The organism is Streptomyces armeniacus (assembly GCF_003355155.1).
Classification (GTDB): Bacteria; Actinomycetota; Actinomycetes; order Streptomycetales; family Streptomycetaceae; genus Streptomyces; species Streptomyces armeniacus.
The window spans coordinates 6,910,702-6,968,372 of the sequence record NZ_CP031320.1 but is presented as its reverse complement, the minus strand read 5'-3'; the positions used below and the strand labels follow the sequence as shown (position 1 = coordinate 6,968,372).

Annotated in this window: 33 protein-coding genes and 1 rRNA gene (2 of these 34 only partly in view); 14 read left to right on the top strand and 20 right to left on the bottom strand. The window is 73.2% G+C overall.

The window, feature by feature from the left end; genetic code table 11:
• Nucleotides 1–914, top strand: the 3' portion of a protein-coding gene (locus DVA86_RS30310; RefSeq protein ID WP_208883131.1) for a type I polyketide synthase. It extends 643 nt beyond the left edge of the window; 914 of the gene's 1,557 nt are visible here — the last part of the coding sequence; its start codon lies beyond the left edge, outside the window; it ends in the stop codon at nucleotides 912–914.
• Between the two features lie 9 nt (nucleotides 915–923).
• Complete coding sequence (locus DVA86_RS30305; protein ID WP_245997360.1) at nucleotides 924–1,517, top strand: Rv3235 family protein; 594 nt, start codon at nucleotides 924–926, stop codon at nucleotides 1,515–1,517.
• 98 nt (nucleotides 1,518–1,615) lie between these two features.
• On the opposite strand, the gene secA is transcribed toward DVA86_RS30305, so the two are convergent.
• Nucleotides 1,616–4,480: a preprotein translocase subunit SecA gene (gene secA, locus DVA86_RS30300; RefSeq protein WP_208883129.1), complete on the bottom strand. Its 2,865-nt coding sequence runs from the start codon at nucleotides 4,478–4,480 to the stop codon at nucleotides 1,616–1,618.
• 161 nt (nucleotides 4,481–4,641) lie between these two features.
• Between secA and DVA86_RS30295 the strand changes: the two genes are divergently transcribed.
• Together DVA86_RS30295 and DVA86_RS30290 are read left to right on the top strand one after the other, a co-directional pair.
• Entirely contained in the window at nucleotides 4,642–5,223 is a 582-nt protein-coding gene (locus DVA86_RS30295) for a GNAT family N-acetyltransferase (RefSeq protein WP_208883127.1), read from the top strand.
• A gap of 34 nt (nucleotides 5,224–5,257) precedes the next feature.
• The gene (locus tag DVA86_RS30290; RefSeq protein ID WP_208883125.1) at nucleotides 5,258–6,460 is read left to right on the top strand and encodes a winged helix-turn-helix domain-containing protein; all 1,203 of its coding nucleotides are present in this window, start codon (nucleotides 5,258–5,260) and stop codon (nucleotides 6,458–6,460) included.
• Between the two features lie 33 nt (nucleotides 6,461–6,493).
• Here the strand turns inward: DVA86_RS30290 and DVA86_RS30285 are convergent, their stop codons facing one another.
• The 7 genes from DVA86_RS30285 to mtnA form a co-directional block, all read right to left on the bottom strand.
• The gene (locus DVA86_RS30285; RefSeq protein ID WP_208883123.1) at nucleotides 6,494–7,243 is read right to left on the bottom strand and encodes a response regulator; all 750 of its coding nucleotides are present in this window, start codon (nucleotides 7,241–7,243) and stop codon (nucleotides 6,494–6,496) included.
• Nucleotides 7,244–7,371: 128 nt separating this feature from the next.
• Nucleotides 7,372–8,067 carry a ribosome hibernation-promoting factor, HPF/YfiA family gene (gene hpf / locus DVA86_RS30280; protein WP_208883121.1) on the bottom strand — a complete coding sequence of 232 codons (696 nt, stop codon included), beginning with the start codon at nucleotides 8,065–8,067 and terminating at the stop codon, nucleotides 7,372–7,374.
• A 295-nt stretch (nucleotides 8,068–8,362) separates the two neighbouring features.
• The gene (locus DVA86_RS30275; protein ID WP_342776385.1) at nucleotides 8,363–8,974 is read right to left on the bottom strand and encodes a ComF family protein; all 612 of its coding nucleotides are present in this window, start codon (nucleotides 8,972–8,974) and stop codon (nucleotides 8,363–8,365) included.
• A gap of 221 nt (nucleotides 8,975–9,195) precedes the next feature.
• Nucleotides 9,196–11,025, bottom strand: a complete 1,830-nt coding sequence (locus DVA86_RS30270; RefSeq protein WP_208883117.1) for an LpqB family beta-propeller domain-containing protein — start codon at nucleotides 11,023–11,025, stop codon at nucleotides 9,196–9,198.
• Entirely contained in the window at nucleotides 11,015–12,973 is a 1,959-nt protein-coding gene (gene mtrB / locus DVA86_RS30265) for an MtrAB system histidine kinase MtrB (protein ID WP_208883115.1), read from the bottom strand. The genes DVA86_RS30270 and mtrB overlap by 11 nt, the downstream gene beginning before the upstream one ends.
• A 1-nt stretch (nucleotide 12,974) precedes the next feature.
• A complete protein-coding gene (mtrA, locus tag DVA86_RS30260) occupies nucleotides 12,975–13,652 on the bottom strand; it encodes a two-component system response regulator MtrA (protein ID WP_121517204.1) in 678 nt (225 codons plus the stop codon).
• Nucleotides 13,649–14,797 (bottom strand): S-methyl-5-thioribose-1-phosphate isomerase, encoded by a 1,149-nt coding sequence (mtnA, locus tag DVA86_RS30255; RefSeq protein WP_208883113.1) that lies wholly within the window; start codon nucleotides 14,795–14,797, stop codon nucleotides 13,649–13,651. The genes mtrA and mtnA overlap by 4 nt, the downstream gene beginning before the upstream one ends.
• Nucleotides 14,798–14,917: 120 nt before the next feature.
• Here mtnA and DVA86_RS30250 point away from each other — a divergent pair, with 120 nt between their 5' ends.
• The 5 genes from DVA86_RS30250 to DVA86_RS30230 are packed head-to-tail and all read left to right on the top strand — an operon-like array spanning nucleotide 14,918 to nucleotide 20,459.
• Complete coding sequence (locus DVA86_RS30250; protein WP_208883111.1) at nucleotides 14,918–16,174, top strand: DUF7544 domain-containing protein; 1,257 nt, start codon at nucleotides 14,918–14,920, stop codon at nucleotides 16,172–16,174.
• Nucleotide 16,175: 1 nt separating this feature from the next.
• Nucleotides 16,176–16,922 (top strand): DUF4129 domain-containing protein, encoded by a 747-nt coding sequence (locus DVA86_RS30245; RefSeq protein WP_342776384.1) that lies wholly within the window; start codon nucleotides 16,176–16,178, stop codon nucleotides 16,920–16,922.
• On the top strand, nucleotides 16,919–18,157 hold the full coding sequence (locus DVA86_RS30240) for a DUF4350 domain-containing protein (RefSeq protein ID WP_208883109.1): 1,239 nt from the start codon (nucleotides 16,919–16,921) through the stop codon (nucleotides 18,155–18,157). Before DVA86_RS30245 ends, DVA86_RS30240 begins: the two co-directional genes overlap by 4 nt.
• Complete coding sequence (locus tag DVA86_RS30235; protein ID WP_208883107.1) at nucleotides 18,154–19,119, top strand: AAA family ATPase; 966 nt, start codon at nucleotides 18,154–18,156, stop codon at nucleotides 19,117–19,119. Before DVA86_RS30240 ends, DVA86_RS30235 begins: the two co-directional genes overlap by 4 nt.
• A gap of 29 nt (nucleotides 19,120–19,148) precedes the next feature.
• A complete protein-coding gene (locus DVA86_RS30230; RefSeq protein ID WP_208883105.1) occupies nucleotides 19,149–20,459 on the top strand; it encodes a DUF58 domain-containing protein in 1,311 nt (436 codons plus the stop codon).
• A 69-nt stretch (nucleotides 20,460–20,528) separates the two neighbouring features.
• Here DVA86_RS30230 and rrf read toward each other — a convergent pair.
• Nucleotides 20,529–20,645: ribosomal RNA gene (gene rrf / locus DVA86_RS30225) — 5S ribosomal RNA — on the bottom strand.
• Between the two features lie 50 nt (nucleotides 20,646–20,695).
• Between rrf and DVA86_RS30220 the strand changes: the two genes are divergently transcribed.
• The gene (locus DVA86_RS30220; RefSeq protein WP_342776383.1) at nucleotides 20,696–41,476 is read left to right on the top strand and encodes a type I polyketide synthase; all 20,781 of its coding nucleotides are present in this window, start codon (nucleotides 20,696–20,698) and stop codon (nucleotides 41,474–41,476) included.
• A 470-nt stretch (nucleotides 41,477–41,946) separates the two neighbouring features.
• The gene (locus DVA86_RS30210; protein WP_208883102.1) at nucleotides 41,947–42,483 is read left to right on the top strand and encodes an SRPBCC family protein; all 537 of its coding nucleotides are present in this window, start codon (nucleotides 41,947–41,949) and stop codon (nucleotides 42,481–42,483) included.
• Here DVA86_RS30210 and DVA86_RS30205 read toward each other — a convergent pair.
• The 4 genes from DVA86_RS30205 to DVA86_RS30190 form a co-directional block, all read right to left on the bottom strand.
• A complete protein-coding gene (locus tag DVA86_RS30205) occupies nucleotides 42,470–43,153 on the bottom strand; it encodes a response regulator transcription factor (RefSeq protein WP_245997357.1) in 684 nt (227 codons plus the stop codon). The two genes, DVA86_RS30210 and DVA86_RS30205, sit on opposite strands and share 14 nt — an antisense overlap.
• Nucleotides 43,150–44,445: a sensor histidine kinase gene (locus DVA86_RS30200; protein ID WP_245997780.1), complete on the bottom strand. Its 1,296-nt coding sequence runs from the start codon at nucleotides 44,443–44,445 to the stop codon at nucleotides 43,150–43,152. Before DVA86_RS30200 ends, DVA86_RS30205 begins: the two co-directional genes overlap by 4 nt.
• Nucleotides 44,446–44,561: 116 nt before the next feature.
• Nucleotides 44,562–45,716: a hypothetical protein gene (locus DVA86_RS30195; RefSeq protein WP_245997355.1), complete on the bottom strand. Its 1,155-nt coding sequence runs from the start codon at nucleotides 45,714–45,716 to the stop codon at nucleotides 44,562–44,564.
• A gap of 128 nt (nucleotides 45,717–45,844) precedes the next feature.
• The gene (locus DVA86_RS30190; RefSeq protein WP_208883098.1) at nucleotides 45,845–46,615 is read right to left on the bottom strand and encodes an IclR family transcriptional regulator; all 771 of its coding nucleotides are present in this window, start codon (nucleotides 46,613–46,615) and stop codon (nucleotides 45,845–45,847) included.
• A gap of 153 nt (nucleotides 46,616–46,768) precedes the next feature.
• Between DVA86_RS30190 and DVA86_RS30185 the strand changes: the two genes are divergently transcribed.
• Nucleotides 46,769–48,304, top strand: coding sequence for an aldehyde dehydrogenase (NADP(+)) (locus DVA86_RS30185; protein WP_208883097.1), 1,536 nt, complete (start codon nucleotides 46,769–46,771; stop codon nucleotides 48,302–48,304).
• A gap of 266 nt (nucleotides 48,305–48,570) precedes the next feature.
• A complete protein-coding gene (locus DVA86_RS30180) occupies nucleotides 48,571–49,641 on the top strand; it encodes an aminotransferase class V-fold PLP-dependent enzyme (protein ID WP_245997353.1) in 1,071 nt (356 codons plus the stop codon).
• Nucleotides 49,642–49,741: 100 nt separating this feature from the next.
• Here DVA86_RS30180 and thpD read toward each other — a convergent pair whose 3' ends face one another.
• From thpD to ectA, 4 genes are all read right to left on the bottom strand, one after another.
• Complete coding sequence (gene thpD, locus DVA86_RS30175) at nucleotides 49,742–50,641, bottom strand: ectoine hydroxylase (RefSeq protein ID WP_208883095.1); 900 nt, start codon at nucleotides 50,639–50,641, stop codon at nucleotides 49,742–49,744.
• A 94-nt stretch (nucleotides 50,642–50,735) separates the two neighbouring features.
• A complete protein-coding gene (locus tag DVA86_RS30170; RefSeq protein ID WP_208883093.1) occupies nucleotides 50,736–51,140 on the bottom strand; it encodes an ectoine synthase in 405 nt (134 codons plus the stop codon).
• A gap of 136 nt (nucleotides 51,141–51,276) precedes the next feature.
• A complete protein-coding gene (gene ectB / locus DVA86_RS30165; RefSeq protein ID WP_208883091.1) occupies nucleotides 51,277–52,545 on the bottom strand; it encodes a diaminobutyrate--2-oxoglutarate transaminase in 1,269 nt (422 codons plus the stop codon).
• A gap of 131 nt (nucleotides 52,546–52,676) precedes the next feature.
• Complete coding sequence (ectA, locus tag DVA86_RS30160) at nucleotides 52,677–53,207, bottom strand: diaminobutyrate acetyltransferase (protein WP_208883090.1); 531 nt, start codon at nucleotides 53,205–53,207, stop codon at nucleotides 52,677–52,679.
• A gap of 562 nt (nucleotides 53,208–53,769) precedes the next feature.
• Between ectA and DVA86_RS30155 the strand changes: the two genes are divergently transcribed.
• Nucleotides 53,770–54,873 carry an amidohydrolase family protein gene (locus DVA86_RS30155; RefSeq protein WP_208883088.1) on the top strand — a complete coding sequence of 368 codons (1,104 nt, stop codon included), beginning with the start codon at nucleotides 53,770–53,772 and terminating at the stop codon, nucleotides 54,871–54,873.
• A 189-nt stretch (nucleotides 54,874–55,062) separates the two neighbouring features.
• On the opposite strand, the gene cobC is transcribed toward DVA86_RS30155, so the two are convergent.
• The 3 genes from cobC to DVA86_RS30140 form a co-directional block, all read right to left on the bottom strand.
• Nucleotides 55,063–56,211: an Rv2231c family histidinol phosphate aminotransferase CobC gene (gene cobC / locus DVA86_RS30150; protein ID WP_208883087.1), complete on the bottom strand. Its 1,149-nt coding sequence runs from the start codon at nucleotides 56,209–56,211 to the stop codon at nucleotides 55,063–55,065.
• Complete coding sequence (locus tag DVA86_RS30145; protein ID WP_245997351.1) at nucleotides 56,195–57,019, bottom strand: cobalamin biosynthesis protein; 825 nt, start codon at nucleotides 57,017–57,019, stop codon at nucleotides 56,195–56,197. The genes cobC and DVA86_RS30145 overlap by 17 nt, the downstream gene beginning before the upstream one ends.
• 71 nt (nucleotides 57,020–57,090) lie before the next feature.
• Nucleotides 57,091–57,671: the end of a cobyrinic acid a,c-diamide synthase CobB gene (locus DVA86_RS30140; RefSeq protein ID WP_208883083.1), read on the bottom strand. The gene runs 865 nt beyond the window's last position; only the last 581 of its 1,446 coding nucleotides appear in the window; the start codon falls outside the window, past its right edge; its stop codon occupies nucleotides 57,091–57,093.

Sequence of the window (57,671 nt, the reverse complement as noted above, 5' to 3'; positions counted from 1 at the left end):
AGCAGCGGCTGCTGCTGGAGGGCGTGTGGCGGGCGTTCGAGGACGCGGGCATCGACCCCGAGTCCAGGCGCGGCACCGACACCGGCGTCTACGCCGGGGTGACCGGAACCGACTACGCGTATCTGGCGCACGCGGACCGCACCCGCCTCCAGGGGTACTGGGGCCTGGGCACACTGGGCGCGGTCGCATCCGGCCGGGTGGCGTATACGTACGGGTTCCAGGGCCCCGCCTTGACCATCGACACCGCCTGCTCCTCCTCCCTGGTCGCCACCCACCTCGCCATCCAATCCCTCCGCAACGGCGAAACCACCCTCGCCATCGCCGCCGGCGTCACCATCATGGCCACCCCCACCGTCTTCATCGAATTCTCCCGCCAACGCGCCCTCTCCCCCGACGGACGCTGCCGCAGCTTCGACACCACCGCCGACGGCACCGGCTTCTCCGACGGCCTCGCCATCCTCCTCCTCGAACGCCTCACCGACGCCCAACACCACGGCCACCACATCCACGCCATCCTCCGCGGCAGCGCCATCAACCAAGACGGCGCCAGCAACGGCCTCACCGCACCCAACGGCCCCGCACAACAACACGCCATCCAACAAGCACTCCACAACGCCCACCTCACCCCCCACGACATCGACGCCATCGAAGCCCACGGCACCGCCACCACCCTCGGCGACCCCATCGAAGCCCAAGCCCTCCACCACACCTACGCCCCCCAACGCCCCACCAACCAACCCCTCCACCTCGGCACCCTCAAATCCAACATCGGCCACACCCAAGCCGCCGCCGGCATCGCCGGCATCATCAAAATGATCACCGCCCTCCACCACAACCACCCCCCCAAACCCCTCCCAATCCCCACACCTGTCCCTTCTACAAATCTGACGCTCACGCAGAAGGCTATGGGATAAGACCTAGACGTGTCCACTAATAAACAAAAAACCATCCCCCGGTTCTACACCCGAGCTCTCGGCCGCAGCGCCAGATGTGAATACGAGACAGGGCGTACGGACGACGCCGCGGGCCACGGGCGGCGGCACGCGCCCGGCCGCACCGGCTCACCGCGCAAGGGCCCGCCCGGGCGGCGGGACCCGCGCCGGCCCGGCACCGGGCCGCGGCGCGCGCGTCCCGAGGAGTCGGCGCTGCGCGCCGCCGCGCGGCGGGACCGCGAACACCAGCCGCACCAGTGGTTCGCCCAGCAGCTGCAGCTCGTGCTGAGCGGCAGGCGGCCGGTGCACTCGCTGCTCGGGCACGTACGGGGCGAGGCGTTCGACCAGTTGACCCGGCTCGCGGCGCACACGCCGCTGCGGCCGCGCGGAACGAACCGCTCCGCCCAGGCGGTGCTCGCCGTCGGCGGGCAGCAGCCCGTGTCCGGGGTGGTCGAGGCGTTCGCCCGGATCACGACGGGCAGCCGCACCCGGGCGATGGCGTTCCGGCTGGAGCTGTGCGCGGACCTGCGCTGGCGCTGCTCCGCGGTCGAGCTGGACGGCGTACGCACCGCCGGCCGCGGATGACCGTACGCGCGCCTGCACGCCCCGTACACGCGCGGGCCCGTCCGGCCTTTCCGGCCGAGCGGGCCCCGTGCACACGCGCGTTCAGCCGCGCGCCGCGGTCACTTCTTCCGGCGGCGGCCCTTCTGCGCCTTCTTGCGGCGCTCCGCCCGCGTCATGCCGTCGGCCTCGGACCGGACGGGACCGCCGTCCGCACCGCCGGTGTCCGGCTCGGCACCGTCGGGGCCCGCGCCCGCCGCGGGCATCTCGCCCTCGACGACGCCGCCCTCGGCGGTCGGCGCGGAGAAGTGCAGCCGGTCGGGCCGCTGCGGGGCGTCCAGGCCCTTCGCGCGGATCGCGGGCGCCACTCCGGCCGGCACCGCGTCCTGCGGCTCCTTCTCCAGGGACGGCTTGCCCTCGGCGGCCTCGTCCTCGACGGGGACCTCCTCGACCTGCTGCTCGACCTGCACCTCCAGGTTGAACAGGTAGCCGACGGACTCCTCCTTGATGCCGTCCATCATGGCCTGGAACATGTCGAAGCCCTCCCGCTGGTACTCGACCAGCGGGTCCTTCTGGGCCATCGCGCGCAGGCCGATGCCCTCCTGGAGGTAGTCCATCTCGTAGAGGTGCTCACGCCACTTGCGGTCGAGCACGGAGAGGACCACGCGGCGCTCGAGCTCGCGCATGATGTCGGAGCCGAGCTCCTCCTCGCGCTTGTCGTACCGCTCGTGGACGTCGTCCTTGATGGCGTCGATGATGAAGTCCGCGGTGATGCCCTCGCGCTCGCCCGCCGCGTCCTCCAGCTCCTCGACGGTGACCGACACCGGGTAGAGCTGCTTGAACGCGCCCCACAGCCGGTCCAGGTCCCACTCCTCGGCGAACCCCTCGACGGTCTCCGCCTGGACGTACGCCTCGATCGTGTCGTCCATGAAGTGCCGCACCTGCTCGTGCAGGTCCTCGCCGGCGAGGACCCGGCGGCGCTCGCCGTAGATGACCTCGCGCTGCCGGTTGAGGACCTCGTCGTACTTCAGGACGTTCTTGCGGATCTCGAAGTTCTGCTGCTCGACCTGGGACTGCGCGGAGGCGATGGCGCGGGTGACCATCTTGTTCTCGATCGGCACGTCGTCCGGCACGTTCGCCATGGACATCACGCGCTCGACCATCTGCGCCTTGAAGAGGCGCATCAGGTCGTCGCCCAGCGAGAGGTAGAACCGGGACTCGCCGGGGTCGCCCTGACGGCCGGAACGGCCGCGCAGCTGGTTGTCGATACGCCGCGACTCGTGCCGCTCGGTGCCCAGCACGTACAGCCCGCCGAGGTCCTTGACCTCGGCGAACTCCGCCTCGACCGCCTTCTCCGCGCGCTCCAGCGCGGCCGGCAGCGCCGCCGCCCACTGCTCGGCGTCCTCCAGCGGGTCCATGCCCTTGGCGCGCAGCTCGGCCTCGGCGATGTCGTCCGGGTTCCCGCCGAGCTTGATGTCCGTACCGCGGCCCGCCATGTTCGTCGCGACCGTGACGGAGCCCTTGCGGCCCGCCTGGGCGACGATCGCCGCCTCACGGTCGTGCTGCTTCGCGTTCAGCACCTCGTGGCGCACGCCGCGCTTGTTGAGCTGCTTCGAGAGGTACTCCGACTTCTCCACGGAGGTGGTGCCGACCAGCACCGGCTGGCCCTTCTCGTACTTCTCCGCGATGTCGTCGACGACGGCGTCGAACTTCGCGACCTCCGTGCGGTAGATCAGGTCGGCCTTGTCGGCGCGGGCGAGCGCGCGGTGCGTCGGGATCGGGACCACGCCGAGCTTGTAGATCTGGTGGAACTCGGCGGCCTCCGTCATGGCCGTACCGGTCATGCCGGAGAGCTTGTCGTAGAGGCGGAAGAAGTTCTGGAGGGTGATCGTGGCGAGCGTCTGGTTCTCGTCCTTGATCTCCACCTCCTCCTTCGCCTCGATCGCCTGGTGCATGCCCTCGTTGTAGCGCCGGCCGGCGAGGATACGGCCGGTGTGCTCGTCGACGATCATGACTTCGCCGTCCAGGACGACGTAGTCCTTGTCCTTCTTGTAGAGCTCCTTGGCCTTGATGGCGTTGTTGAGATAGCCGACCAGCGGGGTGTTCACCGACTCGTAGAGGTTGTCGATGCCGAGCCAGTCCTCGACCTTCCCGACGCCCGCCTCGTGGATGGCGACGGTCCGCTTCTTCTCGTCGATCTCGTAGTCGCCGGTCTCCGGCTTCTGGACGCGCGGGTCGCCCGCCTCGCCCTTCTCCAGCCGCTTCACGAGCTTGGCGAAGTCGCTGTACCACTTCGTCGCCTGGTCCGCCGGGCCGGAGATGATCAGCGGCGTCCGCGCCTCGTCGACGAGGATGGAGTCGACCTCGTCGACGATCGCGTAGTTGTGCCCGCGCTGCACCAGCTCCTCCTGCGACCAGGCCATGTTGTCGCGGAGGTAGTCGAAGCCGAACTCGTTGTTCGTGCCGTACGTGATGTCGCAGGCGTACTGCTCGCGGCGCTGCGTCGGCGCCATGTTCGCCAGGATGCAGCCGACCGACAGGCCCAGGAAGCGGTGCACCCGGCCCATCCACTCGGAGTCGCGCTCCGCGAGGTAGTCGTTCACGGTGATGATGTGCACGCCGTCGCCGGAGATCGCGTTGAGATACGCGGGCAGGGTGCTGACCAGGGTCTTGCCCTCACCGGTCTTCATCTCCGCGACGTAACCGAGGTGCAGCGCCGCGCCGCCCTGCAACTGCACGTCGTAGTGCCGCTGACCCAGCACGCGCTTGGCCGCCTCGCGCACGGTGGCGAAGGCCTCCGGCATCAGGTCGTCCAGGCTCTCGCCGCCCTCGTACCGCTCCCTGTACTCGTCCGTGAGCGCCCTGAGCTCGGCGTCGGAGAGGTCGACGAAATCCTCTTCGATGGAATTCACCTGCCGCGCGATGCGGTCCAGCTTGCGCAGGATTTTGCCCTCACCTGCGCGCATGAGCTTGCCGAAGACGGACACGTAGGGTGACTCCTTGCCGGTCGGGCCTGAGCACGGTCTGGTGCGCGGGCACAGCGGAGTGGTCCCCCGCCGCACCGGCCATCGTAAGACAGGGGCGAGGCCCGCTGTACCCCCAACGTGCCGGAGGTCCCGAAGGTGCCGGGTCCGGCGAGAATGGCGGCATGGAGCCGATCACTCTCAGCACCGGGCGCCTGCTGCTGCGCCCGTTCGACGCGCGGGACACCGAATCCGTGCACGCGGCCTGCCAGGATCCGGAGATCCCGCGCTGGATACCCGTGCCGGACCCGTACACGCGTGACGACGCGGAGGAGTTCGTGCTCAACGCCAGCCCGGCCGGCTGGCGCGACGACACCACGTACAACTTCGGCGTCTTCACCCGCGAAGGCGCCCTCGTCGGCTCCATGGGCCTGGTCCGCATCGCGCACCTGCGCACCGCGGAACGCCAGGCCGAGCTGGGCTTCTGGACCGCCAAGGAGCAGCGCGGCAAGGGCTACACGGTGGAGGCCGGGCGCGCGGTGATCGACTGGGCGTTCGCCGGGCTGGGCGTCGAGCGGCTGGAGTGGATCGCCACCGCGGGCAACCACGCGTCCCGCGCGGTGGCGATCCGGCTCGGCTTCGTCATGGAGGGCGTGCAGCGGGCCCGCATCGTGCACCGGGGCACGCGGCGCGACGCCTGGACCGGGGCGCTGCTGCCGTCGGACTGGGGGCGTACGGGCGGGACGCCGTACCTGGCCGCGCCCTGAGGCGTTGTCAGTGGCGGCACTTAGGGTGTGCGCCATGACTGCGGTGTGCGACACGACGACCGAGCTCTCCCTGTCCGCCGACGAGGCCCGCCGCATCGCGCTGCGCGCGCAGGGCCTGCTCGGCGCCCCGGACCGGCGCGCGGGGGTGCGCGGGCTGCTCCGGCGGCTGGGCGCCGTGCAGCTCGACACCATCTCGGTGCTGGCCCGCTCGCACGAGCTGGTGCCGTACGCACGGCTGGGTGCGGTGGGCCGCGAGACGGTGGAGGCGGCGTACTGGACGGGGGGCCACTCGTTCGAGTATTGGTCGCATGCCGCCTGCATCCTGCCCGTCGAGGAGTGGCCGCACTTCGCCTTCCGGCGGCGGGCGATGCAGGCCCGCGGCCACCGCTGGCACCGGCTGCAGGACCGGGACGCGGCGTGCGCGGCCGTGCGGGACCGGCTCAAGGCGGAGGGACCGCTGACGACGACGGAGCTGGGCGGCGGCAAGAACGGCGGCGAGTGGTTCGACTGGTCCGAGACCAAGATCGCGGTGGAGTGGCTGCTCGACACCGGCGAGGTGGTCTGCACGGAGCGGCGCGGCTGGAAGCGGGTGTACGACCTGGCGGAGCGCGCCATCCCGGACCCGCTGCTGCACGACGACATCGACGACCACGAGTGCATACGGCGCCTGGTCGCACAGGCGGGCACGGCCATGGGCGTCGCCACGGAGGCGGACCTCGCCGACTACCACCGGCTGAAGCGGGACCAAGTGACCGCCGTCGTCGCCGACACGGACCTGGTGCCGGTCGAGGTGGCGGGCTGGGCCCGGCCCGCCTGGGCGGACCCGGCGGCGCTGACCGAGACGCCGCGCGGCAGACACCGTACGACGCTGCTGTCCCCGTTCGACTCGCTGATCTGGGACCGGCCGCGCACGCTGCGGATCTTCGACTTCACGCACCGGCTGGAGGCGTACGTCCCCCGGCCGAAGCGGGTGCACGGGTACTTCGCGATGCCGCTGCTCGCGGGCGGAAAGCTGATGGGCCGCGTCGACCCGGCCCGTGAGGGGCGGACGCTGATCGCGCGGCAGCTGTCGCTGCGTACGCCCAAGGCGGCGGAGCCGATGGCGCGCGCGCTCGTCGAGGCGGCGTCCTGGGCTGGGTGCTCACAGGTGCGGCTGGAGCGGCTGGAGGGCGCGGCGGCGGACGTACGGGGCGCGCTCGAGGCGGAGATCGCGCACGCGCAGCGCGAGGCGGACTGAGGGCGGGCGCGGGGCCGGGGGCCGGTGCGGGGGTCAGCGGATCTCGAGGATCTTCTCCCGCATCGCGTACACCACGGCCTCCATACGGGAGTGCAGCTGGAGCTTCTCCAGGATGTTGCGCACGTGGTTCTTCACCGTGTTCTCACTGATGAAGAGCTCCTTGGCGATGTCGCGGTTGTTCATGCCGGTCGCGACGAGCTTGAGCACCTCCAGCTCCCGGTCGGTGAGCCGGGGCGCCGGCACCAGCTTGCTCTCGTCCGTGCGCTGGATCATGGACTTGAACTCGGTGAGCAGCTTTGCCGCCATCGACGGGCTGATCTGGGACTGGCCGTCGGCCACCGCCCGGATCGCGGTGGACACCTCGTCGGTGGAGATCTCCTTGAGCAGATAGCCCGTGGCGCCCGCCTTGATCGCGTCGTAGAGGTCGGCCTCCTCGTCGCTGATCGTCAGCATGATGATCTTCGCGCTGGGAGCGACCTCCTTGATGGACGTGCAGGCCTCGATGCCGCCGCGCTTCGGCATGCGCACATCCATCAGCACGATGTCGGGCAGCAGGTCCGCGGCCTTGTCCACGGCCTCGGCGCCGTCCCCGGCCTCCCCGATGACCTGGATGTCCTCCTCCTGCGCCAGGACGATCTCCAGGCCGCGCCGGAACAGCGCGTGGTCGTCCACGACAAGCACCCGGATCGGCTCCTCACGCGGCCCGCAGCCGCGCGATCCCTGCACGTCCGGATCCCGGTGTGTGTCGGGCACGGGCATCGCGGGCCCGAAGCTGTCCACCATCGTTCCTCCCCCAGCAGGCTCTGCCGCTCAACCGGACCGTGTGCGCCTCCGGTTGGCGGTGAGGACATAATTCCATGCCCGCGCCCCCGGGCGGGTCCAGGACCCGGCCGGGGGCGCGCTCGCACCGGTCACCCTCCGAGGGCGCCGCCTGCTCCGGGCGGTGCCTCGTCGGCGAAGGGATCCTGCTCGAGATGGATCACGCCGTAGTCGTAGCCGTGCCTCCGGTAGACCACGCTCGGGTTCTTGGTCTCGGAGTCGACGAACAGATAGAAGTCGTGCCCCACCAGCTCCATCTCGTACAGAGCCTGATCGAGCGTCATGGGCGCGGCCGAGTGCGTCTTCTCCCGTACGACGAGGGGCCCTTCACCCTGGACCTCCAGCGAACCCATCTTCGTCGTCACCGGACGCTCGTCGTCCTTCGCGGCGGGCGGTGCCGCGGCCGCGTCGAGTTCTCCGTTGAGTTCGGCTGCCAGGTGAGCGGTCGCCGCTGCCACACTCATCGGTGCGCGGCTGCCGCCACGGTGCACCCGGCGCTTGTCATGCTGCTTTCGCAACCGCGCCTCCAGCTTGCCCGCTGCCAGATCCAGTGCCGCGTAGGGATCGGAGGCCGCGGCCTCCGCACGTACGACCGGGCCGCGAGTGCGCAGGGTGATCTCCACCCTGTCGGAACGGTCGGCCTGCCGGGGGTTGTGCTCCTTGGACACCTCGACGTCCAGGTTGATCACCTTGCCATCGAGCTTCCGGATCTTCTCCAGCTTTTCGGCCACGTGCTTGCGGAACCTGTCCGGCACCTCTGTCTTTCGGCCCTTGACGACGATGTCCACGCAGAACTCCGTTCCCGGAGCGCTCCACGCACGACCGTGTGGAACGCCTCCGTTGTGCACTGACGCCGGGGGTCACAGTGAACCGCTGCTGCCCTCCGGCATAACGTCGGGTTGCGGTTTCACCTCCTTCTCCCCCAGAGGGAAGATCGTCACCCCACTCCGAACGTACCTCCAGTCGGGGACGGTCGGCACCCCCTACTGACACGTACCTCGGTTCGGGGACATATCATCCGCCGCCACCAGCGGCAGCACGCACCTCGCGCCCCTCAGGGCCGGGATGCGCCACCGTCCGGATTCAGCGCCGCGACCGCACCGCCACCACCGCCGCCACGGGTCTTCGCCCGGCCGCGGCGGCCACCGCGCGCGACGCTTCCACCAAGGACGCTCCCGTGGTCATCAGGTCGTCCACCAGCACCACCTCCGTCCCTTCGAGCAGCCGTCCGGAGCCCGGCACCGCCTCCAGCGCGCCGCTGAGGTTCGCCAGCCGCTGCCCCGCGGTCAGCCCCGCCTGGTCGGCGACGGCCCGCCGCTGCCGCAGCACGGCGAGCACCCGCGCCGCCCGCCCCGAACGCCGCAGCTCTCCGGCGGCGGCCAGCGCCATGCGGCGTACGGGATCGTGCCCGCGCCCCGCCACCGCGCGCCGCGCCGAGGGCACCGGTACGAGGGCCAGCGGGCGCGGCCCTGCACCGGCCCTCCCGGCGCCGTACGCGACCGCCGCTCCGCCCCGGCCCGTTGCCCGGTGCCGTACGGCCGCGCGCACCGTGTCCGCCAGGACGCCGCCCAGCGGCTGCGCCAGGCGCAGCGCACCGCGCTCCTTGTGTGCGAGCAGCACGGCCCTGACCTCGTCCGCGTACGCCGCCGCCCCGTACACCACGGGCAGTCCCGGCGGCACGGGGCTGGGCCACACCCGCCGGGGCGCCGTCCCCGCCAGGCTGCTGCGGCAGGACGGACATACGGGGCCGCGCGCCCGTGGCCGACCGCATCCGGCGCAGCCGACAGGAAGCACCAGATCGGTCAGCTCCCGCCACAACGCCCTCATATCACCACTGTCCCAGCACCGGGGGCGGTCCACCAGGCCTGTGGATAACTCGCACGGCTGCCCCGCTGGCCCGCTGGCCTGCTGTCCCGCTACCCCGGATAGACCGGTGCGGTGCCGGGGTCGGGCAGGGTTCTCCAGTTGGCGTCGGGCGGGAGCCGTACGATCCCGTACTCCGACTCGGCCAGCAGCGGCTTCGCCTCGTCCTCCGCCGCCGCCACCCCGGTCACGTCGTTGATGCCGGGCAGCGTGGGCTGGTTCGTCGTCGAGCCGTCCGTCCCCACGTACTGGAGCTGCTGCACGCTCTGCGACTCCCGGCCGACCACCACGAGCTCGCTGTCGCCCGACCAGGACGCCGCGACGACGTCCTCCAGCTGCGGCGCGACCGGCCGCAGCGCGGCGACGGTCACCTCCGGCTCCTCCCGGCTGCCTCCCCGTTCGACGCGGCCGAGCTGCAGCGAACTGCGCCCGTCCGCCTCCCGTACGCGCATCGCTATCCGTACGCCGTCCGACGACACCCGCAGCGACTCGATCCGCTCGTCCTTGCCGAGCCCGGGCACGTCGATCTCCTCCGGCTTCTCCTTGCCGCCGCGCAGCCGCAGCAGCCGCGGATTCTCCGGATCGCGGTCGGCCACCCACAGGTCGCCGAGGCCGTCCCAGCTCGGGGCGGTCAGCCGGTCCTGCTCCTTCTTGGCCCCGCTGAGGAGCACCGGGGACTCCAGGTCGCCGCCGCCCGCGAGCGAAGCGGCGTACAGCGAACGGCCGTCGAGCGACACGGCGGCGCCCTGCCGCTCGTCCCGGCTCACGGCGACCGAGCCCATCTCGACCTCGCCGCTGCCGAGCGGGCCCTCCACGACCTTGCCCTTCTCGCTGGCCCCGGTCAGCGAGGCCACCCGGTGCTTGCTGTCGATGAAGTACTGCTCAGCGGCCCGCCCGTCGAGCCTGCCGGGCTCGAACGACTCGGCACCCTCGCGCGACAGGTCACACCGCGTGTCACCCTGCGGATTGGCCAGCTCCACGCCGCTGACCTTGGTGGACGCCTGGGACTGCACGGAGTGGAACAGCTGCGCGGCCATCCGGACGCACTGCCCCCGCCCGACGTCCGCGCCCTTCGCGTTCAGCCGCACCTTCAGCGCGCCCGCGTCGTCGAGCGACAGGCGCTGCTTGCCGCGGCCGGCCAGTCTGGCGCCCGCCGGGAACGCCGAATCGACCACCGGGTCGAGCCACGTCGTCGGGCCCTCGATGAGCGCCTCCACCGTCTCGGTCACCGGGTCGATCCGGCCGCGCAGATAGACGGGGTCGGAGACGAGCACGTCCTTGCCGCCGGACACCGAGCGGGCGTCGGAGCCGAGCTGCGCGTAGTAGTAGACGTCGACGGAGCGGTAGATGCGTTCGAAATCGGACTCGCCGAGGACCAGGCCGTCCGGCAGCTGGTCGATCCGCCAGCCGTCCTTGAGCTTGGTGAGGTGGAAGCGCGCGTTGTACGCGCCCTTGGCCGGGTCGTACGCGTGCCGCCCGTCGACCAGGGCCGTACGGGTGCCGGCTATCTCCACCGTGTAGCCGTTCTCGTCGCCCGGGTCCTCACGGGCGGCGTTGGCACTCGGCCCGCCGGTCACCACCGTCGTACTCGCGAACGGGTCCCAGGCCTTGGCCGTCTCCTTCGTGAGGTACTCCTTCGCGGTCGAGAACCAGGGCTCGTCGCTCGTCGTCGCCTCCAGGAAACCGCGGACGATCTCCTGCGGGCTCTCGTCCTTCTGCGGACTGACGCCGAACACCCGCACCCGTGACTCGCCCTCCGCGCGTTGCGAGGAGTCGACGCGGCTGACCTTGCCGTCGCCCGGCATCGAGGCGCACCCGGACAGCAGCACGGCGCCGGCCGCCAGCAGTGCCACGACTGCCGCCCAGCGGCGGTCAGCTCTCATCGCCGCGCTCCTCTCGGCTCATGCCGGTGGTCCCGGCCGTTCCGGTCCCCGCCATCGGGTCCGCGCTGCCCTGGCCCGCCTTCGCCGCGCCCGCGGCGGCGGGCACCCGCGTCTGGGTCGGTATGGCGCCGTCGACTCCGCGTCTGCGGCGCGAGTCGGCCGGTTCCAGGGCTATCGGTGAACCGCGCAGCACCTCTCCGCCGGTGCTGGGCAGCGTCAGCCGGAACTGCGAGCCGCCGCCCGGCTCGCCCCACGCCTGCAGCCAGCCACCGTGCAGCCGGGCGTCCTCGATGGCGATGGACAGGCCCAGGCCGGTGCCGCCGGTCGTACGGGCCCGGGCCGGGTCCGCGCGCCAGAAGCGGTTGAAGACCCGCTTCACCTCGCCCGGCTTCAGGCCGACGCCGTAGTCCCGCACCGCCACGGCGACCGCGCCGCCGCCCGACGCGAGGCGGATGACCACGTCGTGGCCCTCGCCGTGCTCGATGGCATTGTCCACGAGGTTGCGCAGCACCCGTTCGATACGGCGGCCGTCCACCTCGGCCATGACCGGCTCCTCGTCGCCCTGGATGACGACGCGGCTGCCCTTGCACTCGGCGAGCGGCTCACAGCCGTCCACCACGCGCCGGACCACGTCGCGCAGGTCCGTCGGGTCGGCCTCCAGCGCCGCGGCGCCCGCGTCGAAGCGGCTGATCTCCAGCAGGTCGTTGAGCAGCGACTCGAACCGGTCGAGCTGCCCGAGCAGCAGCTCCGCCGAGCGCGCGGTCACGGGATCGAAGTCCTCGCGGCCCGCGTGGATCACGTCGGCCGCCATCCGTACGGTCGTCAGCGGGGTGCGCAGCTCGTGCGAGACGTCGGAGACGAAACGGCGCTGCATCCGGGACAGCCCCTCCAGCTGCTGGATCTTGATCTGGAGCTTCTGCGCCATCTTGTTGAACGACTCGCCGAGGCGTGCGATGTCGTCCTCGCCGGTGACCTTCATCCGCTCCTGGAGTCTGCCCGCGGCCAGCCGTTCGGAGATCCCGGCGGCCATCCGTACGGGCGTCACCACCTGCCGTACGACGAGCCAGGCAATCGCGCCGAGCAGCACCACGACGAAGACGCCCGCGGTCACCAGCGTGCCCTTGACCAGGACGAGCGTCTCCTCCTCCTGGCTGAAGGGGAAGACGTAGTACAGCTGGTACGGATTGCCGTTGAGGTCGCTGACCCGCTTGCCGACGATCAGCGCGGGCTCGGTGCCGCCGCTCTGCCGGTGCAGCTTCGCGTACCGCTGATGCGTACCGTCCTGCGTGTCCATGTCCGAGCGCAGGTCGTCGGGGATGCTCTCCTCGGGAAGTATGTCGCCGGAGGCGCGGGCGCCCTTCAGCCGCGCGTCCGCGTTGCCGAGCATCGGCGTCTCGTCGCTCTCGGAGCTGAGGACCACCACCGAATACACGCCCTGGCCGCCGCTGGCCAGCTGCTCCACCAGGTTGTTCATCCAGGTGCCGGCGGACTGGGCGGTGCTGCTGCCGACGGCTCCCTCGATCTCGCTGAAGCCGGAACCCCTGGTGTTGGACTTGTCGGCCGCCTGCTGGGCGAACGCGAAACCGCCCGCCGCCTGGCTCTGCGCCGTCTGCTCCTTCGCTTCGAGGAGGCCGTTCCGCACCTGCCCGTTGACGACGATGCCGAGCAGCAGCACGACACCGAGCGACATCAGCAGCGTCGCCGCGACCACCCGCAGCTGGAGGTTGCGCCGCCACAGCCGCATCGCGGGCAGCAGCGGACGGCGCACCAGCCGTACGAACATCCGGAAGACGGGGTGCGCCCGGGTTCCTGTCGCTCCCTCGGGCAGCAGCCCCTCGGTGAAGAAACCGCCGCTGGGCTTCAAGCGCCCGAGTTTGGAACCCTCGGGTGACTGCCCCCCAGGGCTGCTCCCTTCCGTGCGCTGGCGAGCAGGGCCGATCCCGGACATGTCAGCCAGGCCCGGCCTTGTACCCCACGCCGCGCACGGTGACCACGATCTCCGGCCGCTCGGGGTCCTTCTCCACCTTGGAGCGCAGCCGCTGCACGTGGACGTTCACCAGCCGCGTGTCCGCGGCGTGGCGGTAACCCCACACCTGCTCCAGCAGCACCTCTCGGGTGAAGACCTGCCAGGGCTTGCGGGCGAGCGCGACCAGCAGGTCGAACTCCAGCGGGGTGAGGGCGATCGACTGCCCCTCCCGCTTCACCGAATGGCCGGCCACGTCGATCACCAGATCGCCTATGGCCAGCTGCTCCGGCGCGGGCTCCTCCGACCTGCGCAGCCTGGCCCGGATACGGGCGACCAGCTCCTTGGGCTTGAAGGGCTTGACGATGTAGTCATCCGCGCCCGACTCGAGCCCGACGACCACATCGACGGTGTCGGTCTTGGCGGTCAGCATGACCACGGGCACGCCGGACTCGGCCCGGATCAGCCGGCACACCTCGATGCCGTCGCGGCCGGGAAGCATCAGATCGAGCAGCACCAGATCGGGCTTGGTCTCACGGAAGGCGGCCAGTGCCTTGTCTCCGTCCGCCACGAACGACGGCTCGAACCCTTCGCCACGCAGCACGATGCCGAGCATCTCCGCCAGTGCGGTGTCGTCGTCGACGACGAGGACGCGTCCTTTCATGAGTTCATCATCCCATTACCCGATCGTGACTCTCCTGATAGTGACATGGAACACAGCTCCCCGAGTCCGTTCTCTGTGACGGGTGATACCACGCCACGCTCTGTGACCAGTGCGGTCACCAGTCCCGGCGGCGTCACGTCGAACGCCGGGTTGTACGCCGCGGAGCCCGGCGGAGCGATCGGCACCCCGCCGCCCGGTCCCTCCGCGCCGCCCGTACCGCCCGCGGCAGAGGGGCACGGAAGCTCCGTCACCTCGTGCGCGGACCGCTGCTCCACGACGATCGCCGCTCCGTCCGGCGTATCCGGATCGACCGTGGTCACCGGCGCCACCACCACGAAGGGCACCTGATGGTGGCGGGCCAGCACCGCCAGCGGGTAACTGCCCACCTTATTGGCCACGGAGCCGTCCGCCGCTATCCGGTCGGCGCCTATCAGCACCGCGTCGACCTCGCCGGCCGCGAAGAGCGACCCGGCGGCGTTGTCCGACAGCACGCTGTACGCCATGCCTTCGCGCGCCGCCTCGTACGCCGTCAGCCGCGCTCCCTGCAGCAGCGGCCGCGTCTCGTCCACCCACAGCCGTCGCAAGCGGCCCGCGCGATGGGCCGCGCGCACCACCGCGAAGGCCGTCCCGTGCCCGCCGGAGACCAGCCGTCCCGTGTTGCAGTGGGTGAGCAGCCGGATGCCGCCGTCCGGCAGCAGCTGCTCCAGCAGCGCCAGGCCGTGCGCGGCCATCCGCTCGCTGGCTTCCGCGTCCTCACGGTGCAGGGCCTCCGCCTCGGCGAGCGCCGCCGCGGCCGCCCCCGACGGGTCCGCGCCGCCCTCGACCGCCGCGTTGTAGGCGCGCTCGGACCGCCGCACCCCGTAGGCAAGGTTGACGGCCGTCGGCCGGGCACGGGCGAGCCGCTCGGCGGCACCGGCGACGTCGTCGCCACGTGCCGCGGCCAGCGCGACGCCGTACGCGCCCGCTATGCCGAGCAGCGGCGCTCCCCGCACGGCGAGCGAGCGGATGGCGGCCACCAGCGCGGGTACGTCGGAACAGACCTGCTCGGCCTCTTCGAGCGGCAGCCGGGTCTGGTCGAGGAGCACCAGCGCCGGGCCCTCGGGCGGACGCGCCCAGCGCGCGACCGGCACTTGCTGATCAATCATTCGCACAGTCTGCCCCCAAACCCCGGGCGGCTGAAGGCGGGAGAAGACGCCGGGCTCCGTCCCGCCGCTCGGGCCTACGTGGCACGATGGCTGCCAACCAGGCGAAGGAGTAGGAGAAGAATGAACGACACTCCGGGCTGGGCTTCGCCCGGATCCTCCCCGTCCGATCCCGCGGACGACCGGGAAGGCAAGGCGTCCGAAGGCGAACAGCGGACGCCCCCTGACGAGCCCACACCAGCGGACCAGCCTCCCCGCAACTGGTCGGCACAGCAGCCGCCGCCCGCCGGAGGACCGGGCTGGGGCGCGCCTCCACCGCCGCCGCCGCACGGCCAGCAGGGCTGGGGGCAGTGGAACAACGCCTGGAACCAGCCGCCGCCCGCCGCCCGCCCAGGCGTGATCCCGCTGCGCCCGCTGGGCGTCGGCGAGATCCTGGACGGCGCCGTCTCCAGCGCCCGCGCCCACTGGCGTACGGCGCTGGGCATCGCGCTCGGCGTCGCGGTCCTGGTGCAGTGCGCCTCGACCATCGCCAGCGGCATCTGGCTGCGCAACAACAGCGGCCTGGAGGCGCTGGAGGACAACCCGGAGCCCAGCACGGAAGAACTGACGGACGCCCTCAGCGGGACCCTCAGCAGCGCCGGCGTCGAACTGCTCGCCACGGTCATCGGCACGGTCGTCGCCACCGCCATGCTGACCATCGTCGTCAGCCGCGCCGTCCTGGGACGGCAGGTGACGATAGGTGAGGCGTGGGCCGAGGCCCGTCCCCAGCTGGGCAGGATGCTCGGCCTGACCATGCTCGTCCTGCTGATCGTCACGGGCGCCGTGGTGGCGGGCTTCGCCCCCGGCCTCGCTATCGCCCTCGCCGGCGCGGAGGTCGGCGGGAGCCTGCTCGCGGTCCTCGGCGGACTCGCCGGCCTGGTGGCCGCGGTCTGGCTCTGGGTCCGCTACTGCCTGTCGGCACCCGCCCTGATGCTCGAGAAGCAGGGCGTCGTCGCCGCGCTGCGCAGGTCCGCGAAGCTCGTACGCAACAGCTGGTGGCGAACGTTCGGCATCCAGCTCCTCGCCGTGCTGCTGGTGACGGTCGTCGGGTTCATCGTGCAGATCCCCGCCTCCGTGGTGGCGTCGGTCGTCGACGGTGAGGGCCCGGCGGGCATGTTCACCTCGACGGACTTCTCCGTCTCCTGGACGTACCTGATCATCGTCGGCATCGGCGCGGTGATCGCGTCCGCCGTCACACTCCCGCTCAGCGCGGGCATCACAGCGCTCCTCTACATGGACCAGCGGATCCGGCGCGAAGCGCTCGACCTCGAACTGGCCCGTGCAGCGGGCGTGGACGACGCCGCCTCCCCGCCGCCCGCGAGTCCGCCACCGGGGAGCTGACGTGATCGCGAGGGGTCTGGCCGAGGCGGCCCTTCGCACGGCGGCGGGCCTGCGTACGCACAGCTCCGGAAGCGGCGAGGACGACACCCCGCCGGTGACCGTCCCCCGCGAACCCGCACGCCGCGCGGCCGAGGACGAGCTGTCCGAGCCCGCGTACCGGCAGGACGAGCCCGGCCTGGTCCGGCGCGTCCTCGATTGGGTGTGGGAGCACATCGGCGACCTGCTCGGCTCCGCCGCCGACGCCTCACCCGGAGGAGCCGTCGGGCTGATCGTCATCGCCCTCGTCGTGGTGCTGCTGCTCGTCGCGCTGCGGATGCGGCTCGGTTCGCCCCGGCCCGGGCCCACCAGCCGCAACGGCACGCTCTTCGGCACCCGCCCCGGAACCGCCGCCGACCACCGCGCCGCCGCCGACGCGCACGCGGCGGAGCACCGCTGGAGCGAAGCACTCCAGGAGCGGATGCGCGCCATCGTCCTCTCTCTGGAGGAACGCGCCCTGCTCGACCCCCGCCCCGGACGGACCGCCGACGAGGCCGCGACCGACGCCGGACGCGCCCTGCCCGGCCACGCCACCGAACTGGCCAACGCCGCCAGGGCCTTCGACGAGGTGACATACGCGGAACGGACCGCCGACGAGGCGGCGTACCTCCGCGTCCGCGACCTGGACCACGCGCTCCGGAGCGCCCGGCCCGACCTGGCCCGGCCTGCCGCCGCCGGAGCCGTCCCGCCGTCACCTGGAGCCGGCCGTTGAGTACGACCGCCACCTCGCTGACGGGCCGCCAGATCTGGACGCGCGCACGCGGCCTGCTGATCGCCGCCGCAATCCTCGCCCTGGCCGGCGTGGTCATGGCCGCTGTGCAGTCCAGCGAACAGCACAGCGCCCTCGACCCGCGCTCCCCCGACGGGAACGGCAGCCGGGCCGCCGCCCGGATCCTCGCCGACCACGGCGTCGAGACCACCGTGGTCACCAGCGCCGACGAGGCCGCGGCCGCCGCCGGACCGGACACCACGCTGCTCGTCGCGCACCCGGACGTCCTCAACGGAAGGCAGCACGCCAAGCTCGCCGGAGTCGCCGAGAACGGCGGCCGCACCGTCCTCCTCGCCCCGGGCCCTGACGCGCTGGGCGCGCTCACGCCCGGTGTGCCCTCGGTCGGCGACCCCGCCACGGTCGAACCCACACCGCCCGACTGCGACATGCCCTCCGCGGACCGCGCGGGCGACGCAGAGATGGGCGGCATGCGCTACCACGTCTCGGACGAGGACGCGGAGATGTGCTATCTGCGGCAGCAACTGCCCACGCTCGTACGCGTACCCGCCTCTTCCGGAAACGGCGACACGGTGCTGCTCGGCACCCCCGAACCGCTGCTCAACGACCGGCTCGACCAGCACGGCAACGCCTCGCTCACGCTCCAACTCCTCGGCTCCCGCACGCATCTCGTCTGGTACCTCCCCTCGCTTTCCGACTCCGCCGCCGCCGACAACGAAGACCGCGGCTTCTTCGACCTCATTCCGGACGGCTGGTCCTGGGGAGCGCTCCAGCTCTCCCTCGCCGCCCTCCTCGCCGCCCTCTGGCGCGCACGCCGGCTCGGCCCGCTCGTACCGGAACGGCTCCCCGTCTCGGTCCGCGCGTCCGAGGCCACGGAGGGCCGCGCCCGCCTCTACCGCCAGGCGAACGCACGCGACCGCGCCGCCCACTCCCTGCGCGCCGCCACCCGCACCCGCCTGGCGCCGCTCGTCGGACTGCCGGCCGCACAGGCGCACTCTCCCGAGGCGCTGACGCCCGCCTTGGCAGCACGCGCAGGCGGCGGCGAGGCGGACGACGCGACACGGATTCACACCGTCCTCTTCGGCTCCTCCCCCACGGACGACGCGTCCCTGGTCAGACTGGCCGACGAACTCGACCAGCTCGAGCACCGGTTCACCCGAGCCACCTCACCCCCCGCTTCCCCGACCGCGCCACCGACAGACAAGGACCGCACCTCGTGAGCGCCTCCTCCGCTGACAGCGCCCGCAGTGCCCTCGAGGCCCTGCGCACCGAGATCTCCAAGGCCGTGGTGGGCCAGGACGCGGCAGTCACGGGCCTCGTCGTCGCCCTGCTCTGCCGCGGCCACGTGCTACTCGAAGGCGTCCCCGGCGTCGCCAAGACACTCCTCGTCCGCACGCTGGCGGCCGCACTCGAACTGGACACCAAGCGCGTTCAGTTCACCCCCGACCTCATGCCCAGCGATGTCACCGGCTCACTCGTCTACGACACGCGCACGGCCGAGTTCTCCTTCCAGCCCGGACCGGTCTTCACCAATCTGCTGCTCGCCGACGAGATCAACCGCACCCCGCCCAAGACACAGGCGTCCCTGCTCGAGGCGATGGAGGAGCGCCAGGTCTCCGTCGACGGCTCGCCCCGTCTGCTCCCCAGCCCCTTCCTCGTCGTCGCCACCCAGAACCCCGTGGAGTACGAGGGCACGTACCCCCTGCCCGAGGCCCAGCTGGACCGCTTCCTGCTGAAGCTGAACATCCCGCTGCCCACTCGCGAGCACGAGATCGGTGTGCTGACCCGGCACGCCGAGGGCTTCGATCCCCGGGATCTTTCCTCAGCAGGCGTACGCCCCGTCGCCGGCCCTGACGAACTCGACGCCGCCCGCGCGGCCGTCTCCAAGACCTCGGTCTCTCCCGAGGTCACCAGCTATGTCGTCGATATCTGCCGTGCCACCCGTGAATCCCCCTCGCTCTCCCTCGGCGTCTCCCCCCGAGGCGCCACCGCACTGCTCGCCACCGCCCGCGCCTGGGCCTGGCTGACGGGCCGCGACTACGTCATCCCCGATGACGTGAAGGCCCTGGCCCTCCCCACCCTCCGGCACCGCGTCCAGCTCCGGCCCGAGGCCGAGATGGAAGGCGTGACCTCAGACAGCGTCATCAATTCGATGCTCGCCCATGTCCCCGTCCCCCGCTGAAGTGTCTGATCGGATTGACGAGCTGACCCATGGCACTCACCGGACGCACTGCCCTCATCGCCGCCCTCGGCGCCTTGGTCGTCGGCCTGCTCCTGCCCAGCTGGACCGGCGTGCTCGCCGTCGAAATCCCCCTGCTGCTGGCAATCCTCTACGACCTCACCCGCGCCGCGCCAGTGCGAAAGCTCCATTTCACCCGTTCCGGTGATACGTCAGTTCGACTCGGCGAACACGCGCACGTCACGCTCGTGGTCACCAATTCCGCACCCCGACCGCTCCGCGCAGACCTCCGCGATGCCTGGCCTCCGAGCAGCTGGCTCGCCGACGAAGGCCCGGACGCCTCCCGCCACCGAGTGAGCGTCCCTCCCGGGGAACGGCAGCGGATCAGCACCACGCTCACGCCGACCCGGCGAGGCGACCGCCGCGCGGAACGCGTAACGGTCCGCTCGTACGGCCCGCTCGGTCTCGCGGCCCGCCAGGGCAACCACTCCGTCCCGTGGACCGTGCGCGTGCTCCCCGCCTTCAACAGCCGGAAGCACCTCCCAGCAAAGATGGCCCGGCTCCGCGAACTCGACGGCCGCACCAGCATCCTGACCCGCGGCGAGGGCACCGAGTTCGACAGCCTGCGCGAGTACATCCCCGGTGACGACACCAGGTCGATCGACTGGCGCGCCACCGCCCGGCAGACATCGGTCGCCGTCCGCACCTGGCGGCCCGAGCGCGACCGGCGGGTGCTCGTCGTCCTCGACACAGGCCGTACGTCAGCGGGCCGCGTAGGCGATGCACCGCGCCTGGACGCCGCCATGGACGCGGCGCTCCTCCTGACGGCCCTCGCGTCGCGGGCGGGCGACCGGGTCGATCTCCTCGCCTACGACCGCCGCACCCGCGCCACGGTGCGGGGACGGGCCGCGGGGGACGTCCTCCCGGCATTCGTGAACGCGATGGCGACAATCGAACCCGAGCTCGTCGAATCCGACGCAAGAGGGCTGACGGCGACGGCCCTCCGCATAGCGCGCCGACGGTCCCTCATCGTGCTGCTGACCGGGCTGGAGACTTCCGCCGTGGAAGAGCAGCTGCTTCCCGTACTGCCTCAACTCACCCAGCGCCACACGGTTCTGGTCGCCGCGATCGCGGACCCTCTCATCGAGGACATGGCGATGTCCCGGGGCACAGTGGACGCGGTCTACGAGGCGGCCGCGGCGGCACGCACGCAGGCCGAACGCAGGCACACGGCGGACGTTCTCCGCCGCCACGGTGCCATCGTCGTGGACGCCACCCCGGCCGAACTGGCCCCCGCCCTCGCCGACTCCTACCTCGCGCTCAAAGCAGCCGGCCGCCTCTGACAGGAAATGGGAAATGCAAAAAGGGGCCTTGCCGGCTGCAAGCCGACAAGGCCCCTTCTCTCAACAATAGTTCGGCGGTGTCCTACTCTCCCACACACTCCCGTATGCAGTACCATCGGCGCAGAAAGGCTTAGCTTCCGGGTTCGGAATGTAACCGGGCGTTTCCCTCACGCTATGACCACCGAAACACAACGAAACCAGCACCCAACACCAGCACACCCCACGCATGGGAGGCGTTGCTGACGGGTGTCGGCCGGCTGCATGTGGATGGTCTGTCGCCGGACTGGGGTGTGCTGTTCGCGGGTGCCCGTACGGTTGCGCTGCCCACGTACGCCTTCCAGCGGCAGCGTTTCTGGCTGCCCTCCAGCACGACCGGTGCGGACGATCTCGCCGCGGGTGCGCAGGATCTCGTGGACGCGCGCTTCTGGGACTGGATCGAGCGCGAGGACATCAGCGCGTTCGTCGACGAGTTGGGGATCGACCGGGACGCGTCCTGGAGTGAGGCGTTCCCCGCGCTGTCCGCGTGGCGGCGGCGCCAGCGGGACCGTACGCAGGCGGACGGCCGCCGCTACCGCGCCACGTGGAAGCCGCTGTCCGGGCTGTCCGGCGGCCAGGTGCGGCTGACCGGCCGCTGGCTGCTGGTCGTGCCGGAGGACCACGTCGCGGGCCAGGCGGCCTGGCAGGAGTCGCTCACGCACGGCCTGCACGCGCACGGTGCCGCGCTCCAACGGGTGGAGTGTGCCCCGGACCTGGACCGCGCGGAGCTCACCGAACGGCTGCGGCAGGCGGCCGACGGGGAGCCCGTCGCCGGTGCCCTGTCGCTGCTGGCGCTGGCCGAGGGGGAGCGGGACAGTGTGCCCGTCGGCGTACCCGCGACCGGCACGCTCGTTCAGGCGCTCGGCGACGCCGGGCTGACGGCACCGCTGTGGGCGCTGACCCGCGGGGCCGTCGCCACCGGCCGTACGGACGACGCCCCGGATCCGGCGCAGGCCGCCGTATGGGGGCTCGGCCGGGTGGCCGCCCTCGAACACCCCGACCGCTGGGGCGGGCTGATCGACCTCCCCGCGGAGCTCGACCGCCGTACGCTCGCCCGCCTCGCGGCCGTACTCGGCGGCGCGGGCGAGGACCAGGTGGCCGTACGGCCGTCGGGCGCCTTCGGCCGCAGGCTCGCCCGTACGGCGGCCACCGCGGCGACCGCGACCGCACCCGCCGCGTGGACGCCCACCGGCACCGTGCTGATCACCGGCGGCACCGGCGCGCTCGGCGCGCAGGTCGCGCGCTGGGCGGCCGGACAGGGCGCGGAGCACCTGCTGCTGACGAGCCGGCGCGGCGGCGACGCGCCCGGCGCGGACGCGCTCGTGGCCGAGCTGACGGAGCTGGGCGCACGGCGCGTCACCGTCGCCGCCTGCGACATCGCCGACCGCGACGCGGTCTCCGCACTCCTCGCCCTGCACCCCGTGAACGCTGTCGTGCACACCGCCGGTGTGCTCGACGACGGCGTGCTGGACGCGCTCACGCCGGACCGGTTCGCCGCTGTCTTCCGCGCCAAGGCGGCAGCGCGCCACCTGGACGAGCTGACCCGCGGACACGAGCTGGACGCGTTCGTGCTGTTCTCCTCGTACGCGGGCATGGTCGGCTCCGCCGGGCAGGCCAACTACGCCGCCGCCAACGCCATGCTCGACGCACTCGCCGAGCGGCGCGCCGCCGAAGGGCTGCCCGCCACGTCCCTCGCCTGGGGCCCCTGGGCCGGCGACGGCATGGCCGCCGACGCCGACGGGCGGCTCACCGAACGGCAGCAGCGCGGCGGCGTCCTGCCGCTCGCCCCGCAGGCGGCACTCGAGGCGCTGCGCGGCGCCGTGTCCGGGCCCGAGGCGGCAGCGCTGGTCGCCGACATCGACTGGGCGCGCTTCGGCCCCGCCTTCTCCGCGACACGCCCGAGCCCGCTGCTCGCCGAGCTGTACGACGCGCCCGAGGCCGCGACAGCACAGCACGTCCCGTCCTCCGAACTCCGCGGCCGCCTCACCGGGTTGAGCGCGGAGGAGCAGGAACGGGCGCTGCTGGACGTCGTACGCGCCCGCGCCGCCGCCGTACTCGGCTACCAGGGCGCCGAAGCCGTGCCCGCCGACCGCGCGTTCCGCGACCTCGGTGTCGACTCGCTGATCGCCGTCGAACTGCGCAACGCGCTCGGCGTGGACTGCGGTGTGCCGCTCCCCGCCACCGTCGCCTTCGACCACCCGACGCCGCAGGCGCTCAGCCGCTACCTGCGCGACGAAATCCTCGGCACCGTCACCGGCACCGACCTGCCCGCCGCCGGGCGCGCCGTCGCCGACGACGACCCGGTCGTGATCGTCGGCATGAGCTGCCGCTTCCCCGGGGATGTGCGCACGCCCGAGGACTTCTGGCGGCTGCTGAGCGGCGGCCACGACGGCATCGCCGCGTTCCCGTCCGACCGCGGCTGGGACCTGGAGGCGCTGTACGACCCCGAGGGGCGGCGCGAGCAGACCAGCGTCACCGACGTCGGCGGCTTCCTCCGCGACGTGGACGGCTTCGACGCAGGCTTCTTCGGCGTGTCGCCGCGCGAGGCGCTCGCGATGGACCCGCAGCAGCGGCTGCTGCTGGAGACGTCCTGGGAGGCGTTCGAGCGCGCCGGGATCGACCCGTCCGGGCTGCGCGGGAGCCGTACGGGCGTGTTCGTCGGCACGAACGGGCAGGACTACCCGGCGCTGCTCGCCGCCTCCACCGAGGACTTCGCCGGATACATCGGCACCGGCAACGCCGCCAGCATCGCGTCCGGCCGCATCGCGTACACGCTGGGCCTGGAGGGCCCGGCGGTGACGGTGGACACGGCGTGCTCGTCGTCACTGGTCGCCCTGCACTGGGCGGTTCAGGCGCTGCGCAGCGGCGAGTGCGATCTCGCGCTCGCGGGCGGCGTGACGGTGATGTCGACGCCGGGCGCCTTCATCGAGTTCAGCCGCCAGGGCGGGCTGGCGCCCGACGGGCGGTGCAAGGCGTTCGCCGACGGTGCGGACGGCACCGGCTGGTCCGAGGGCGTCGGCATCATCGCGGTGGAACGTCTCTCCGACGCGCGCCGCAACGGGCACACCGTGCTCGCCACCGTCAGCGGCTCCGCCGTCAACCAGGACGGCGCGTCGAACGGTCTCACCGCGCCCAACGGGCCTTCGCAGCAGCGCGTGATCCGTGCGGCGCTCGCTCAGGCGGGGCTGACACCGGACGACGTGGACGCGGTGGAGGCGCACGGCACCGGTACGTCGCTGGGTGACCCGATCGAGGCGCAGGCGCTGCTTGCCACGTACGGGCGCGAGCGGGACGCGGAACAGCCGTTGTGGCTCGGCTCGGTGAAGTCCAACCTCGGTCACACCCAGGCCGCCGCCGGCGTGGCAGGCGTCATCAAGATGGTCCTCGCCCTCCAGCACGGCGAACTTCCGCAGACCCTCCACGCGGACACGCCGTCCTCCCACGTCGACTGGGACACGGGCGCCGTACGGCTGCTCAGCGAGCCGGTGGAGTGGCCCGCACGCGACGGGCACGTACGGCGCGCCGGCGTGTCGTCGTTCGGCCTGAGCGGCACCAACGCGCACATCATCCTGGGCCAGGCGCCGGCGGATGACGGAGCCGAAGCAGCCGACGCGGGTGACGAACAGACGCCCGCGGCCGTACCGTTCGCGCTGTCCGCCCGCACCCCGGAGGCGCTGCGCGCCATCGCGCACAACCTGCTGGAGCAGCTCCGTACGGCGGACGACGACGCGTACGACGTGGCGCGTGCGCTGGCGACGACCCGTTCGCGTTTCGAGCACCGTGCGGTGGTCGTCGGCGCGGAGCGCGACGAACTGCTCGCGGGCCTGGAGGCGGTCGCCGAAGGGCGGCCGGGACCAGGCGTGGCGCTGGGCGCCGCAGCCGAGGGCAAGTCGGCGTTCGTGTTTGCGGGTCAGGGTGCGCAGCGGTTGGGGATGGGGCGTGAGCTGTATGAGGCGTTCCCGGTGTTTGCGGAGGCCTTTGATGAGGTGTGTGCGCACTTTGATGGGGAGCTTGAGCGGCCGCTGCGGGATGTTGTTTTCGGGGATGACGCCGACGCGCTGAGTGAGACCGGGTTTACGCAGCCCGCGCTGTTCGCCTTCGAAGTCGCCCTGTTCCGGCTGGTCGAATCCTGGGGTGTGCGTCCGGACTTCCTGGTGGGTCATTCCATTGGTGAGTTGGCGGCGGCGTATGTGGCGGGTGTGTGGTCGCTGGCAGATGTGTGCCGTCTGGTTGCTGCGCGTGGGCGGTTGATGCAGGCGCTTCCCTCCGGGGGCGCCATGGTGGCTGTGGAGGCGTCCGAGGGTGAGGTGCTGCCGCTGTTGGAGGGGCGCACCGACCGGGTGTCGATCGCCGCTCTGAACGGCCCCCAGTCCACCGTGGTTTCGGGTGCGGAAGATGCGGTGGAGGAGATCGCGGGGCACTTCCGTTCGGAGGGTCGCCGTACGAGTCGTCTCTCTGTCAGCCACGCGTTCCACTCCCCGCTGATGGAGCCGATGCTGGCGGAGTTCCGTCGGGTGGCGGATTCGGTGTCCTATGAGGTTCCTTCCGCTGCTGTGGTGTCGAATCTGACGGGTGGGCTGGCCTCTGCGGATGAGCTGTGTTCGCCGGAGTATTGGGTGCGGCATGTGCGTGAGGCGGTGCGCTTCGCGGACGGTGTGACCACGCTGGCCGAACATGGCGTGCAGCGGTTTGTGGAGATCGGCCCGGACGGCACCCTGACCGCGATGGCGCAGGCGTCCGTCCCGGCCGAGGCGGCCCTCGTACCGTTGCTGCGGAAGGACCGCCCGGAGGCGCAGGCGCTGCTGTCCGGTCTCGCGAGTGCCTTCGTACGCGGTGCACACGTCGACTGGACGGCGCTGTTCGCCGGTCGCTTCGGCCGTGCGGTCGCGCTGCCCACGTACCCCTTCCAGCGCGAGCGCTACTGGCCGACCGTCGCCAACGCCCGTACGTCCGCCGCCGGGACCGGTCCGTACGGTGCTGAGGACGCCGCTGACGCGCGCTTCTGGGACGCCGTGGAGTCCGGCGACCTGGCGTCGCTCGGGGCGACGCTCGGCGTCGACGAGAGCGCGCTGGACGCGCTTGTGCCCGCCCTGGCGGCCTGGCGGCGCAGCCGCCGCGAGGAGTCCACGGTCGACGCCTGGCGCTACCGTGTGCGGTGGCAGCCGGTCACCGACCTGTCCGCCCGCACGTCTGAACTGTCCGGCCGCTGGCTGCTGCTTGCCCTGGAGGGTGAGGCGCTGCCGGAGGGCCTGGAAGGTCTCGCGGGTGCTCTCGGTACGGGCGTCGAGACGGTCTCCGTGCCTGCCGGCGCCGACCGTACGGTGCTCGCCGACCGGCTGCGCGGCCTCGCCGCGAACGACGGCGCGGAGCCCGTCACGGGCGTGCTGTCCCTCCTCGCCCACGCCCGTGACGAGTCCCACGACGGCCTCAACGGGTGCGTCCCGGCGGGTCTGCGGGAGACGGTGGCGCTCGTACAGGCGCTCGGTGATGCCGAGTTGGGCGCGCCCCTGTGGACGCTGACGCGCGGCGCCGTGTGCACCGGTCGTTCCGACGCGGCGCCGCTGCAGGCGCCGTCCGCCCTGTGGGGTCTGGGCCGTGTGGTGGCGCTGGAGCACCCGGAGCGGTGGGGCGGTCTGGTGGACCTGCCCGCGCCGGCCGCGGACGGTGGCCGTACGGTGCGGCTTGACGACCGTACGGTGGCGCGTCTCGCCGCCGTGCTGGAAGGCGCGTCCGGCGAGGATCAGGTGGCGCTGCGTGCGTCCGGTGCCCTCGCGCGGCGCGTCGTGCGGGCGGGTGTGCCGGAGGGTTCCGTACGGGAGTGGACGCCGGGCGGCACCGTACTGATCACAGGTGGCACTGGCGCGCTGGGCGCGCAGGTGGCCCGCTGGGTGGTCGAGCGGGGTGCCGAGCACGTCGTACTGACCAGCCGCCGCGGCAGCAAGGCGCCCGGCGCGCTGGAGCTGAAGAACGCGCTGCGCGACGCGGGCGCCAAGGTGTCGTTCGCCGCATGCGACATGGCCGACCACGGCGCGGTGGCGCGGGTGCTGCGGAAGCACCGGGTGGACTCCGTCTTCCACGCCGCGGGCGTGCTGGACGACGAGGCGGTCGACGCGCTCACGGAGGAGCGGATCGCGCCGGTGCTCCGCGCCAAGGTGCGCGGTGCGCAGCACCTCGACGAGCTGACGCGCGAGCACGAGCTGTCCGCGTTCGTCGTGTTCTCGTCCATCGCGGGCGTGTGGGGGAGCGGCGGCCAGGCGGCGTACGCGGCCGCGAACGCCGCTCTGGACGCGCTCGTCGAGGCGCGCCGTACGGAAGGGCTCGCCGGTACGTCTGTGGCCTGGGGCCCCTGGGCCGAGGCGGGCATGGCCGCGAGCGACGAGGCGCAGGAGCACCTGCGCCGCCGCGGGCTGAACCCGCTGGCGCCGCACTCCGCGCTGCGCGCGCTCGAACGCGCGCTGGGCGCGGGTGACAGCACCCTCGTCGTCGCCGACGTCGACTGGGCGCGTTTCACCGCCGCCTTCACCAGCCGCCGCAGCGCACCCCTGTTCGCGGAACTCCCCGAGGCGGCGGGCGCGTTGGAAGGCGTCGTCCTCCAGGACAGCGGTCCCGCGCTGCGCGGGCGGCTGGCCGGGCTCACCGCCGAGGAGCGCGACCGGGCGCTCCTGGACGTCGTACGGCAACACGCCGCGACCGTCCTGAACCACACCGACGCGTCCGCCGTCGAACCCGGGCGCGCCTTCCGCGACATGGGCTTCGACTCGCTCACCGCGGTCGAACTCCGCGGCCTGCTCAGCGCCGAGACCGGCGTGGCGCTCCCCGCCACCCTCGTCTTCGACCACCCCACGCCGACGGCCGTCGCGGACCTCCTCCGGGACGAACTCTTCGGCGCCGACGCCTCCGCAGCGCTCCCCGCGGCGCTCTCCGGCGGCGTGTCGGACGACCCGGTCGTCATCGTCGGCATGGGCTGCCGCCTGCCGGGCGGCGTCACCGGTCCGGAGGACCTGTGGCGGCTGGTCTCGGAGGGCGGCGACGCCATCTCCGGCTTCCCGACCGACCGCGGCTGGGACCTGGACGCGCTGTTCGGCACGGATGGCGCGGAAGGCACGGGCGGCACCGCCCGCAGCGGCGTCAGCGACACCCGCAGCGGCGGCTTCCTGCACGACGCGTCCGGCTTCGACCCCGTCTTCTTCGGGATCAGCCCCCGCGAGGCGCTCGCCATCGACCCGCAGCAGCGGCTGCTCCTGGAGACCTCCTGGGAGGCACTGGAGCGCACGGGCATCGCGCCCACGTCGCTCCGTGGCAGCCGTACGGGCGTCTTCGTGGGCGCCAGCACCTCCGGGTACGGCAGCGGGCTGCAGGAGGCCCCTGAAGGGCTCGGCGGCCACCTGCTGACCGGTACGGCGGGCAGCGTCGTGTCCGGCCGCGTGTCGTACACACTGGGCCTGGAGGGTCCGGCCGTCACGGTCGACACCGCGTGCTCGTCGTCGCTCGTCGCGCTCCACTGGGCGGCGCAGGCCCTGCGGCAGGGCGAGTGCGACCTGGCGCTCGCGGGCGGCGTGGCGGTCATCGGGAACCCGGGCGCCTTCGTCGAGTTCAGCATGCAGGGCGGCCTGGCACCGGACGGGCGGTGCAAGGCGTTCGCGGACGGCGCGGACGGCACCGGCTGGTCCGAGGGCGTCGGCGTGCTCGTCGTGGAACGCCTCTCCGACGCGCGCCGCAACGGGCACACCGTGCTCGCCACCGTCAGCGGCTCCGCCGTCAACCAGGACGGCGCCTCCAACGGGCTCACCGCGCCCAACGGCCCCTCCCAGCAGCGCGTCATCCGTGCGGCGCTCGCCCAGGCCGGGCTGACGACCGACGACGTGGACGCCGTCGAGGGCCACGGCACCGGCACCACCCTCGGGGACCCGATCGAGGCACAGGCGCTCCTCGCGACCTACGGACGCGACCGCGACGCCGAACGGCCGCTGTGGCTCGGCTCGGTGAAGTCCAACCTGGGGCACACGCAGGCCGCCGCCGGCGTGGCGGGCGTCATCAAGATGGTCCTCGCCCTCCGGCACGGCCGGCTGCCGCAGACCCTCCACGCCGACGCGCCGTCCTCCCACGTCGACTGGGACGCGGGCGCCGTACGGCTCCTGCACGAGCCGGTCGACTGGCCGCAGGACGACGCCGAACGCCCCCGCCGCGCCGGTGTGTCGGCGTTCGGCGTGTCCGGCACCAACGCGCACGTCGTCATCGAGCAGGCCCCGGACGACGCTCCGGAGGAGCAGTCCGCAGCCGCGCCTGCGCCCGTCGCCCGTACGGACTCGCCGGTGATCCCGTGGGTCGTGTCGGGCCGTACGGCCGCCGGGCTGCGCGGCCAGGCCGAACGCCTGCTGGCGCACGCCGAGTCGCACCCCGGGCTGGACCCGCGCGACATCGGCTTCTCGCTGGCCACCACGCGTGCCGTGTTCGAGCACCGGGCCGTCGTGTCCGGCACCGACCGGGACGCGCTCCTCGCGGGACTGTCCGCCGTCGCCGAGGGCACGCCCGCCGCCCACGCGGTGTCCGGAACGGTCGCGCCCGGAGGGCGCACCGCGTTCCTCTTCACCGGTCAGGGTGCGCAGCGTCCGGGGATGGGGCGTGAACTGTACGAGTCCTTCCCGGTGTTCGCGGAAGCGTTCGACGCGGTGTGCGCTCACTTCGACGCGGAGCTGGACCGGCCGCTGCGTGAACTGGTCTTCACCGCCGACGTAGACAGCACCGACGGCGCCCTGAACGAGACCGGGTACACGCAGCCCGCCCTCTTCGCCATCGAGGTCGCGCTGTTCCGGCTCACCGAGTCCTGGGGCATCCGCGCCGATGTGCTCCTCGGCCACTCGATCGGTGAGCTGGCCGCCGCGCACGTCGCCGGTGTGCTGTCGCTCGCCGACGCGTGCCGTCTGGTGGCTGCCCGAGGGCGGCTGATGCAGGCGCTGCCGCGCGGAGGGGGTGCCTCCCAGGCCGAAGGCTCTGGGGGAGCGATGGTCGCCGTGGAGGCCACCGAGGCGGAGGTGCTGCCGCTGCTGGAGGGCCGCGAGGCGGAACTGAGCCTCGCCGCGCTCAACGGGCCGCGTTCCACCGTCGTGTCCGGCCGGGAAGCGGCCGTGACCGAACTCGCCGCGCACTTCCGTACGGAGGGCCGCCGCACCCGGCGGCTGTCGGTCAGCCACGCCTTCCACTCGCCGCTGATGGACCCGATGCTCGACGAGTTCCGTACCGTCGCCGCGAGCGTCGCCTACCACCCGCCGACCATCACCGTGATCTCCAACGTGACCGGTGAAGCGGCCACCGCCGAGCAGCTCACCTCGCCCGACTACTGGGTGCGGCACCTGCGGCACGCCGTACGGTTCGCCGACGGCGTCCGTACGCTCGCGGCACAGGGAGTCACCCGCTTCCTGGAGTTGGGCCCCGACGGCACCCTCACCGCCATGGCGCAGGGCTGCCTCGCCGCGGACAGCGGCACCGACAGCGGCACCGACGACGGCACCGACAGCGGCACCGGCAACCCGGACGCCGCGCCCCTCCTCGTGCCCCTCCTGCGCGACGACCGTCCGGAGGCCACCGCCCTGCTGGCGGCCGTCTCCGCCGCCTTCGCGCACGGCGTCCCCGTCGACTGGGCCGCCCTCTTCGACGGGGCGGCCCGCCGCCGCGTCGAGCTGCCCACGTACGCCTTCCAGCACCGCCACTACTGGCTGGAGGCCCCGCAGTCGGCCGTCGACGCCACCGCACTCGGACTGATTCCCGCCGACCACCCGCTGCTCGGCGCGGCCGTGCCGATGGTGGCGGGCCGTACGGCCGTGCTCACCGGACGGCTGTCCCTGCGCGCCCAGCCCTGGCTCGCCGAACACCGCATCGGGGGCGCGGCCGTCGTGCCCAGTACGGCGTTCCTGGAGCTGGCCGTGCGCGCCGGCGACCAGGTCGGCTGCGCACACGTACGGGAGCTGCTGCTGGAAGCGCCGCTGGTGCTGCCCGAACAGGGCGCCGTACAGCTTCAGTTGCGCGTGGAGGAGCCGGACGGGAACGGTGCCCGCATGCTCGGCGTCTACGGGCGGCCCGAGGCCGCCGGGCCGGACGCGCCCTGGACCCGGCACGCCGGAGGCGTGCTCGACCCGCGGCCCGTACGCGCCGGGCACGACGCGTTCGACTTCGCCGCCTGGCCGCCGCCCGGCGCCGCACCCGTCGAGACCGACGGGCTGTACGAGCGGCTCGCCGGCACCGGCTTCGGCTACGGCAGCACCTTCCGGGGGCTGCGCGCGGCCTGGCAGCACGGCGACGACGTGTACGCCGAAGTGACCCTCGGCGACGGCGAGTCCGCGTCCGGAGCAGGCGCACAGGCGGGCCGCTTCGGGCTGCACCCCGCGCTGCTGGACGCCGCCCTGCACCCGCTGGGCCTGGGCCTGCCGGCCGGCCTGGGCGCGGGCCGCATGCTGTTCGCCTGGAACGGCGCCGCGCTGTACGCCGCGGGCGCCACCACCCTGCGCGTACGGCTCGCCCGCACCGGCGCGGACACCGTGTCGCTGCAGGCCGCCGACGGCTCCGGACAGCCCGTCCTGGCCGTCGACTCGATGCTGCTGCGGCAGGCCGACACGGCCCGCATCGGCGAAGCCGCGGCACCCGCCGCCGCGCCGCAGACCGCGCCGAAGGCCCCCGAGCGCCGTACGGCCGCGCAGGCCGCGCCGGACGCCTCCGGCGTCGTACGGCGGATGGCAGGGCGGCCCGAGGCGGAGCGCAAGCGCGCGCTGCTGACCGCCGTACGCACGCAGGTCGCGGTCGTCCTCGGCTACGACGGGCCCCAGGACGTCGACGCCGCACGGTCGTTCACCGACATCGGCTTCACCTCGCTGACCGCCGTCGAGCTGCGCAACCAGCTCAGCGCCGAACTCGGCGTCACCCTCCCGGCGACGATGGTCTTCGACCACCCGACCCCGGCCGAACTCGCCGCGCACCTCGACGGCGAACTGTTCGGCACCGGCGCGGCCGACGCACTCGCGCGCACGGCGACCGGTGCGGCGCTCGACACCGACCCGGTCGTCATCGTCGGCATGAGCTGCCGCTACCCCGGCGGCGTCACCAACCCCGACGACCTGTGGGAGCTGGTCGCGAGCGGCGGCGACGGCATCTCGCCGTTCCCCGCCGACCGCGGCTGGGACCTGAACGCGCTGTACCACGCCGACCCCGACAACCCCGGCACCTGCTACACCCGCGAGGGCGGGTTCCTGCACGACGCCAGCCGCTTCGACCCGGCGTTCTTCGGCATCAGCCCCCGCGAGGCCACCTCGATGGACCCGCAGCAGCGGCTGCTGCTGGAGGCGTCCTGGGAGGCGCTGGAGCGCGTCGGAATGGACCCGGGCGCGGCGCGCGGCAGCCGTACGGGCGTGTTCGCGGGCGTGACGTACCAGGACTACACGACGCTACTCGCGGCCTCCGAGGAGAGCTACGAGGGCTACGTCGGCACCGGCAACTCGCCCAGCGTGCTGTCCGGCCGCATCTCCTACGTGCTCGGCCTGGAGGGCCCGGCCGTCACCGTGGACACCGCCTGCTCCTCGTCGCTGGTCGCCCTGCACCTCGCGGTGCAGGCACTGCGGCAGGGCGAGTGCGACCTCGCCCTCGCGGGCGGCGTCACCGTGATGTCCACACCCGGCTCGCTGATCGAGTTCAGCAGGCAGCGGGCGCTCGCCGAGAACGGCCGCTGCAAGCCGTACTCCGCGGACGCCGACGGCGCCAGCTGGGCCGAGGGCGTCGGCGTGCTCGCCGTCGAGCGGCTGTCCGACGCGCGCCGCAACGGGCACCCCGTACTGGCCGTCGTCAAGGGCAGCGCCCTGAACCAGGACGGCTCCAGCAACGGGCTCACCGCGCCCAACGGCCCCTCCCAGCAGCGCGTCATCCGGCAGGCGCTCGCGTCCGCGCGGCTCGGCACCGCCGACGTCGACGTGGTCGAGGGCCACGGCACCGGCACCACCCTCGGGGACCCGATCGAGGCGCAGGCGCTCCTCGCCACGTACGGCCAGGACCGCCCGGAGGGCCGGCCGCTGTGGCTCGGCTCGCTGAAGTCCAACGTCGGGCACAGCCAGGCGGCGGCCGGTGTCGGCGGCGTCATCAAGATGGTCGAGGCCATCCGCCACGGCGTGCTCCCGCAGACGCTGTACGCCGACGACCCCAGCCCGCACGTCGACTGGACCACCGGCGACGTACAACTGCTCAACACCGCGCGGGAGTGGCCGGAGACCGGCCGCCCGCGGCGCGCCGGCGTGTCCTCGTTCGGGATGAGCGGCACCAACGCGCACGTCATCATCGAGCAGGCACCGGACGCACCCGCCCCGGCCGCTCCCGCGGAGGACCGCGACCGGAGCGCGCTGCCCGTCGTACCCGTCGCCCTGTCCGGGCGTACGGAGGAGGCCCTGCGCGAGCAGGCCAGGCGGCTCCGCGCGCACCTGCTGGCACGCCCCGGCACGGACCTCACCGACCTCGGCCACTCGCTGGCCGTGAGCCGTACGGCGTTCGAGCACCGTGCGGTGCTGCCCGCCGCCGACAGGGAAGCGCTCGACGCGCAGCTGCGCGAGATCGCCGACGGCGGCCTCGTCTCCGCCACGGACGCCGTGACGGGACTCGCTCGCGGCGGCGAGGGCCCCGTGCTGGTGTTCCCGGGCCAGGGCGCGCAGTGGGCCGGCATGGGCCGCCAACTGCTCGCCGAGTCCCCGGTGTTCGCCGAGAACATCGCCGCCTGCGAGGACGCGCTGCGGCCGTTCACCGACTGGTCCCTGACGGCCGTGCTCCGCGGCGACGAGGACGCCGCCGACCTGGACCGCGTGGACGTGGTGCAGCCGGTGCTGTGGGCCGTGATGGTGTCCCTGGCCGCGCTGTGGCGCTCGTACGGCGTGCAGCCCGCCGCCGTCGTCGGCCACTCGCAGGGCGAGATCGCCGCCGCCTGCGTCGCCGGCGCGCTCTCCCTCGAAGACGGCGCCCGTGTGGTGGCGCTGCGGAGCCGGGCCATCACCGAGATCGCCGGCAGCGGCGGCATGATGTCCGTGCCGCTGCCCGCCGACGGGGCACGGGAGCGGCTCGAACCGTACGGCGGCCGGCTGTCCGTCGCCGCCGTCAACGGCCCGTCCTCCGTGGTCGTCTCGGGTGAGGCCGGCGCGCTGGACGAGCTGTTCACCGAGCTGACCGCCGACGGCGTACAGGCCCGCAAGGTGTCCGTCGACTACGGCTCGCACTCCGCGCAGGTCGAGGCGATCCGCGCACAGGTGCTGGCGGCGCTGGCACCCGTACGGCCGCGGGAGGCGGAGCTGCCGTTCCCGTCCACCGTGACCGGCCAGTGGCAGGACACCACGACGCTGGACGCCGAGTACTGGTACACGAGCCTGCGCGAGACGGTGCGCTTCGAGGAGGCGCTGCGGCTCCTGATGGACGCCGGGCACCGGCACTTCATCGAGGTCAGCCCGCACCCCGTACTGGCCGTCGGCATGCGCGACACCGCCGAGGACCGGGGCACCGACGCCGCCGTGCTCGGCTCCCTCCGTCGCGAACAGGGCGGCCTGGAACGCTTCCTGCTGTCCCTCGCCGACGCTCACGTACAGGGCGTCGAGGTGGACTGGCGCGCGGTGTTCGCCGGCAGCGGCGCACAGACCGTGGAGCTGCCCACGTACGCCTTCCAGCGGCAGCGGTACTGGCCGGTGCTGACGCCCGGCGCCGAAGCGGACGGCGCCGCCGCCGGTCCCGCCAACGACGCCGAGGCACGCTTCTGGGAGACCGTCGAACGCGAGGACCTGGAGGCCCTGGCCGGGTCGCTGGAGCTGGGCGGCGACGCGCCGCTCAGCGAGGTGCTGCCCGCGCTGTCGCACTGGCGGCGCAACAGCCAGGAGAAGTCCACCGTCGACAACTGGCGCTACACCGTCAACTGGACGCCGCTGACCGAGAACACCGGCCGCGCGCTCTCCGGAACGTGGCTGCTGGCGGTGCCCTCCGCCGAGGCCGGAGCCGGTGCCGGGCAGCCGCTCGCCGCGTCCGTCGGGCAGGCACTGGAGACGCACGGCGCGACCGTACGCACCGTCGAGACCACCGCAGGGGCGACGCGCGAACAGCTCGCGGAACGGCTCCGCGACGCCGCGGGGGACGAGACCGTCTCCGGCGTGCTGTCGCTCCTCGCCCTCGACGAGGAGCCGCACCCCGAACTCCCCGCCGTCCCCGGAGGGCTGGCCGCGACGCTGACCCTCGTACAGGCACTCGGCGACCTGGGCGTCGAGGCGCCCCTGTGGTGCGCCACCAGCGGAGCCGTCGCCATCGGCCGCTCCGAACCCGTCAGCAGCGCCCCGCAGGCGCTGGTGTGGGGCCTCGGCCGGGTCGCCGCACTGGAGCACTCGGACCGCTGGGGCGGCCTCGTCGATGTCCCGGCCGTTCTCGATGCCCGCGCCGCCTCTCGTCTCGCCGGGCTGCTCGCCGACCCCGCGGGCGAGGACCAGACCGCCGTACGCGCCTCCGGCGTCTACGGCCGCCGCCTGGCCCGCGCCCCGCTCGGCCAGTCCGCCCCGACCACGTCGTGGCGTCCGCGCGGCACCGTCCTGGTCACCGGCGGCACCGGCGCCGTCGGCAGCCACATCGCACGCTGGCTCGCCGACCTGGGCGCCGAGCACCTGCTGCTGACCAGCCGCCGCGGCGCGGACGCGCCCGGCGCCGCCGAGCTGACCGCCGAACTCACCGAACGCGGCTCCCGCGTCACCATCGCCGCCTGCGACGTCGCCGACCGCGACGCGCTCGCCGCGCTGCTCGGCAGCGTGCCCGAAGAGCACCCGCTGGACGCGGTGTTCCACGTCGCCGGCTCCCTGGACGACGGCGTCATCGAGCAGCTGGACCCCGGCCGCATGCAGCCCGTACTGCGCACCAAGGCGAGCGCGGCGCTGCACCTGCACGAGCTGACGCGCGACCTGGACCTGTCCGCGTTCGTGCTGTTCTCGTCCACGTCCGGCACCATCAGCGGCCCCGGCCTCGGCAACTACGCGCCGGGCAACGCGTTCCTCGACGCGCTCGCCTTCCAGCGCGCCGCCGAGGGCCTGCCCGCCACCGCCGTCGCCTGGGGCCACTGGGCCGACGGCGGCATGGGCGACGGCGCGGTCGGCGACCGCCTCCGCCGCTACGGCGTGTACGACATGGCGCCCGAACTCGCCGCCTCCGCACTGCTCCAGACCATCGAGCACCAGGAGACGTGGGTCGCGGTCACCGACATCGGCTGGGAGCGGTTCGCACCCGCCTTCACCGCGCCGCGCCCCAGCGCGCTGCTGCGGGACCTGCCCGACGCCGTACGGAACCTCACCGCCGAAGGCGACTCCGGTGACGGCGGCGGCGACCTGTCGGCGCTGCGCCAGCACCTCGCGGGGCTGTCCGGCGACGAGCGGCAGGACGCCGTACTGAACGTCGTACGGAGCTACGTCGCGACCGTGCTCGGCTACCCCGGGCCGGAGGCGGTGGAGCCCTCCCGGGCGTTCAGCGACCTCGGCTTCGACTCGCTCAGCGCAGTCGAACTCCGCAACGGCATGAACAAGATCACCGGGCTGCGGCTGCCCGCCACGCTCATCTTCGACTACCCCACCTGCGCCGACCTGGCCAGGCTGCTGCTGGACGAGATGACGGAGCCAACCGGGGCAGCCGTCGCACCGGAGGCCGCCGGAACGGCCCTCTCCGCGGGCGGCGCCGTACTGGACGACGAGCCCGTCGCGATCGTCGCGATGAGCTGCCGGCTGCCCGGCGACGTCCGTACGCCCGAGCAGTTCTGGCAGCTGTTGCGGGACGGCGGCGACGCCATCGGGCCGTTCCCGGAGGACCGCGGCTGGGACGTGGACAGCATGTCGTCGGGCGAGCCCGGCACGCCCGGCGCCGTGACCGCCCAACTGGGCGGGTTCCTGCCGGACATCGACCGGTTCGACGCCCCGTTCTTCGGCATCTCGCCGCGCGAGGCCGTCGCGATGGACCCGCAGCAGCGGCTGCTGCTGGAGATCTCCTGGGAGGCGTTCGAGCGGGCCGGCATCGACCCGTACGGGCTGCGCGGCAGCCGTACGGGCGTGTTCGCCGGCACCAACGGGAACGACTACACGCACCTGCTGGTCGCCGCCGGCGAGGACTTCGAGGGCTACCTCGGCACCGGCAACGCCGCCAGCGTCGTCTCCGGCCGCATCGCGTACACCTTCGGGCTCGAAGGTCCCGCGATGACCGTCGACACCGCCTGCTCCGCGTCGCTCGTCGCCCTGCATCTCGCTGCGCAGGCGCTGCGCAGCGGCGAGTGCGACCTGGCGCTCGCGGGCGGCGCCACCATCATGACCACCCCAGGGCTGTTCCTCGAGTTCAGCCGCCAGGGCGGGCTGGCCTCCGACGGGCGCAGCAAGGCGTTCGCCGACCAGGCGGACGGCGCCGGATTCGCCGAGGGCGCCGGCATGCTGCTCGTCGAGCGGCTGTCGGACGCGCGCCGCAACGGGCACCCCGTACTGGCCGTCGTACGCGGCTCCGCCGTCAACCAGGACGGCGCCTCCAACGGGCTCACCGCGCCCAACGGCCCCTCCCAGCAGCGCGTCATCCGTACGGCGCTCGCCGGAGCCGGACTCCAGCCGGGCGACGTGGACGCCGTGGAGGCGCACGGCACCGGCACCACCCTCGGCGACCCGATCGAGGCACAGGCGCTGCTCGCCACCTACGGGCAGGGTCGCGACGCCGAACGGCCGCTCTGGCTCGGCTCGGTGAAGTCCAACATCGGCCACACCCAGGCCGCCGCGGGCGTCGCCGGACTCATCAAGATGGTGCTGGCGCTGGAGCACGGCGTGCTCCCCGGCACCCTGCACGTGGACGCGCCGTCCTCACACGTCGACTGGGACGCGGGCAACATCGCCCTGCTGACCGAGAACACCGAGTGGCCGGAGACGGACCGGCCGCGGCGGGCCGCCGTGTCCTCGTTCGGGATCAGCGGCACCAACGCGCACACCATCCTGGAGGAGGCACCCTCCGCGGCCGACGCGGAGACAGCTGACGACGCGGACGCTCCCGGCGGAGCGGCCGGCGAGGAGGCCGCACCGCAGCAGGCGGAGGCCGGCGCCGAGCCGCTGCCCGTCATCCCGTGGACGCTCAGCGGACGCACCCGCAGCGCCCTGCACAGCCAGGCCGAACGGCTCCTGGCGCACGCCGAGTCGCACCCCGGGCTGGACCCGCGCGACATCGGCCTGTCGCTCGCCTCCGGGCGCACCGTCTTCGACCAGCGCGCCGTCGTCCTCGGCGAGGACCGCGACGGCCTGCTCGCCGGACTGCGCGCACTCGCCGCGGGCGAGGACGCCGCGGACGTCGTTTCGGGCGCCGCTCGCGCGGAGGGGCGTACGGCGGTGCTGTTCACCGGTCAGGGTGCGCAGCGTCCGGGGATGGGGCGTGAACTGTACGAGTCCTTCCCGGTGTTCGCGGAAGCGTTCGATGCGGTGTGTGCTCACTTCGACGCGGAGCTGGACCGGCCGCTCCGTGAGCTGGTGTTCGCCGCCGCGGACGTAGACAGCACCGACGGCGCCCTGAACGAGACCGGGTACACGCAGCCCGCCCTCTTCGCCGTCGAGGTGGCGCTGTTCCGCCTGGCCGAGTCCTGGGGCCTGAAGCCGGACTTCCTCGTCGGCCACTCGATCGGTGAGCTGGCCGCCGCGCACGTCGCCGGTGTGCTGTCGCTCGCCGACGCGTGCCGTCTGGTGGCCGCCCGAGGGCGGCTGATGCAGGCGCTGCCCCGTGGGGGCGCGATGGTGGCGGTGGAGGCCACCGAGGCGGAGGTGCTGCCGCTGCTGGAGGGCCGCGAGGGCGAGGTCAGCCTCGCCGCCGTCAACGGCCCCACGTCCGTGGTCGTCGCGGGCGCGGAGGCGGCCACCCTGGCCGTCGCCGAGCACTTCACGGCCGAGGGCCGCCGCACCCGGCGGCTGTCGGTCAGCCACGCCTTCCACTCGCCGCTGATGGACCCGATGCTGGCCGAGTTCCGTGCGGTCGCCGAACGCGTCGAGTACGGCGCGCCGCGCATCCCCGTCGTCTCCAACGTCACCGGGGAGCTCGCCGAGGCCGCCGAACTCTCCGCCCCCGACTACTGGGTGCGGCACGTACGGCAGGCCGTACGGTTCGCCGACGGCGTCCGTACGCTCGCGGCACAGGGCGTCACCCGCTTCCTGGAGCTGGGCCCCGACGGCACCCTCACCGCCATGGCGCAGGGCTGCCTCGACGCGGGCAGCGGCACCGAGGGCACCGGCCCGGCGCCGCTCCTCGTCCCCGCCCTGCGCAAGGACCGTCCCGAGACGGCCGGCCTGCTGGCCGCCTGGGCCGGGCTGTGGACGTCCGGCGTACCGCTGCGCTGGGACGCGGCGTTCGCGGGCACCGGCGCACACCGCGTCGGGCTGCCGACGTACGCCTTCCAGGGCCAGCGCTACTGGCCCAAGTCGCCCGCCCCCGGCTCCGGCGACATCGGCTCCGTCGGCCTCGGCTCCGCCGGGCACCCCCTGCTGGGCGCCGCCGTCGCACTCGCCGGATCGGACACGTTCCTGTTCACCAGCAGGCTGTCGCTCCAGACACACGCCTGGGTCGGCGACCACGCCGTGGGCGGCACCGTGCTGTTCCCCGGAACCGGTTATCTGGAGCTGGCGCTGCGCGCCGCCGACCACGTCGGCTGCGAGCAGGTCGACGAACTCACCATCGCCGCCCCCCTGGTGCTGCCCGAACGCGGCGGCGTACGCCTCCAGCTGTCCGTCGGCGCCGCCGACGACGCCGGGCGCCGCAGCATGGACCTGTACTCGCGCCCGGAGGACGCGCCGGACGAGCAGCCCTGGCTGCTCAACGCCAGCGGCGTCCTGTCACCGGGCGGCACGGCCGCGCCCGACGACCGTACGGACGCGTTCGACTTCGCCGCCTGGCCGCCGAAGGACGCGGCCGCCGCCGAAGTCACCGACTTCTACGAGCGGTTCGCGGAGGCCGGATTCGCGTACGGCCCGGTGTTCCGCGGGCTGCGCGCCGTCTGGACGCGCGGCGACGAGATCTTCGCGGAGGTCGGGCTGCCCGGCGAACACGAGGAGCTCGCCCCCTCGTTCGGGCTGCACCCGGCGCTGCTGGACTCCGCGCTGCACGCCATGATGTTCGTGAACATGGCCGAGACCGAGGGCGGACGGCTGCCGTTCTCCTGGAGCGGCGTCACCCTGCGGGCGTCGGGCGCCGCCGCCCTGCGCGTACGGCTCGTACAGGCCGGCGAGGAGTCCATCTCCCTCGAACTGGCCGACACCACCGGGCAGCCCGTCGCGTCCGTCGACACGCTCACCCTTCGCCAGGTCTCCGGCGACCTCATCAACGGCGCCCGCCGCACCCCGTACCACGACGGGCTGTTCCAGCTCGACTGGACCGCCGTGCAGCTCCCCTCGGGCACCTCCGTGCCGGAGGACGGCAGCTGGGCGGTGCTGGCCCAGGACGGCGACGCGGACAGCACGGCGGACGCCGAGGCGTTCGCGGAGGCGCTGCGCGCCGCGGGCATCCCCGTACGGGTCGCGGCCGGGCTGGACGGACTGGACGCTCTGGCCGACGGCGGCACGGATACGGTGCCCGGCACGGTGCTCGTGCCGTGCACGCTGCCGTCGGACACCGCCGCGGACAGCGCTCTGGCAGGCGGCGCGCGCACCGCCACGCACCGCGCGCTCGCCCGTGTCCAGGAACTCCTGGACGACCAGCGGTTCGACGACGCCCGGCTCGTCTTCGTCACCGACGGCGCCGTGCCCGCCGACGGCGCCGACCGCGTCGCACCCGGCACCGCCCCCGTATGGGGCCTCGTACGGGCCGCGCGTACGGAGAACCCCGGCCGGTTCACCCTGCTCGACGCCGACCGCTCAGCCGGCTCGCTGGAACTCCTCCCCGGCGCGCTGGCCGGCGGCGAACCCGAACTGGCCGTACGGGCCGGCACGGTGCTCGCCCCGCGGCTCGCCCGGGTGGCCACCGACCAGTCGCTCGCCGTCCCCGAGGACAGCGGGGCCTGGCGCCTCGACATCACCGAGAAGGGCACCCTGGAGAACCTCCACCTGGCCGACGGCTCCGAAGCGGAACGCGAACTGGCAGCCGGCGAGGTACGGATCGCCGTACGCGCCGCGGGCCTCAACTTCCGCGACGTGCTGAACGCCCTCGACATGTACCCCGGCGAGGCGGGCGCCCTCGGCAGCGAAGGCGCCGGCGTCATCACCGAGGTCGGGCCCGGCGTCACCGGACTCGCCGTCGGCGACCGCGTGATGGGCATGTTCTTCGGCGCCTTCGGGCCCACGGCGGTCGCGGACGCGCGGCTCCTCGCCCGTATGCCGCACGGCTGGACCTTCGCCGAAGCCGCCGCCGCACCCATCGTGTTCCTGACGGCGTATTACGCGCTGGTGGATCTGGGTGGTGTGCGTCGGGAGGAGTCGGTGCTGGTGCATGCGGCTGCCGGTGGTGTGGGCATGGCTGCCGTGCAGTTGGCCCGTCATCCACTCCAGCGGCAGTTCCGGACAACCGGTGAGTTGCCGCTGGATCGTGGGGGTCATCTTCCGCGCGAGGTCGGGCAGGGAGGAGGAGGTGCCGGCCCGCCCCGCGAGCGGGAGGCAGTCGGCGGCCGCCATCTCCCCGTCGACCCCGAGCCGTATCTCACCGCCGCCGCGCTCCCGGCCGCCGATCTGGGGCCGGACTTCGAAGTGAAGGTGCGGGCCGGTGGGGTTGCCGGTGGCGCCGACGGCGCCGATCCGGTCGCCTGGATCCCGGTGCAGTCAACGCGCGGGCAGGGCCGTCGAGGGGTCCGCCGCCCGCGGGGAGCAGCGCGGCGGCGCACCCCTCGACGGTGTCGAGGGCATGCGCCGGCACCGGCACGCCCTGCCGCAGATGCCGCTGCACGAGTGCGTACGGCATGTCGACGACCGCGACGAGGACCCGTTCGCGGTCCGCCTCGCCGGTGGCGCCCAGCCGGTCGGTGAGGTCGGAAAGGGCCGCGAACAGGCGCTCGTTGGCGGCGGCGAGGCCGCGTTCCGCGTCGGCGGGCCAGTGCGCGCGGCCGAAGTCGGCCGGCCCGTACCGCAGCACGCGCGCCGCCTCGGGCCGCTCACGGCTCCAGCGCACCGCGTGCCGCGCCGCCGCCAGCGCGGCTGCCCGCGGCTCGTCCCCGTCGAGCGCGGTGAGCAGGCCGGACTGGAAGTCGTCGAGCGTACGCAGCCACAGCGCGGCGAGCAGCGCGGGCCGGTCGGCGAACCGGTGGTACACCGAACCGCTGGGCGCGCCCGCCGACTTGGCGACGGCGGCCATGGTCACGGCCGCCGGTCCGCCGTCCGCGGCGAGCCTCAGGGCGGCGTCGAGCAGGACGCCCGCGTCGAAGCGGGAGGGGCGGGCCATGGGTTTTAGAGTACACTCTCCAAAAGTATTAGAGAGGTGTCTCTAAAAGGAGGCCGTCATGGCGGTGTACAACGTGCACGAGCGCCTGCTGCCCGTGCCCGCGCACGAGGCGGGAGCCCTCATCGACGGGCTCGCCGGACCGGACGACCGGCTCTGGCCGGGCACCGACTGGCCCCCGCTGACGCTGGACCGCGCGCTCGGCGAGGGGGCGTACGGCGGGCACGGACCGGTGCGGTACGGCGTCGCCGGGTACGCGCCGGGCCAGTGGGTCCGCTTCCGGTTCAGCGCGCCGCGCGGCTTCCTGGGCTTCCACGAGTTCACCGTGCACCCGCTGCCGTACGGCCAGGAGGGGCGGTCCGGGCCGCCCGCATCGCCCGGACCGCAAGGGCCGTCCGGCGTCGTCCTGCGGCACACCCTGGCCATGCACGTACGCGGCGCCGCCCGGCTCAGCTGGCCGCTGTTCTTCCGCTGGTGCCACGACGCGGTGCTGGAGGACGCCATGGACCGCGCCGAACGCGCCTGCACCGGCACGGTCGCCGCACCGGCGTGCTGGAGCCCGTACGTGCGGCTGCTGCGCCGCGTCATCCCGGCCTGACGAATCCCTGCTCGTACGCGGCGATGACCGCCTGCGTACGGTCGCGCGCGCCCAGCTTCGACAGCACCGAGGCCACATGCGTCTTCGTGGTGGCCGCGCCGACCTCCATACGGGTCGCGATCTCCGCGTTCGTCAGGCCTCGCGCCATCAGCCGCAGCACCTCGGCCTCGCGTTCGGTGAGGCGGGCGCGCAGCGCCTCGCCGCCGCGCTCGGGCGCGTAACGAGCGGCCAGCGCGCGTACCGCCGAGGGGAACAGCAGCGAGTCGCTGTGCGCCACCAGGCGTACGGCCCGCACGAGTTCGTCGGCCGCCGCCCGCTTCAGCAGGAAGCCGCTCGCACCGGCGCGGAGGGCGTCGTAGACGTACGAGTCGTTCTCGAAGGTCGTCACGACGACGATGCGCGGCGCGTCCTCGCCCATGCCGCCCAGCAGCTGCTCGGTGGCGCGGATGCCGTCGACCTCGGGCATCCGCACGTCCATCAGCGCGACGTCCGGGCGGGTCTCGCGGATGACGGAGACCGCCTCCGCGCCGGTCGCCGCCTCGCCGACGACCGTCATGTCGGGCTCGGCGCCGAGGATGGCGCGCAGGGCGGTGCGGACGAGGCGCTCGTCGTCGGCGAGGACGAGACGCAGCGGCGGAGTGCGCGCGCCGGGGGCGCCGGGGGCGCTCACCGCGCGCTCCCGGCGGTGCCGTCGCCGGTACCGCCCGTACCGCCCGCGTCGCCCGTATCGCTGCCCGTACCGCCGCCGAGCGGCAGCCGTGCCGTCAGCCGCCAGCCGCCGTCGTACGGGCCCGCGTCCGCCGTACCGCCGAGCAGGATCGCCCGCTCGGCGATCCCGCGCAGCCCCCGCCCGCCCATGCCGGCCGCGCGGAGCGCGCCGGAGGCGGGTGCCGTGGGCAGAGGGTTCGTCATGGTGATGCACAACTCCTGTTCGGTGACGGACAGTCCGAGCCGTACACGCTGACCGGGCGCGTGCCGGAGCACGTTGCTCAGGCCCTCCTGCACGATGCGGTAGCCCTCGCGCGCCGTGTGCGGGGGCAGGGCGCGCAGCGCGGCGTCGCCGTCGCCCGTGCGGTCGACGCGTACGCCCGCCGTACGCACGCGGCGCAGCAGGCCGCCGAGCCCGTCGGCGAGTACGGGCGCGGGGTGCGCGCCCGCCGTGCCGCCGCCGGCCGCATCGGTGTCCTCGCCGTCGTGCTCCTCGCGCAGGACGCCGAGGACGGAGTCCAGTTCGGCGACGGCTTCGCGTGCCGTGTCCTCGATGGCGTTCAGCGCCTCACGCGCGAACTCCGGGTCCGCGTCCAGCACTCGCCGGGCCGCGCTCGCCTGCAGCGTGACCGTGCTGAGCGCGTGCCCGACGGAGTCGTGCAGCTCGCGCGCCAGCCGGTTGCGCGCGGCGAGGGCGGCCGCCCGCTGCTCGGCCGCCGCGAGCTGGTCGGCGGGCGTCGGACCGAGCAGTACGGGTGCCCAGCGCGCGCAGAGCGCGCCCCCCACGTGCGCGGTGGCGACCGTCCCGGCCAGCAGGGCGACGCCGAGGAGAGGCGCCGTCCAGGACCACGGCCCGGACACGAAGTCCGCCCACGGGTCCCACCACTCCCGTACCCGCAGGGCGGGCACGAACGGCACCAGCAGCAGCACCGCCGCCATCGGCGGCACCGCCAGGCTCACCCCGCTGACCAGCGCGCCCGTCCCCAGGTGCAGCGCGAACCAGCCCGCCGTACGGCGCCGCGCCGCCCACGACACGGCGGGCCCGCGCGCCAGCGCGCCGGCGGGCACCGCGCACAGGGCCTGCGCCGCGTACGTCTCCAGCGTCCGCACCAGCGGGAACAGCAGCCCGGTCGCGGCGACGAGCGGCAGGCTCAGGCCGTACGCGAGGAACTGCATGCCCAGGTCGCGGAACGGCTCCGAGGTCACCGGCAGCAGCAGCGGCAGCAGCGCCAGCAGGAGCAGGAAGTACGGCATGAGGAGCGCGCCGCCGAGGAGTTGGTGCACCCAGCGCAGCCGTGCGCGCTGCCCCAGCCCGCGGCCGAGCACCGTACGGGTGCGGCGGAGGGACGCCGCGGCACGGCTCGCCCGGGTCATCCCGTACGCCGGGCCGTCACGTCCGCGGTGGCCGCCACGTCCGCGGTGGCCGCCACGTCCGCGGTGGCCGCCACGTCCGCGGTGGCCGCGGCGCGTTCGGCGAGGAAGTGCGCTCCGGCCGTCACGATGACTACCCCGACGGTCATCTGCACAGCGTAGGTCAGGCTCATCAGCGGGGTCGGCTGCTCCGAGACCTCCTCGACGGTCAGCGCGCCGAACATCATCCAGGCGCCCCAGCAGGCCACCGCCCCCGAGCCGGTCCACGCCAGCCCGAACGGCACCGCCAGCCGTACCCCGGTGCCCGGCCCGCGACGGCGGTGGAACGCCAGCACGAGCAGCCCGCCGACGCCCGCGAGCAGGAACAGCGCGTTGACCGCCGAGCGCGCGTACAGCCCGGCGTCCGCGTCGGCGGCCATGTCCTCGTCGAGCCCGGCCGTCGAACCGGCCGCCCACAGCACGTTCATGACCAGCGGCAGCACCGCGAGCAGCAGCGCGCCGACCGCGGCTGCCCGACGCGCCGCACCCGTGGCGCCGTACGGCAGGTCGCCCGTACGGCCGCGCCACAGGTGGCCCCAGCGGTCCCGCGCGTACCAGACGAACAGCGCGCCCAGCGCCAGCCCCTGCACGGCGAACCCGCCGTAGACGACGCCGAACACCCACTCCGCGAGGAACTCGCGCTCCTCCGCGGACTTCTCGCCGCCCCCGCCGACGAGCAGCGTGACGGGGAGGCCGACCATGATCGGCGCCAGCAGCCCGGTCGCCAGCCACGCGGGCAGCACCGGCAGCCAGGCCGGGGCCCGGCGGCCCCAGGGGCGGGCGAGCAGCAGGGCGAGGGCGATGACGACCGCGTCCATCAGGACGGTGAGGCCGTTGACGGCGCGCATGAGGGCCGCGTTCCCGGGTTCGAGGAGCGAGCTGTCCGCGGGGATGCCCAGTTCGCCGCCGCAGATCCAGATGATCTTTAGCGTGATGTACGGCACGCACGCCAGGACCGCGACGAGGCAGGCGGCGCCGCGCGCGCGGAGGCCGTTTTCGCGTTCCCGCGGAGGCGCCGTGCCGGAGGCGGAGGGAGCGGCGGCGGCAGCGGCGCCGGAAGAACCGGTGCCCTGCGCCGCACCGGAACGGGTCGGAGAGAGCCGTGTCTGTGTCATACGGTCACGCTCCCGCGCGGCACCGTACGGGCACGTCGGTCCGTACGGTGATCCGCCTCCCCCGCGCGGGGGAGAGGGCCTACGCCCGGGGGCTGCCCGGGAGCTCTCCGCTCGGGAGCCCGCCGCCGTCAGAGGCGGCGAGTGGCCAGCGCCAGCCGGTCCCGCGCGTCGAACAGCGCGTCCTTGATCAGCTGCTCGTGCGCGGGCGTCAGCCGCGCCACCGGCACGGAGCAGCTGATGGCGTCACGCGCGGGAGTGCGGTACGGGATCGCGATGCCGAAGCAGCGCAGCCCCAGCGTGTTCTCCTCGCGGTCCACGGCGTACCCCTGCTCCCGTACGAGATGCAGCTCCTCGATCAGCTTCTCCCGGTCGGTCAGGGTGTGTTCGGTGAGCGACGGCAGCGTCTCCGGCAGCAGCTTGCGCACCTGCTCGTCGGTGTGGGTGGCGAGCAGCGCCTTGCCCAGCGAGGTGGAGTGCGCGGGGAGCCGCCGCCCGACGCGCGTGAAGGGACGCAGATAGTGCTGCGACTGGCGGGTGGCCAGATAGACGACGTTGGTGCCGTCGAGCCGGGCCAGGTGGATCGTCTCGGTGGTGTCGTCCGAGAGCCGGTCCAGGGTGGGCCGGGCGGAGGCGACGACCTCGTCGCCGTCGATGTACGAGGTGCCGACGAGCAGGGCGCGTACGCCGATGCCGTAGCGCGTGCCGGTGGAGTCGGTCTCCACCCAGCCGAGGTCCACGAGGGTGCGCAGGAGCATGTAGAGGCTCGACTTGGGGTACCCGACGTTCTCCTGGACGGCCGCGAGCGAGTGCATGCCGGGGCGCCCGGCGAAGAACTCGAGCAGCTCCACCGTCCGTACCGCCGACTTGACCTGCGAACCGCCCGTCTCGACAGCTGACATCGACCTTGACCCCTCTGTTCACACCGCCATAAAGTCCCCGGTGGGACATTCACTCACGGAGACGCTGTTCAGCATACCGAACAAGGCGTCCCGGGTGGCAAGCAACCGGCAGACCCGGCACCAAGCACCCGCCAAGCAGAAGGAACGTGCCCCGTGGCAGCAGCACCAGTGTGGAGCGTCGACCCCCGTACGGGAAAGCAGCGTGAGCAGGTCGGGGTGGAGACCACCGCGAGCGGCGTAGACACGGCCGTACGCGCCGCGCACGCCGCGCGTGAGGCGCTCGCCGACCGTACCGTCCGCGTCGAGCTGCTCCGCGCCGCCGCGGAGGAACTGGAGGCCGGACGCGAGGAGACCGTGCGCACCGCCGACGCGGAGAGCGCGCTCGGCGACGCACGGCTCGGGGGCGAGCTGAGCCGTACGACGGCCCAGCTGCGGGCCTTCGCCGACGAGGTGGAGGACGGCCGCTACCTCGGCATCGTCATCGACCACCCCGACCCCTCGGCCACCCCGCCCCGGCCCGACCTGCGGCGCTACAAGATCCCGCTCGGCGTCGTCGCCGTCTACGGCGCCAGCAACTTCCCGCTCGCCTTCTCCGTGCCCGGCGGCGACACCGCCAGCGCGCTCGCCGCCGGCTGCCCCGTCGTCGTCAAGGCGCACCCGGACCACCCCGCGACCTCCGAACTGTGCGGCGCCGCGCTGCGCCGCGCCGCCGTACGCGTCGGGCTCCCGGAGGACACCGTCTCCGTCGTGCACGGCTTCGAGGCAGGCGTCGAACTGGTCCGCCACCCGCTGGTCGCCGCCGCGGGCTTCACCGGCTCCGTACGGGGCGGGCGCGCCCTCTTCGACGCGGCCGCCGCCCGTCCGGTGCCGATCCCGTTCCACGGCGAACTCGGCTCGCTGAACCCGGTGGTGGTCACCGAGGCCGCCGCGGCGGAGCGCGCCGAGCAGATCGGCGGCGGGCTGGCGGGCTCGATGACCCTCGGCAGCGGGCAGTTCTGCACCAAGCCCGGCCTGGTCCTCGTACCGGAGGGCGACGCCGGCGACCGGCTGCTGGACAGCCTCGCGGACAAGGTCGCCGCGGTCGGGCCGGGGCCGATGCTGGACAGCCGGATGCTCAGCGCGTTCATCGAGGGCGTGGCGTCCCGTACGGAACTGGACGGCGTCGAGGCGCCCGTGGCCGTACGTCCCGACGCGGACGGCGGGAACAGTGTCGGCGCGGGCGTCCTCACGGTGCCCGCGGGGAAGCTCGTCGCGGACGGGCCGCACCGGCTGCTGCTGGAGGAGTGCTTCGGGCCGGTCACCGTCGTCGTCCGCTACCAGGACGACGACGAGATCATCGCCGTACTCGGCAGGCTGTCCGGCAACCTCACCGCGACCGTTCAGCTGAGCGAAGCGGAGTCCGCCGGGACGGACGCGGACGCCCGCGGCGCCGCGCTGCTGCGGCAGCTCACCGGGCTCGCCGGGCGGGTGCTGGTGGACGGCTGGCCGACGGGGGTCGCGGTCGCGCCTGCACAGCAGCACGGCGGCCCGTACCCGGCCACCACCACGCCCACCACGTCCGTGGGCGCGACGGCGATCGAGCGGTGGCTGCGGCCGGTCACGTACCAGGACACGCCGGAGGCGTTGCTCCCGCCGGAGCTGCGGGAGTCCAACCCCCTGAACCTGCCGCGGCGCGTCTCCGCCACGTAGGGCTTTTCAGCCCGTCCGGCGTTTGAGGACGGAGGGGGCGGCCACCGGCCGGTGGGTGGCCCGATACGTGTGTGGCCACGCGCGGGTCCGTCGTGGCCGGGGGCGTCCTCAATCGCCGGACGGGCTTGATGTGGCTGAGGTTCGTCCTTCCGTGCGCCGGGCGGGCTGCGGTGGGCCGCGGTGAGCTGCGCGGATAAGCGCGGCTTGGAGGGGCGGAACGTTACGCCGCAATGGACAGCGGCCCCCGTCCGCAGCAAGCTGGCGCCATGACGAGCCTGGGAGGCGCGGAGTTCGCGCCGCTGACGAAGACGTACCTCAACACGGCCTCCACCGGCCTGCTCCCGCTGCGCACCGCGCAGGCGCTCAAGGCCGCCGCCGACGACGCGGCGCACGGGCGGGTGGGCCCCGAGTACAACTTCACGGCGCTCGCCGCCGCCCGTGCCGGGTTCGCACGCATCGCCGGGGTGCCCGTGGACCGCGTCGCCGCGGGCAACTCCGTTGCCACGCACGCCGGGCTGATCGCCCGCGCGCTGCCGTCCGGCGCCGAAGTGCTCATCGCCGACGACGACTTCAGCTCCCTGGTGAACCCGTTCGCGGTGCGCACCGACCTCAAGCTGCGCAGCGCCCCGCTGGAGACGCTGGCCGAGGCGGTCGGCCCGCAGACGGCGCTGGTGGCGGTCAGCGCCGTCCAGTCAGCCGACGGGCGCGTGGCCGACCTGGCCGCGCTGCGCGCCGCCGCCGACCAGCACGGGGACACCGGTGGCGGCACCCGCATCGTCGTGGACGCGACGCAGGCGATGGGCTGGCTCCGCCTCGACCCGCGGCACTACGACTACCTCCTGTGCGGCTCGTACAAGTGGCTGATGTGCCCGCACGGCGTCTCCCTGCTGGTGGTGCCGGAGGACCTGGGTCCGGACGAGCTGGTGGCGTTCAACTCCGGCTGGGTCGCGGGGGAGGAGCCGTGGAACAGCTGCTACGGCCCGATCGCGGAACTCGCGCACAGCGCGCGCCGGTTCGACGAGCGGCCCGCGTTCGTCTCGTACATCGCGGCCCAGCACTCGTTCGCGCTCATCGAGGAGCTCGGCCCGGAGCGGATCGGCGCGTACGACCTCGCGCTGGCCGACCGCTGCCGCGCGGGCGCGCGGGAGCTGGGGCTGCTGCCGGTGGACGCCCGGTCGCCGATCGTGGCGCTGCCGGGCCAGGGGGCGGCCGCCGAACGGCTGAAGGCGGCGGGCGTGGAGGCGTCCGTACGGGCGGGGAACCTGCGGGCGGCGTTCCACCTGTACAACACGGAGGCGGACGTGGACCGCCTCCTCGAGGTGCTCGCGGAGGCGTAGGCGTACGCGTAGGGCGTACAGAGGCACGCGGGACGGCCGGGGCGGTTCCGCCGGGCGGAACCGCCCCGGCCTGTGTGCGGCTCGGGGCCGTACGGCCCCGTTACTTCACGGGTGTGAAGTCCCGCGCCCCGATGAAGGTGGGGCGGCGGACCGGCGCGGCGAACGGCTCGACCGCCTCGTTCTCCACGCTGTTGAAGACGATGAAGACATTGCTCCGCGGGTACGGAGTGATGTTGTCACCGCTTCCGTGCATGCAGTTGCAGTCGAACCAGGTCGCCGAACCGGCCTTGCCCGTGAAGAGCTTGATGCCGTGCTCCTCCGCGAACTTGGTCAGGGACTCGTCGGACGGCGTGCCCGCCTCCTGCATCTGCAGTGACTTCTTGTAGTTGTCCTTCGGAGTGGCGCCCGCGCAGCCGAGGAAGGTCTTGTGCGACCCCGGCATGATCATCAAGCCGCCGTTGGTGTCGTAGTTCTCGGTCAGTGCGATCGAGACCGACACGGTCCGCATGTTCGGCAGACCGTCCTCGGCGTGCCACGTCTCGAAGTCGGAGTGCCAGTAGAAACCGCTGGCACCGAAGCCCGGCTTGACGTTGATCCGGGACTGGTGGACGTACACGTCCGATCCCAGGATCTGCCTCGCCCGGCCCACCACGCGCGGGTCCCGCACCAGAGCGGCGAAGACCTCGCTCAGTTTGTGCACCTCGAACACGGTCCGGATGTCCTGCGACTTGGGCTCGACGATCGAGCGTTCGTCGTCCCGCATCTCCTGACCGGAGGTGAGCCGATCCAGTTCCTCGCGGTAGAGCGCCACCTCGTCAGGGGTGATCAGCTGCTCCGTCGCCAGGAACCCGTCCCGCTCGAAAGCCGCCAGATCCGCGGCCTCGATCGGCCCCGGAGTACCCGGTTCGGACCACACAACGGGGTCCAGTCGCGGCGTCGCCACCTCGGTGGTTCCGCGCGTCGGGTACAGGTCGGCGGTGCGCTCGGGTGCGGTGGTCATGGTGTTGCCTTCCTCTCCTCTCGTACGGCCCTGTCTTTTCGGGCGAACGGCCGATGCGACGCCTCAGTGGCGGCGTGCGGCCCGGTGGGGGCGCTCAGTCCTCGGCGGGTTCGGTGAGAAGCGGGTAGACACCGTTCTCGTCGTGGTCCTCCCGGCCCGTGACGGGGGGGTTGAAGACGCACACGGTCCGGAAGTCGGTCTTCGGACGCAGCGTGTGCTTCTCGTGCCCGTCGAGCAGGTACATCGTGCCCGGGCTGATCCAGTGCTTCTCACCGGTCTCGTCGTTGGTGAGCTCGGCCTCGCCTTCTACGCAGAGTACGGCTTCGATGTGGTTCGCGTACCACATGGAAGTCTCCGTCCCGGCGTAGAGCACGGTCTCGTGCAGCGAGAAGCCGACCCGCTCCTTCGCCAGCACGATGCGCTTGCTCCGCCATGTGCCGGAGGCGGAGTGGACATCGCGCTCGGTGCCCTCGATGTCCTTGAAAGAACGAACGATCACTTTGTACTGCCTTCCTGATCTGGTGTTTTTCGGTCCGCCGGAGGCGGGTGGCGGCCCGCGGCCCGATTCGGGCGCCGCGTTACGCCAAATGGGGCGGCCCGCCCCGTGGCAACGGGACGGGCCGTGAGAGGGATGGCTAGACGGTTTCCCGTACCGCTCGGGCGAGGATACGCAGTCCCTCGTCCAGCTCCTCCGGCGTGATGGTCAGCGAGGGCAGCAGCTTGACGACCTCGCTCTCCGGGCCGGAGGTCTCGATCAGCAGACCGAGCTCGAACGCGCGCTTCGCGATGGCGCCCGCCCGTGCCTTGTCGCGGAACTCCATGCCCCACACCAGACCGCGGCCGCGGAAGTCCGCGACGTCGTCCTTGTGCTCGTCCGCGATGGCGCGCAGCGCCGTCTCGACCTGCTCGCCGCGGGCGATGGTCTGCTTCTCCATCTGGCCGTCGGTCCAGTACGTCTCCAGCGCGGCCGTCGCCGTCACGAAGGCCGGGTTGTTGCCGCGGAACGTGCCGTTGTGCTCGCCCGGCTCCCAGATGTCCAGCTCCGGCTTGAACAGGGTGAGCGCGAGCGGCATGCCGTAGCCGCCGATGGACTTGGACAGCGTGATGATGTCCGGCTTGATGCCCGCCTCCTCGAACGAGAAGAAGGCGCCGGTACGGCCGCAGCCCATCTGGATGTCGTCCACGATCAGCAGCATGTCGTGCCGCTCGCACAGGTCGGCCAGGGCACGCAGCCACTCGGCGCGCGCCACGTTGATGCCGCCCTCGCCCTGCACCGTCTCGACGATGACCGCGGCGGGCTTGTTGAGCCCGGAGCCCTGGTCCTCGAGCAGCCGCTCGAACCAGATGAAGTCCGGGGTCGCGCCGTCGAGGTAGTCGTCGAACGGCATGGGCGTGCCGTGCACCAGCGGGATGCCGGCGCCGGCGCGCTTGAACGCGTTGCCGGTCACCGCGAGGGAGCCCAGCGACATGCCGTGGAAGGCGTTGGTGAAGGACACGATGGACTCGCGGCCCTTGACCTTGCGGGCCAGTTTCAGCGCCGCCTCGACGGCGTTGGTGCCCGTCGGGCCGGGGAACATGACCTTGTGGTTCATGCCGCGCGGCTTGAGGACCGTCTCCTGGAACGCCTCCAGGAAGGCCCGCTTGGCCGAGGTGGACATGTCGAGGCCGTGTGTGACGCCGTCCCGCTCGAGGTAGTCGAGCAGGGCGCGTTTGAGTACCGGGTTGTTGTGGCCGTAGTTGAGCGTTCCGGCCCCGGCGAAGAAGTCGAGGTACGTGTGGCCGTCCTCGTCGTACATGTGCGCGCCCTGGGCACGGTCGAAGACGGTGGGCCAGCCACGGCAGTAGCTGCGCACCTCCGACTCGACGGTCTCGAAGACGCTCAGATCCGGCTGAGTGATGGTCACAGCTTGCTCCTGGGAGTGAGTTTCACGTGGGGGGAAGTCTTGTCGGGTGTCGTCGGTGAGGGATCTCGGTGCATGGCGCCTCGTCCTCTCTGCGTCGCGGCGTATGCGGTCGCCTGGACGCGTCCCGCCGTTCAGTACCCCGCGGTACCGGCGCGCAGGTCCACGAGCGAGGCGACCGGGCCTATCCGGTACAGCACTTCGGGCTCGTGGCCGCTTTCCGGGAACACCCCGCCGTCGAAGAGCACCTCGCGTTCCAGCGCGGCGGCGTGGCGCTCGGCGTAGGAGGTGAAGAGCCGGTTCGAAGGGGTGTTGTCCGGCGTGACCGTGGTCTCTATCCCCTCGACGCCCAGCTCCCGGGCGGTACGGGTGGTCAGCCCGTCGAGCATCGCCGCGGCGAGTCCGCGCCCGCGCTGTGCCTCGTCGACGGCGACCTGCCAGATCAGCAGAGTCCGGGGGTGCCGCGGCCGCAGGTAGCCGGTGATGAAACCGACCGGTGAGCCGTCCGCGGTGCGGGCCACCACGGAGGTGTCGGCGAAGTCGCGGCACCAGAGAAGGTAGCTGTAGGAGGAGTTGAGATCGAGCGTCCGGGAGTCGCGGGCGATGCGCCACATCGCGGCTCCGTCCTCCAAGCGCGGAGAGTCGAGCTTCAGTCCCTCCGGCATTTCCAAGGAATCACTAGGGGCACCTGCATGGTCTGCTTGTGCGGCGGTCATGCAGATTAAATTTACCGAGGAGAAACTGAAATCGCATCGCCGGAAGGGGTTACGCGAGAGGGGGCCCGTATGTTAACGCGCGAGGGCGCGCGTGCGCGCAGCCAGCCTGCGTTTTCCGAGGGCATATCCTGATATGACAGGGCGAACCGGACCTCGTGTGGAGTCGGTCACATTGGCGTAACGACTGGCCGGGGCGCCGGGATTACGAGGATTGAGCTTAGCGAAATCTTAGCGTTTGAGAAGACGGAAAGCGGGCAGAAGAATACGGCAGGCTACGCCCGATAAACAGCCTGGAATCTACCCCGAAGTGAATGCGGGGGTCCAGTGTGCGGGCAGTCCGGAGAATTCCGGGGAAAGTCGCGGTGGATGCGGATCCGGCGCCGCGGACAGCGCAGCGGACCGTATGCCTGCGGAGCTGCGGACCGTATGCGATCCGTACGCGGATCGTGTGCGTACGGACGCGTACGAAGGCGGCTCCCGGTGCGGGCGCCACCGCTCGTACAGTGCGCACATGAGCAGTGACGGCGGATACCTTCACATCAAGGGCCGGGTGCTGGCGGGGCCCGAGGACGTACGCGACGAGCTGTGGGTGGCCGACGGCCGCATCACGTACGAGCCCCCGCCCGCGGTGCGCCACAGCCCCGGCACGACCGTGCTGACCGGCTGGGTGCTGCCCGGCATGGTTGACGCGCACTGCCACGTCGGCCTGGACACGCACGGCCCGGTCGACGACTCGACCAGTGAGAAGCAGGCGCTCGGCGACCGGGACGCGGGCGCGCTGCTCCTGCGCGACGCGGGCTCGCCCTCGGACACCCGCTGGATCGACGACCGCAAGGACTTGCCGAAGATCATCAGGGCGGGCCGTCACATCGCCCGCACAAGGCGTTACATCCGCAACTTCGCGCACGAGATCGAGCCCGGCGACCTCGCCGCGTACGCCCGTCAGGAGGCCCGCCGCGGCGACGGCTGGGTCAAGTTCGTGGGGGACTGGATTGACCGCGAGGAGGGCGACCTCACCGCCTGCTGGCCGCGCTGGGCGATCGAGGAGGGCATCGCGGCCGCACACGCGGAGGGCGCGCGCGTCACCGCGCACTGCTTCGCGGAGGACTCCCTGCGCGACCTGGTCGAGGCGGGCATCGACTGCGTCGAGCACGCGACCGGGCTGACCGAGGACACCGTCCCGCTGTTCGCGGAGCGCGGTGTGGCGATCGTGCCGACGCTGGTCAACATCGCGACGTTCCCGGCGCTCGCGGCCGGCGGCGAGACCAAGTACCCGCGCTGGTCCGCCCACATGCGGCAGCTGCACGCGCGCCGCTACGACACCGTGCGCGCCGCCCACGACGCGGGCATCCCCGTCTTCGTCGGCACGGACGCGGGCGGCTCCCTCGCGCACGGCCTCGTGGCGGAGGAGGTGGGCGAGCTGGTGAAGGCGGGCATCCCGGCGCGCGAGGCGCTCTCCGCCGCCACCTGGCGCGCCCGCGAGTGGCTCGGCCGCCCGTGCCTGGAGGAGGGCGCCCCGGCGGACCTGCTGGTGTACGAGGCGGACCCGCGCGAGGACGTACGGGTGCTGGCGGGGCCGCGGCGCGTGGTGCTGCGGGGGCGGATCGTGCAGTAGCAGTAGCAGTAGCAGTAGCAGTAGCAGTTGGGGCGGGTGCGCGGGCGTGCCGGCGCGTACGGGGGCGGTCGCGTGCCGTCATACACGTACGGCTCGCGTCAGCGCCGCCCGTACCGCCCGCCACGTACGAGCGACCGTGCGGTGCGGCGCCCGGTTGACGACCGGTTGCGGCCCGCTGCCGCCGCCGGGCTACGGGCGCGCCGCGCGGGCCGTTTCGGTGGTGGGGAGCGCCGTGGCGAGGGCCGCGGCGAGGACGTCCGTCGTGCCGGTGTCGCGTACCGCCAGCCGCAGCCACTCCGGGCCCAGCCCCGGGAACGTGTCGCCGCGGCGCAGCGCGAAGCCCAGGTCCCGCAGCCGGTCCCGCAGTTCGTCCGCACGCGGGTGCCGTACGAGCAGGAACGGCGCCTCCGCCGGCCCCACCACCCGCAGCCCCGCGCCGCCGAACTCCTCCAGCCGCGCCAGCAGATACGCGCGGTCGGCGGCGAAATCCTTCGCCGCGCGCGCGGCTTCGGCGAGCGCCTCCGGCTCGCAGCACGCCTCGGCCGCCACCAGAGCCGGGGAGGAGACGGGCCACAGCGGCTGGTGCGCGGCGAGGGCGGCGATCGTGTCCCGGTCGGACAGCACGTAGCCGATACGGAGTCCGGCCAGGCCCCAGGTCTTGGTCAGGCTGCGCAGGACGGCCACGTGTCCGGGCAGCTCCGTGACGAGGGAGGCGAGAGTCTCGCGTTCGTCGGGGACGGCGTCCATGAACGCCTCGTCCACGACCAGCGTGCGGCCCTCGCGGGCGAGCGCGGCCAGCGTTCCGGCCGGGTGGAGTACGGACGTCGGGTTGGTCGGGTTGCCGAGCACCACCAGGTCCGCCTCGGCGGGCACCAGGGCGGGGTCGAGGCGGAAGCCGTCGTCCGCGCTCAGCAGGACGCGCCGTACGGTGTGGCCCGCGTCCCGCAGGGCCGCCTCCGGCTCCGTGAACTGCGGGTGTACGACGGCGGGTACGCTCGCGCGCAGCGCGCGGGCGAGCAGCACGAACGCCTCCGCCGACCCCGCCGTCAGCAGCACGCACTCCTCGGGCAGCCCGTGCCGTGCCGCCACCGCGCGCCGTGCGGCGCGGCCGTCGGGGTACGCGGCCAGCCCTCCGAGGGACGCGGCGATGCGCTCCGTGAGCCAGCCGGGCGGGGTGCCGGCGCGTACGTTCACGGCGAGGTCGGTCAACCCCTGCCCGGCGCCGCGTACTTCGGCGTCACCGTGGTGCCGGAGATCGGGCTCGGCGGGCGCGGTGGGCGCGGTGGTCCCGGCCCCGGTGGGGTGCGGGCGTTCGGCGAACTCAGACGGGTGTGACACGGCTGCCCCCGGGCGGTCGTACGGACAGTGCACCGTGCGGTGGCCGCACGGGTGGCGCCTGCCAGCTCTCCGGCGGGCGGCGCGCGACGGCGGCGGTGGCCAGTCCCGTACGCCCGTCGGGTGCGGACACCCGTTTCGGCACCGGGAGGGAGGGCGGCGGCGGGGGAGTGCCGCCGTACGCGTCGTACGCACCGCCGTATGAGTCGTACGCGCCGCCCTCCGAAGTCCTCGGCGCGGACGCGGAGTACAGCGCAGCGGAGTACAGCGCGGCGGCCTCCGCGACGGACGGCGTACCGACCGCCGCGCGCGCGGCTGCGGATGGCGCACCGGGCACGCCGACGGCGGCGAGCGCCTCCGCGGGGAACGTGCGCAGGGGCACGCCGAACCGTTCGGCGGCGCTCAGCAGTCCCGGCTCGTCCGCCTTGGCCGCCACGCTCGCCAGCCCGGCCACGGACGCGGGCGCGAACCCGGTGTCGTCGAGGGCCCGTTCGATCAGCTCGACCACCTCCTCGGCGCGCACGCCGCGCGCCGCGCCCACGCCGACCGTCAGCGACGGCGGCCGCAGCACGGCCTCGTGCGCGCCCAGCGGAATGACCCGGTCGGTGACCCAGAGGCTGTACGCGGGCGTGGCAGGGGCGCGTACGGAGGCGGGCCGTACGGACGCGCGTACGTTCGGCGGCAGCACGTCGTCGTCGCCCGGCCAACCGGCGTCCGCACACAGCCGTACGGGCAGGCCGTCCCGCACGGCACGCGCCACTTCCCGTACGGCGCCTTCCGCGGGCCAGCCGAGCACGTCCAGCGCATGCACGCCCCATGCACCCGCAGAGGCACCCGCCGACGCCGACGCAGACGCAGGCGGCCCTTCGCCACGTGTGCCGCTCATACAGTGCCGCCGCCCGCCGCGCACCGCTCCGCGAACCGCCGCGCCATCTCCGGTGCCGATGCCCAGTGCACGTGTACGTACGAGGCGTGCACGCTGCCCTGTACGAAGCCCTCCGCGCGCCGCTCCGGCCGTACGAGTCCCCAGGCGGGCGTGTTCCCCACACCGGGATCGAGCTCCGTACGGTGGAACTCGTGCCCGTGCACCCGGGTGCCCTCGGCGGCGAGCGCGCTGTCGCCGACGGCGACGGCGGCGCGGTAGCCGAGCGTGAGCCGTTCCGTCATCCGTCCGGTGGCGTCCAGCACACCGCACATGGGCGCGCCGTCCAACTCCCGCGCCAGGTACAGCAGTCCCGCGCACTCCGCCGCGACGGGCCCGTCGAAGGCGGCGACGGCCTTGCGCAGCGGCTCGTTCTCCGTCAGCTGCGGCGCGTGCACCTCCGGGAAGCCGCCGCCGATGACGAGCCCGCGGGTGCCGTCGGGCAGCGCCTCGTCGCGCAGGGGGTCGAACGGGACGACGTCCGCGCCCGCGGCACGGAGCAGTTCGGCGTGTTCGGCGTACGAGAAGGTGAACGCCGCGC

Coding starts and splice junctions, on each gene's coding strand:
- DVA86_RS30295 (WP_208883127.1), top strand. CDS start 4,642: ATGGAGCCGATCACTCTCAGCACCGGGCGCCTGCTGCTGCGCCCGTTC.
- DVA86_RS30290 (WP_208883125.1), top strand. CDS start 5,258: ATGACTGCGGTGTGCGACACGACGACCGAGCTCTCCCTGTCCGCCGAC.
- DVA86_RS30285 (WP_208883123.1), bottom strand. CDS start 7,243: ATGGTGGACAGCTTCGGGCCCGCGATGCCCGTGCCCGACACACACCGG.
- DVA86_RS30270 (WP_208883117.1), bottom strand. CDS start 11,025: ATGAGAGCTGACCGCCGCTGGGCGGCAGTCGTGGCACTGCTGGCGGCC.
- mtrB (WP_208883115.1), bottom strand. CDS start 12,973: ATGTCCGGGATCGGCCCTGCTCGCCAGCGCACGGAAGGGAGCAGCCCT.
- mtrA (WP_121517204.1), bottom strand. CDS start 13,652: ATGAAAGGACGCGTCCTCGTCGTCGACGACGACACCGCACTGGCGGAG.
- mtnA (WP_208883113.1), bottom strand. CDS start 14,797: ATGATTGATCAGCAAGTGCCGGTCGCGCGCTGGGCGCGTCCGCCCGAG.
- DVA86_RS30250 (WP_208883111.1), top strand. CDS start 14,918: ATGAACGACACTCCGGGCTGGGCTTCGCCCGGATCCTCCCCGTCCGAT.
- DVA86_RS30230 (WP_208883105.1), top strand. CDS start 19,149: ATGGCACTCACCGGACGCACTGCCCTCATCGCCGCCCTCGGCGCCTTG.
- DVA86_RS30210 (WP_208883102.1), top strand. CDS start 41,947: ATGGCGGTGTACAACGTGCACGAGCGCCTGCTGCCCGTGCCCGCGCAC.
- DVA86_RS30200 (WP_245997780.1), bottom strand. CDS start 44,445: ATGCCGTACTTCCTGCTCCTGCTGGCGCTGCTGCCGCTGCTGCTGCCG.
- DVA86_RS30195 (WP_245997355.1), bottom strand. CDS start 45,716: ATGACACAGACACGGCTCTCTCCGACCCGTTCCGGTGCGGCGCAGGGC.
- DVA86_RS30190 (WP_208883098.1), bottom strand. CDS start 46,615: ATGTCAGCTGTCGAGACGGGCGGTTCGCAGGTCAAGTCGGCGGTACGG.
- DVA86_RS30180 (WP_245997353.1), top strand. CDS start 48,571: ATGACGAGCCTGGGAGGCGCGGAGTTCGCGCCGCTGACGAAGACGTAC.
- thpD (WP_208883095.1), bottom strand. CDS start 50,641: ATGACCACCGCACCCGAGCGCACCGCCGACCTGTACCCGACGCGCGGA.
- ectA (WP_208883090.1), bottom strand. CDS start 53,207: ATGCCGGAGGGACTGAAGCTCGACTCTCCGCGCTTGGAGGACGGAGCC.
- DVA86_RS30155 (WP_208883088.1), top strand. CDS start 53,770: ATGAGCAGTGACGGCGGATACCTTCACATCAAGGGCCGGGTGCTGGCG.